Raw genomic sequence first — 57,671 nt, forward strand, 5'->3', positions numbered from 1 at the left:
TATCTTGAGGAGTTCTTATTCCTCTATTAATTAATACATTGATTATTATTGGATCTACTCCGGTTCTATGAGCAAGTTCCTTAATATTATCTTTTGTACACTTTATCATCCATCTTGCCTTCACTATTACCACCTCTTTAAAACATTATATAATAATTTACTGTAATTTCGTAGTAATTATAAATAATTATGAATAAAATTCATACCTAAAATAAAGACTAAAAGTATATGTACTTGATATATACTTGGAGGTGATAAAATGCATGTTCATCTAAATAATCAATATGATAAACTGATATATTACTTAATGGTATATCCATGTAAATATGAAATAATTGATCCTGGTAATCCCTATAAAAGCACTATTGATTACCCCCTAATGTATTCACAATATAATAATTTTGTAAATCTACTTATAGAGAATGATGTTAAAATTCAATTTTTAGATTCCGTCAATAGTCCTTCGCAAGTTTTTACAAGAGACATTGGATTTGCTATAAAAGATATGTTGTTTATATCAAAATTGAAAAGCCCTGAAAGAATAAATGAGCCTGAAGCTTTAAGAAGATTTGCTAAAAAACATACTTTTAAAACCTATGAAATGAAAAATAATATAGAAGGGGGAGATATAGTATTACATGATGAAGTTGTATTTGTTGGACTAAGTAGAAGAAGTACCTTAGAAGCTTGTAAAGAACTTCAAATGGTTTTAGATAACTATAATATAGATGTTAAAGTAGTTCCTATTAATTTTGATAATCACAAGCTCCACTTAGATTGTGTTTTTAATAGTATTGATAGAGATACTTGCATAATAACTGATTATGTATACGATAAACACTTAATAGAAAAATATTTTAAAAAGTTATTAAAATTAGAAGGTGATGCTGCTGATAAACTAGGATCAAATTTTGTATGTCTTGGAGATGAAAAAATACTTACTAGTAATAAACAGGTGAAAGAATTGCTATGTGCTAATGGTTTTAATACTATTTATTCAGATTATAGTGAAATAATAAAAGCCGGTGGCAGTTTTACTTGTAGTACTCTACCTATACTTAGAATATGAAAAGATTGCAAAACAACTTTTCAGAGTACAGAGCAAAGATTGCACAGTACAGATAAGAAAACTTTTCTTTCGTTAACATAACACTACAGAAAAACTTTAATTTAAAATTTTTTATAATGCCCACGAAGAAAAATTCTCCTTATCTATACTCTGTGCTCTGTAATCTAAAAAAATGCATAGCACTTTTTTTAAAGTTTGACTTACAACTATACAACCTTTAAAATATTATCAAATTCATATTTTGAAAGGTTGTGTTACTTTGGATAAATTATTGTTTGGTATATCTGGACTTCCTATAGGTGATGAATCCACTAAATTTGTTTATAAAACTGCAATAAAATATTTAAAAGATATTGGTCTTGATGCTATGGAGCTTCCTTTTGTCCGTTCTGTAAATATTACAGATAAAAATAAAGATGAAGTTTTAACTTCAAAATTAGCTAATAACTTTTATCTTTCTGCTCATGGTTCTTATTATATAAATCTTAATGCTTTAGAAATAGAAAAACAGGAAAAATCTTTAGAAAGAATAATTAAGGGAGCTGAAGGTTTGAGAAAAATAGAAGGTAAAAGCTTAATTTTTCATCCTGGTTTCTATTTAAATCGTTCAAAGAAGGAAACCTTTAATAATATTAAAGAAAATCTTTTAAAACTGCCGGATATAGATATAGATTATAGACTTGAAACTACTGGAAAAGGTACTCAATTTGGTTCCTTAGAAGAAATTATATCTCTCTGCAAAAATGTTAAACTTTGTAAACCTTGTATTGATTTTTCCCACCTTCACGCAAGATATAATGGTAATTTAAAAAATTATAATGATTTTTCAAAAATACTTCAGTATATAAAAGATGAGCTAGGTTATGAAGCACTAGAAGATATGCATATACATTTATCAGGTATAAATTATGGTGAAAAAGGTGAAAAAAATCACCTTCCTTTTGAAGAAAGTGACTTCAATTATAAAGATTGTTTAAAAGCTTTTAAAAGCTTCAACATAAAAGGATGTATAATCTGCGAAAGTCCTTTACTAGAAAAAGATGCCTTATTATTAAAACAATATTATCTATCTTTATAATAGTAGTATTAAATAGGTATTTATTAATATACAATACTTATTTAATACTATTCTTTTTTGCAGTTCTATCCTTTAAAAATACTAATACTGTAATTAATAAAACATATATGGAATTAAATCCTACAAAAATAGGCATAATTTTATCTAAAAATTTTCCTGTTTTTGTAGCATTTTCATACAAAAATGATAGTACAATCATCACTGGCAATATTATTATAGTCATGTTTTTTCTCTGTACTTTTTTTATTATTTGATTTAATCCATAAGTAAAAATATAATAATAGTTACAAGCGGTTTTAAACATTATTAAAGTCCAAAAAGCCATAAATATATATCTAAGTGAATTGATTACTGGTACCATAATGCTTTCTGTTAATGTTACTACAGGCCACAAAAATTTAAAACTAGCATCTATTCCAAAAAAAAGTATAGTAGCTAAAGTAAATAATGTATAAATAGTTGTTGTTATAGTAATGCTTACTAATGTATATCTTTTAATTTTTTTGCTATCTTGTAAAAAAGGATATATTATACATATTGATTCTATTCCAGCATAAGCGAAAAAAGTCTTTTCCACAGCTTTAATTATATTGATAATACCACTTCCTAATATAGGCTTCATATTTAGAAAACTTCCATCTTTTATTGAAATCAGTGGCATAAAAAAAATAATAACTGTACCAAAAAAAATCACTTCATTAATTCTAGCTACAGTTTTTCCTCCTCCATATACTGCATAAGCTATTACTAAATATGAAACTATAAGAACTGTCCATCTATTTAAAAATGGAACCATATATATCTCTAAAACATTAGTAATTCCATTACCTACTTCTGTAGCTAAAAGTAAAAAATATATTAAAAATATAATGTTAACTATATTACCCAGTATGTTGCCTAAAAACTTTTGACTTATTATTAATATATTTTCTTTAGGATATTTTTTACTTATATAGCTTGAAAAAAACATTACATAAAGTGGATAAGCTGCTCCTAATATAACTGATATCCATGCATCTTGTTTTGCAATTTTTATTACATCATTGGGTAAACTTAAAACGCCTATACCTATCATAGAACCTATGAGAATAAGTATAAATTGATTTTTCGTTAATATATTATCATCATTGTTATTCATCCAAGTTTCTCCCACATAAAATTTAAATATATGCTAATAGTCTCCTCTTCCTTGACTATCTACTTTAACATTTACTTTAACCTGTATTTTTGAGTTCATAACTTCTTTATTCCAATCAATACCTTTTCCTCTTCCATATTTAGCTGCCGCTACTTTTCCAAGTTCTAACATATCTATATTAGGACTTGATTGTATTTTTTCTATAAAATCCATACATATTTTCTCAACATGTTTTTCCATATCATGCGTAAATTGTTTTAATACCTTTGAATCATTATTTAAATTTTCATATAACTCATTTGATACAATTGGACCTTTCAAATTTAGTTCTATAATAAACCTATAGTTTTCTCCTTCCTTATAGCATTTGACTTTTCTTTTTGATTTAGCATAATAGTTTATATATTTTTCATAGTTTTCTTGAATAGTCAAATTACCTTTAGCGTTGTTCTCTCTCAAAAGATTTAATATTCTGGTGTCCTCTATATTTAGTTTTTTTACCATTTTATCTTTATCAAATATAGCTAACCCAGTTACTTCTATTCCTTTTTTAGTTAATTCTATGTAAGGTAAAACTATATTTCTACCTTCTGAAGATGATTTTATAATACAATCCATAATAGTATAATCTTCTATAAAAAAATTAAATTCCTGTAATCGTTCTACTAAATCTCCTATATATTCGTCTGCAGCACCATATTTCTGAGCTTCGTATTCTAGAATATCCTTTGCTTTTCCTTTGCATACAACTACTTTTGCATTATCGTTTATTTCAGGATTATAAATCAATATATCCATAGAAGTTCCAATCCCATATATTGCCTGTTCTTCACCTACAACTACTACTTTTTCTAATCCTAATATATATTTTTTACTAGCTTTTAATTGCCTTTGATCTCTGGTTTCTCCAATATTTATAGCTTCTCCTTCTAATACTTTGCTATCATTTTGAAATTTACTTTCTGAAAAATAAGTTCTAACTGATATATTATAAATCCCTTCATCTTTATGCATCCTTTGAAAATCAACACCTACAGCATTAGGAATATCTAACTCTTCTACAACAGTTCCTCTTTTTCCCATCAAATTTAATATTATAATTATAAATGAGCTAATAATTATTACTTTCTTTATCTTTTTATTCATTATTATCACCTTTTCCTAAAGCTATTAATATAGCGGTAATGGAAATAAATATAATATTATATAATACATAGAGCGGAAATATTTTTCCTAAAAAATCTCTTCTCATAGTAGGAATACCATATACACCAGATAGCATAACCATTACAGGATACAACATTATTATCCAATATTTTGTATCTATTTTATTAAATGTCTTATTTAATCCATAAGCAAATATATAATAATCTATAGAAATTACTTTAAACATGGTCATTGTCCACATGGATAGAAATATATATCTAAAGCTATTTATTATTGGAATCCTTAAACTATCTGTCACTGTAACTACAGGCCACAAAAATTTTGTACTTGTATCTATTCCCATATATAATATGGTTGATATAGTAAATAAAGTATATACACTACATGCAAAGATTATACTTTTTATTCCCGACTTTTTTATATTTATATAGCTATCTAAAAAAGGATACACTATAAATAATATTTCTATTCCTGAATACGCTGTAGCTGTTCCCTTTACAGCTTTTATAATATTATTAACTCCAGACCCAAGTACTGGTGTTAAATTTGATATATCTCCCTTACTTATACTAAATAGCGGAATTAGATATACTATAAAAGTTGATAAAAACACAACTTCATTTATTCTTCCTATAACTTTAATTCCTCCATAAGCTGCGTAAGCTGTTATCAAGTATACTACAGTGAGCATATTCCATTTATTAAGAAAGGTTACCATATAAATTTTAAGAGTATTAGTCATTCCTGCTGCAACTTGTGTAGCAATTGATAAAAAAAATATTAAAAATATTATGTTAAATAGACTACCAAAAAATTTTCCATAAATTTTCTTATTCAAAATCAATATATCATCTTTAGGATGCTTTTTACTTATGTAAGTTGCTATAAACACCATATATATTGGATAAATTGCTCCTAAAATAATAGATATCCAACCATCCTACTTTGATATCTTTATTACATCCCCTGGTAAATATAACACGGATACTCCTATCATACTTCCTATAAGCATAAAGGTTAATTGACTATGTGTTAAATTATTCTTCATTCCTGTTTCTCCTAAACAAACTTCTAAAATTATTTTGTCTAGTAGTATCTACCTCAGGTATTACTTTTGGTCTTTCATTCATTTTCCATAAAGGTTTCCTAATAAATATATCTTTCATATCACTTTTGTATAATTTAAAATATGGAACCCCATAATTTTCCAAATTACATAAATAAGTAATTATAAAAAACCAACCAACTGCAATGCCAAACATCCCTAAAAAATTTCCTAAAATTAGCATAGGATAGCTTAAAATTCTTATAGATAAAGACATTTCGTAATTTGGAATTAAAAAAGTAGCTACTGTAGAAATGCCCACTACAAGCAATGTTGTGGAACTTACTATTTTTGCTTGAATTGCTGCATCACCTATAATAATACCTCCAACTACACTTAGAGTTTGCCCTATTTTAGCTGGCAATCTAAGCCCTCCTTCTCTTAAAAATTCTACAATCATATTCATGGATAATATGGACATAAAAGGAGTTAATGCTATACCTTTTCTTGACTGAATAAGAGCTTCTAGAAAATTTATAGGAATTAATTCTGCATTAAACTTTATTAAAGTTACATATATAGCTGGTAAAGTTATAATAATAAACACAGCTATATATCTTAATATTCTTTGAAAGGAAACTATTAAAGTTCTTTGATTATAATCTTCTATAGCTTGAAAAAATTCGTAAAACACTACTGGTAATGTTATTACAAAAGATGTACCATCTATAATAATAGCAATTCTCCCTTCTAATAGATTTCCTACTATTACATCCGGTCTTTCTGTATAATAATTTTGTGGGAAAATGCTATAAGGATAGTCCTCTACAAATTGTTCTAATGCTCCGCTGCCTGAAAAACCATCTACATCTATAACACTTAGCCTTTTTCTCACATCTTTTACTATATTTTTATCTGCTATATTATCCAAATACATTATCACTACATCAGTACAACTTCTTTTTCCAATTATCATTCTTTCCTCAACTAAATTATCATCTTTTAATCTTCTTCTAATTAAGCTAATATTAGTTTCTAACTTCTCTACAAATCCTTCTCTAACTCCTCTTACAGAACTTTCATTTATAGGATCCTGTATTGCTCTATAATCTCCACCACTGGTATCAATTATTATAGCCTTTGAATCACCTGGCAACACTAATGCTGTTTTTCCTCTTTTGATATAAAAAACAACTTTATTAATATCTTCTTCTATAAAAACATTACCAACAGCTATATATTTTTTAATAATAGTTTCTTCTAAATTATCTATAATTGTTAAATCTTCTTCTATTTCAAACATCAATGGTTTAAGTATATCTCTATCTATAGTTTGTGTATTAGTCAGTCCATTCATATATAATATAGTTACATGTAAATTTGACTTTTTCCCTATTAATAGTTCTCTTATTATTAATTGATTTTTATAACCAATTAAGTTCTTTATAGATTTAACTTTAGCTTGAACCGAGCTTAAATTATCCTTTCTCATAAATATCTCCCTTGCTAAGAAAACTATATTACTATAGGTTAATTATTTCCTTGGCAAAAATAATTATTCAGAATAAAAAGTATCTTAGCCTTAAGTTTAAATAGAAACTTAAAACTAAGATACTTTTATAATAGTTTTTTTAATTTTTTAATTACATGCGGATCTTCCATAGCTGATGACATAATAGCTATACCTTTTACCCCTGCTTTCATAACTTCCTGAATATTACTTTCTTTTATTCCTCCAATAGCTATTGTGGGAATACTTACTTTGGCTACTATTTCTTTTAAAAATTCTATTCCTCTACCTTTTAATCCTTCTTTACATTTAGTTTCATATATATGTCCTGCTATAATATAATCTGCTCCATAATTTTCTGCCTCTAGTGCTTCATAAGTACTATGTATAGAAACACCTAATTTTATATTTTTATCTTTATATTTATTCTCTTTAATAGCAGGAATTCCACAATGATATCCCCAACACTGTAAATCCTGTGATACTTGCTGGTTCCCATTGATTATTAAAGGAACTTTATACTTATCCGTAATAATTTTTATTTTTTCTCCTAAAGAATAAAGTTCTTCATAATTTAAATCTTTTTCTCTCAAACTCAAAGCATCTGCCCCATAATACAAACATTTTTCAATTGTATATAAAAAATTATTCTCTTTACATAACTTTCTATTAGTTACTACATATATAATAGAAATCACCTCATTTAAGTAATTTATGTGTTAATTTCACCTTGAATTTTATTTGATGTAAATTTATCTATTATTGATTTATCTTCCATATTTAATTTTTCTTCTTTATTCTTCACCTAAAATTATTCTTAAAGCTAAATTAGCTTGATGATTTGCCGCTATTCCAACTCTTGGCGCCATTAATCCCATACCTATAGCTGCCTCACTTTTCTCATCTCCTACTATATAGAAATTATCATTTATTTTTCTTGTTACAATTGTATTATTTTCAAAGTACCCTGCTACTCCAGAAGCAGCTATAATCTTTTTATTTTTCATTTTTGTAAGTACTGTATTAGTAAGTGCTGCTTTACATTTAGGGTTATCAACTGCCTCAATTATCAAATCTACATCTTTAAATATGTCTACCGTATTAGTTTCATCAATATATTCATCCTTTGTTATAACTTGTACATATGGATTACATTGTGCTATTATTTCTTTTAATGCCTGTGTCTTTTTCATTCCAATATGTTTTATAAAATAATGCTGCCTGTTTAAATTACTTGGTTCAACTACATCATAGTCAACTAAAAGGAGTTTGCCCACTCCAATTCTTCCAAGGGCTATCGCAATATTTGAACCTAGTCCTCCTAATCCAGCTATTCCAATAAAAGAAGTTTTTATTTTTTCATGTACTCCAGGAGTGTGTCTTGCTAAAAGTTGTGCTTCCATGTCCTGTCTTGACGGTATTTCACCTCTTTTTATAAAAACAATTTTATCATTTTCTTTTATTTTTATATCTTCCTTAACTATAAAACTGTTGTATATTATTATATCTGCATCTTTCTTCACCTTATTTTTTAAAGAATACAGAGTTATATTATCTTCCACCTCTATTTTTTTCTCATTTATGAATATGTTCATTTTACCCTCCTCCCAAAAATCTAATTATTTCTGTTCTTGAATTTAAAGAAAATTTTTCACCTATAAATTTTATACCTTTTTCAAAAAATGTATTAATATGTAATGAATTTCTCAAAAAATTTAGAGGACTGTTCTTTATAAAATATAAGTTTAAAGAATCTGTCCTCAATTTTATATCAACTTTTTAACTAAATTTCACTTGATTGAATAAAAATTTGTTTTATATTTTTAGAAGCCTTTTTTATATCTTGTTTAGCTAATATAGCTGAGATAACTGCTATTCCTTGTATTCCTTTATTTTTAAGCTCTGATACATTGTTTTCACTTATCCCTCCTATAGCAACTATTGGAATATTTACTTTGTTTCTTATGTTTTTTAGTTCTTCCAAAGATACATTTTTAGCATCTTTTTTAGTTGTAGTTCCAAATATTGCTCCTACCCCCAAATAATCTGCTCCTTGTCTTTCTGCCTCTATAGCTTCTTCTAATGTTCTTGCTGATACTCCTAATAACTTTTCTTTTCCAATTAGCTTTCTTACTATTTTAGCTTCCATATCACTTTGCCCTACATGTACTCCCTCAGCATCTATTGCAAGAGCTATATCTGCTCTATCATTTATGATTAAAGGTACATTATATTTATCTGTTATTTTCTTTATTTTTACTGCTGTTTCATAAAATTCTCTAGTATCTATATCTTTTTCCCTTAATTGCACTAAAGTAACGCCGCCTAAAATGGCCTCTTCTACTGCTATTTCTAGACTTCTATTATTTAAAAGTTCCCTATCTGTTACAAGATAAAGAGTATAATCTATTTTATTTTTTGAAACTTTTTTATAATTCTCCATAATATATTTTCCCTCTTTCCTTATATGCTTCATAATTTAGTGTATATATATTGTCCATTAAAGCACTTTTAAATGATCCCGTTCCTAATTCTTTAGTTTTTTCCCAAGCTAATTCTCCTGCAATTCCCATAGAAGCTATACCCGCTGTTGCTGCTATTAAGTAATTACTTTCTCCTCCGCAAAAACTTCCTATTAAAGATGAGCACATACATCCTGTGCCTGTTACTTTAGATAAAATTTTATGTCCATTAGCAATATAATAGCTTTTATTTTCAAAACTTACACAATCAACTTCTCCAGTAATAGCAATTACAGAATCTAATTTTTTTGAAAGCTGCTGTGAAATTTCTTTTTTCTCTTCCATTTTCAAACAATTATCTCCAACTTCAGAAGTATCTACTCCCTTGGTTACAACCTTTATACCTGCAATATTTTTGATTTCAGATAGATTTCCTCTAATTACTGAAAAATGAACTTCTTCAATTAATTCTTTTGCCACCTCTGTCCTATAACTTGTAGCTCCTACTCCCACAGGATCTAATATTACAGGTATATTTAGCTTATTTGCTCTCTTGCCTGCTAAAAGCATTGACTTTACTGTTCTACTATTTAATGTTCCTATATTAATTACTAAAGAAGATGCAATGGATACCATTTCTTCTACTTCTCTTTCATCATCTGCCATTACTGGTGATCCCCCAATGGCTAAAACAATATTTGCACAATCGTTTACTGTTACATAATTTGTTATATGATGTATAAGAGGATTTTTTTCTTTAACTTTTAATAAACTGTTATTTATACTTTCATATATTTCCATATTTACTACCTCCAAAACTTTTCTTAAAAGCAGAGATGACAGAATATCAATTATTTATTATTCAACTATTATTCCGGCATTTTTATACAGTGTATAAAAATGATTTGTAGGTCCTACTCCTTTTCCTATATCTAAAGAATTTTCTATAGCTACTGTAATATATTTTTTAGATAATTTAATTGCTTCCTCTATAGAATATCCAAGAGCAAGATTTGATGCTATGGATGAAGATAAAGTACATCCTGTGCCATGAGTATTCTTGGTATTTATTCTTTCACTCTTAAAATAGTACATTTTATTTCCATCAAATAAAATATCTATTGCCTCATTTTTTAAATGACCACCTTTCATAAGCACATACTTAGCTCCAATTTTGCATATAAATTTAGCTACCTTTTCCATATCTTCACTATTTTCTATTTTCTTTATGTATAATCTTTCTTCCTCCGGTAATATTTCGTTATAAGTTTTTACAATCTCTTCTGCCTCTGGAAGATTAGGTGTTACTACTGTAGATAAAGGCAAAAGTTTTGTAACTAAGGCCATTTTTGACTCTGGTTTTAAAAGGTCAAATCCACTTTTAGATATCATAACTGGATCCAACACTAAATTTTTGGGATTATACTGTTTTATCTTTTTACAAATAATATCAATAGTGTCTATTTTAGATACCATGCCTATCTTTACAGCATCTACTTCAATATCTGTAAAAATTGCATCTATTTGAGCAGCAATTATATCTTTATCTATATCTTGAACTGCAAAAACTCCCTGAGTATTCTGAGCAGTAATAGCAGTTATAACACTCATACCAAAAACTCCATGAGCAGACATAGTTTTTAAATCTGCTTGAATCCCTGCTCCTCCTGAACTATCTGAACCTGCAATAGTTAATACTTTTTTCATAATAAAACCCCTTTCTTTTTAATTCTTCACTACTCCAGTTGTTACTATTTTTCTATGTAATGCTTTTAATATAATATAACCAATAATACTTCCTCCAATAGTGCTTATTGAAAAAGGTACTACAAAAAATAAAGCTGCAACTTTCTTACCTAAAATTAACTTTGCTATTGGAAATGCTAATAAAGCACCAATTATTCCTGTTCCTAAAACTTCCCCTATAACTGCATACATGAGTTTCTGACCTTTTTTATAAAAAATTCCTGCAATAAGAGCTCCTATCATACTACCTGGAAAAGCTAATAAGGAGCCCGTACCTAGTATATTTCTCAAAAGTGATATACTAAATGCAATAGCTACCCCATGATAAGGTCCTAATAATACTGCTGATAAAACATTTAGACTATGTTGAACGGGAAAACATTTAGACACTCCTACAGGTATATAAATTAAATTACCTGTAAAAACTCCAATAGCTATTAACAGAGCTGAAAAGGTAATTCTTTTTGTTTTCATTGACATCCTCCTTTTTTCAACTATAATATATAAATTTTTGCTAATATATTAACCTGATGAAAAATGTTAGAATAAACTATTGAAAGGAAAATAAAAAAGCACAAACCACCGCGAAGTTTGTACTTATAGTTTCAAAAAATCATAAAACCATCTTCCTACGCTGGCATTATCCAGATCAGGTTAAAGGGTCTAAGAATTTAGTCCTTACTCTCAGCTAGCAACACTAGCTCCCCTGTGATTATAACTTCTATTCAATTATTTTACAACATCATAATACTACAATATACTGGAAAGGTCAATAGTTATATCTTACATATTATTTTAAATAATTTCGTTTATTTTAAGTGTTAATTAAATTATACTATTATTGATTAATTTTTCAAAATAACATAAACTACATATTATCATTTTTAGATTAGGAGGAGTTATTATGAAAATAGGATATGCTTGTATACCAATGACTATAGATGCTACAACTACTAGGAGATTTATTTTAAAAAATTTTTCTTTTGACAAATTTTATGATTGTGTTAAATTAAATCTACAAGATTTAAATACAATTCTTAAATATAATTTAGATAATAATATATTCATGTTTAGAATATCATCAGATATAATTCCTTTCGGAAGTCATAGTATAAATAATTTAAATTGGACAAAAATTTTCAAAGAAGATCTAGATAATATAGGAAATTTTATAAAAAGTAATAATATAAGAGTTTCCATGCATCCTGGTCAATATACCGTACTTAATTCTCCTACAGAAGATGTAATGAAAAAAAGTATAAAAGACATCGAATATCACTGTTTATTCCTAGATTCATTAGGCGTTGACTATTCAAATAAAATAATTTTACATATTGGAGGAGCTTATAATGATAAGTTGTCATCACTTAAAAGATTTAAAGAAAACTTTAAAAAGCTTTCAAATTCAGCTCAAAAAAGATTAGTATTAGAAAACGACGAGAGAAATTTTAATATATATGATGTACTAGATATCTGTGATATTTTAAATATTCCTGCTGTATTTGATAATCTCCATCACAAATTTAATCCAGGAAAATCTGAAGATATCTACTCTATACTAGAAAGAGTTTGTAAAACTTGGTGTGAATATGATGGTTCTATGAAACTGCATTACTCTGATAGTGATGAAACTAAAAAAGCTGGTGCTCATTCAAAACATATCAATATCGAAAACTTTTTAAATTATTATAAAAAAGTTGAAAGTTTTAATCCAGATATTATGTTAGAAGTAAAAGATAAAGATATATCCGCTATTGAATGTGTAAATTCTTTGGATTTCCCTAAGCCTTCTACTAAATTTGAACAATGGGCAAAATATAAATACACAGTAATGGAAAAAGATTATTCTCTATATAAGGCGTGTAGTACTTTAATAAGTTCAGAGAAAAGTATGGTGGATTTTTATAAACTTATAGATAAAGTTTTATTGCTTCCCTATAATGAAAGAAATTTTAAAAATACTCTTCTTCATACTTGGGGTTATGTAAAGAATAAGGCCACTATAAAAGAAAAAAATCAATTCATGGAATCATTTAATTCATTTGAAAATCCTGAAAAAACTAAAAATATATTAAAAAAATTGGCTCAAAAATATAATGTATCCTATTTGATTAATTCTTACTATTTCTTAATATAGACATTAAATAACTTATAGTTTGTTTAAAAATCACTTAAAAGGAATACTATTTCGAAACATACATATACTAACTTTAGTTTATACAGGAGATATGTTTTATGAAAGAATATCTTACAAACAAACAAATATCTTTTTTTATTTTTGGAGCAGTAGTAGGCTATGGAATAGTTCGTCTTCCAAAAGAAGCAGCTGAATGCGCATCTACAGCTGGTTGGATTTCAATATTATTTATAACTATAATAAATATGTTATTAACTTATATAATTACATTTTTAAACTCTACCTTTGAAAATTATACCTTTGATGAATACAGTGAAAAATTGGTAGGGAAATTTATAACTAATATTTTTATTATTTTATATATTATATATTCTTTCTTATATTCTTCTATAGCTGTTAGAAATACTGCAGAAATAATAAAAAGCTCTATATTACTTAAAACCCCAATATGGTGCACATGTTTACTTTTAATTTTAATATGTTATTATGCAGCTTCAAAAGGTCTTCGGGTTTTAGGGAGGATATGTGAACTATATGGTATATTTATTATTTTTGCTGCTTTTATAATGAGTATTATTGTTTTTAGTGAAGGGAGCTTATTGAACATTCAACCCATATTAGGATTTGATAATATATTCACATATATAAAATCTTCCTCTAAACTAATAATATCTTTTTTAGGCGTAGAATTTTTAATGATAGTTCCTTTTAAAAAAGAAAAAAATAAAAATATATTTAAGTATACTTTGCCTATGATTCTTATTATAGGTATATTCTATATAATAATATTTGAAATTTCTCTATCTATAATAGGAGCAGAAGATTTAGTCCATTATGAAGATGCTCTAATTGCTACAGCCAAAAGATTAGATGTAAAATATTTAGAGTTTTTTAGAAAATTAGATGGTATTGTTATCATTATATGGCTAATGGCCGTATTTACTACTATATTTATTTTTGCATATGCTACTATATTTTTTATAAAAAAACTATTTAATACTAATAAAAATACTCTTATATCATTAATAGTTATATCATACATTTTTTCTATTTTACCTGAGAGCATTTATGATATAAAAAAAATACTTATATATATAAGCTATATAGGTTTCTTTTGTTCCTTTATAATACCTACTGCATTATTTATAATTACAAAGGTGAAAAAATATGATAAAAGCTTTAAATAAAACATTTATAATTTTATTAATATTATCTATTCCTTTTACCTTAACTGGCTGCTGGGATTATTTAGATATAGAACAAAGAAATATAATAATATCAGTAGGTATAGATAAATCATATAATAAATTAGAATTTTCTAGTGAAATAGCCAGTTTCGTGTCCTCTATGTCACAAAGAAGTGATAGAGCTGAATTAGGAACTATACACACTGATATTTCTTATGCTGATACCTTTGAAGAAATTAGATTGAATGGTGATAGAAAAAGACCTTATCCTACTTTTTTAGGTGCTACTAGAACGGTTGTTTTTGGTAGAAATTATGCAGAATACGGAATTAGCTCTTATCTAAATAGAATTAATATGCTACCTGATTATAGAAAAACAATTTTACCAGTTGTTAGCAGAGAATCTCCTAAAGAATTATTTAAAATTAACATTCCAAATGACTTATCAGTAGGGTTTTTAATTGAACACATGATTAGTACCCTTGATGAAGCTGGTGAAGCTCTATACCCCACAGTAGGCCAGATAATTTCATATATTTCTATTGGAGAAGTAGGATATTTTCTTCCCTATATTGGTATAAGCAATGGGGAAATAAAGTTCTTGGGATATGCCGCTATGAATAAAAATTCCCAATTACTTGGGATACTTTCAGATAATAATGCCAAGGGAGTATTATATATTTGGTCAAAAAAGCCCATGTTACCAGAGGTAATTACAAATGATAAAAATTCTTTAGTGTCCTTTAGTACTGTAGATTTTAAACGCAATATAAAAACAAATTATGTAAATGATAAAGTTATTATAAATTTCAATTTTGAGTTGAAGGAAAACATTCAATATCAATATGAATTGTCTTCTATAAAAAAAGAAGACTTAAAAAAATTTGAACTCATTATTAGCAATAGAATAAAATCCTATGTTTCAAATGTAGTAAAAGTAGCACAAGAAGACTATAAATGTGATATCTTTCAACTATCTAGATATTTTAGAGCTCAAAATCCTAAAATATATAATCAAATAAAATGGTCAGAAAAATTTCCTGAAGCTGAAATAAATGTAAATGTAAATACAAATATTATAAATAAAAACCAATATGATCCAAATGTTAATAGTAAATAATATTAGTTAAGGTGATTGCTATGCTAGAAAATAATCCAACCTTAAAAATAATAGAATCTATATCTTCTAATAAAGATTTAGGAGTAATTATAAGGAAACTTTCTCTTTTGGATAGAGATCTGTATATATTATATGTGCAAGAAATAACAGATAGAAATTCTTTATCCAGTAATATTATTAAACCTATATTAGAAAATAAAAATTCTTCAAATTTAGATATAAAAAATATAGCAAATTCAATAATCTATGTAGATAATATATTTATAGATAATGACGAAAATATTATACTAGATTATATACTAAAAGGTAACTCTATAGTTTTATCTACCAATGAAAAACAATATATTGTGGCTAACACCATTAAAATTGAAAAGAGAAATGTGGAAAAACCCGAGTTACAATCTGCTATAAAAGGTCCTAGAGATGCATTTACTGAAAATTTTGAAGGTAATTTATCTTTAATTCGTTATAGAATAAAGGATCCCAATTTAATGGTACATAAAACTACTGTAGGAATCAGAAGTAAAACATCCATTGCTGTAATCTATATAAAAGATGTAGCGGACAATACCATAGTAAATGAAGTAATAAATAGAATAAATTCAATAAGTATAGATGGCGTAATGGAGTCTGGATATATTCAAAAATTACTTACTAAAAATAACTCTACTCTTTTCCCACAAACTGGGATAAGTGAAAGATCCGAATCTGCTTGTCATAATATTTTAAATGGAAAAATATGTATTATAGTTGAAGGTGGAAATTTGCCTATAGTTCTTCCTCAAACCTTTTGGGATTTTATTGATACTGGTGATGACCATTATAAAAACACCTATTTCGCAGCATTTATAAAAATCCTTAGATCTATTTCTTTATTTATGTCTATAACTTTATCTGCTTTATACATTGCTGTGGTTAGTTTTCACCCTGATATTTTACCACCACAATATATATTAACTCTAGCAAAATCAAGAGGTACTGTTCCAGCAAATTCTTTTTTAGAGGCATTTATTATGGAAACAATAGCTGAAATACTAAAAGAAGCCAGTTTAAGACTTCCTTCACAAATTGCTTCTACTATTGGTATTGTAGGAACTATAGTTATAGGTCAGGCATCAATTACCGCTGGGTTAGTAAGTCCTCTTATGCTAATTATTGTATCTTTGTCTACTATGACATCTTTTATTGTACCAGACTATACTATTACAAACTCTTTAAGAGTTTTAAAATTTATGTTAATCTTTATAACTGCTAGCTTTGGTTTATTGGGACTGATTATTGGTATTACTTTTATAATAATTAACTTAGTTTCTACTACAAGCTTTGGAGTTCCCTACACTTCACCTTTTATACCTTTAAACTTTAAAGATATAAAAAATTATTTCTTAAGTGACATTAAATCAATAAATAAGAGGCCTCATTATGCTAGTATGAAAAATAGAAAAAGAAAATAGTACTGTGCCATTAATTTATAAAAATAACACAGTACTATTTCTTATTTTATCACTTCTATACTTGGTAAATTTAATACTTTATTTATAACTTTATGTATTGTTTCTTCATTCACAATATCTATATTCTCTACTTCTGCATAAACTTTTTTGTAATCTTTATACATAAGTTCATAACAGGTTAAATCTTTGGCTAATTGTATTGACTTCTCAAGACGTAGTTCTTTTTTCAATTTAATACTTTTATCAGCTTTATATATTCTTTCTTCATTAAAATAATTTTTTATATTTTTTATATTATCTATACATTTATTTATTATATTAATAGCTTTTTCCCAATTTTCCTTAGATGTACCTAATGAAATAACAAATAATTTTATGCCTCTTTCTTCTTTTATATAACTAGATATATCATAAGCTAAGGCATTTTTTGTTCTTATAGTTTCATACAAAATGCTGCTAGTTCCTTCTCCAAAATAAAAGTTAAATATTCTTAAAGCCTTCATCTCTTCTTCATTTAAATCATGGATAGTAAAGCAATACTGAATTTTTGCACCTTGATTTCCTTGTCCATCTTTAACAAATATTCCTGCATTATTATTTTCATATAACTGTAAACTATCATCATTTTTTAAGTATTCTAAAAAATTTTCTTCTCTATTATTTGAAAAATAACTTTCTACTATATCCTTAACTGTTGAAAGCTCTAAGGAAGTAACTACGGATATAACCATATTATCTAATCTATAGTACTTTTTGTAAAATCTTTTTAAATCTTCTAATGTTATGGTCTTTATACTTTTTTCTGTTCCTATTATTAAATTTTTTATTCTTCTTTTATTAAAAGCATTATAAAAAAGCTCATCTTCACAATATTGCTGTAAATCATCTTTCCATTCTTTTAATTCTTCAAGAATTATATTCATTTCCTCTTGAAAACCCTGTTTAGGAAAAACAGGATTTAAAACTATATCTGAAAATAGTCCTAATCCTTTATTAAAATCTTCTGAAAGAGTAGTTCCATAATATATTGCATAAGGATAATTAGTCATTGCATTTTGAAATCCAAAAAGCTCATCACAAAGTTTATTTATTTCTTTTTCGCTTCTATTTTTTGTCTCTTTAAAAACCATATGTTCTACAGCATGAGCAGTTCCTAAAGGAAAGCTTTCTTCCTCCAAAGCCCCTGCATTAACCCCTATACAAAATGAAGTTATATTTCCTTCTATTTTTTTATATATAAGTTTTGTCCCATTTTTTAATTGTATACTATTCATGTACTCACCTACATTGTTTACATTATTTAAAAAGCATTGCTCTCTTTAATTGCTGTATTTCTTTTGTTGTAATAAAATTCTCTAAAATTTTAAATACAAATTCAAAAACTGTAGCAGGACCTCTACTAGTTATAATATTATCTTCTTGAACTACTGGATCTTCTAAATAATTACTATTTTTAAATTCCTCTTCAAATGATGGATAAGAAGTAACATGCTTTCCAGTAATTATACTAGCTTCTTGTAAAACTATAGGTGCTGCACAAATTGCTGCTATTATCTTTCCTTCTTCATTAAATTTTCTAAGTATCTCTATGACCCTATAATCTTCTTTTAAATTTTCAGCTCCTGGCATTCCTCCTGGTAATATTATTCCATCATAACTATCAACTTTTATACAATCTATATTTACATCAGATTTTACCTGAATATTATGAGCTCCTTTTATTAATTCTTCTTCCCCTGTTCCACAGATATGACATACTAGTCCAGTTCTTCTTAATACATCCACTACAGTTAAAGCTTCTATTTCTTCAAATCCTTCTGCTAAAAACAAAATTAATCTTTTCATATAAAACCCTCCATCCGTCATTTTCACTATCGTAATTTATATATTTAAACTAATTATGAAACATCCAAATAAAATTGTCAATTGCAAAGCACAGAATATTTGTAATTTTATGATTATATGGAATATCATACTATATTTCATATTCACTTTAATTTCCTTTTTAATTTTATATCTTTATGGTATAATATCTAAGTAAAATACTCTCATTGCTAAGGGGTGATTTCAAATGAATCAAATAGGATACGTTAAAGAAGTAAAAGGAACTAAAGCCTATGTAATGTTTAAAAGAATGTCTGAATGTGGTGACAAATGCGCAAGTTGTTCTGGCCATTGTGAAGCTCCACCTTTAATACTTGATATGGATAATACATTATTGGCAGAAACTGGTGATACTGTAGAAGTTATTATGGAAGATAATACTTTCTTTAAATTCACATTCTTTGCCTATGTAGTACCATTAATATTAATGCTTCTTGGTATTTCCATAGGTTATATATTAACTTACAATGAGTTAACATCTGCTTTTACTGGACTAGCTTTCTTAGGTGTGTCTTATGGAATATTAAGAATAGTAAATAATAATCATAAAAAAAATAAAAAAGAAACTGTTTCTATGGTAAGAATAGTACCTAATGAAGAACTTGCAAGATTAGGACTTTAATTCACATACTAAAGTACAGATTACAAATGAATTAAACTCTTTACTAAATAAAAAATTTGAAGGCTGATGACAAAAGCATTGTCATCAGCCTTATTTTATTATCTATACTCTATTATTTATCTTCTGAACTATTAACCCATCCCATTGATCTCTTAATAGCTTCATGCCAGCCATCTACTAGCTTTTCTCTATTTTCTTCTGCCATTGAAGCTTCAAAAGTCTTAGATATTGCCCAGTTTTGAACTACATCATTTCTATCCTTCCAATATCCAACTGCAATACCTGCAAGATATGCAGCTCCAAGAGCTGTAGTTTCTATAACTTCTGGTCTTTGTACTGGAACACTTAAAATATCTGATTGGAATTGCATTAAGAAATTATTAGCACATGCTCCACCATCAACCTTTAATTCTTTAAGCTCAATGCCAGAATCTTCTTCCATAGCTTTAAGTACATCATAAGTCTGATATGCCAATGATTCTAATGCAGCTCTAACAAAATGTTCTTTCTTAGCGCCTCTTGTAAGTCCAACTATAGTTCCTCTTGCATATGGATCCCAGTATGGAGCTCCAAGTCCTACAAATGCAGGAACTAAATATACACCATTAGTATCTTCCACTTCTATAGCATATTTCTCGGATTCTGGGGCATTTTTAATCATTCTTAATTCGTCTCTTAGCCATTGTATAACTGCTCCTCCAATAAATATACTTCCTTCAAGGGCATATTCAACTTTTCCATCGATACCAACTGCTATAGTAGTTAGTAGTCCATTTTTCGATTCAACAGCTTTTGTACCAGTATTCATAAGTAGGAAACAACCTGTTCCATAAGTATTTTTTGCTGTACCTTCCTTAAAACAAGTCTGTCCAAACAATGCAGCCTGTTGATCTCCAGCATCTCCTGCTATTGGAATTGGTGATCCAAATAAAGCAGGTGAAGTCTCTCCATATACAAAACTTGAAGGTTTAACTTCTGGAAGCATTGATTTTGGAATATCTAACATATTCAATAATTCATCATCCCATTTTAGTTCATGTATATTAAATATCATTGTTCTTGAAGCATTTGTATAGTCTGTTACATGTACTTTTCCCTTAGTAAGATTCCAGATTAACCATGTATCTACATTACCAAATAAAAGATTTCCCTTTTCAGCTTCTTCCCTAGCTCCTGGAACATTGTCTAATATCCATTTAATCTTTGTTCCTGAGAAATAAGCATCAACTACAAGACCTGTTTTGCTTTTAATAGTTTCTGTATAACCTTTTTCTTTTAATTCATCACAGAATGAAGCAGTTCTTCTACACTGCCATACTATAGCATTGTATACTGGAATTCCTGTTCTCTTATCCCAAACTATGGTAGTTTCTCTCTGATTAGTAATACCTATACCTGCAATATCCTTAGCTTCTATATTTGCCTTTGCCATAGCTTCAGCAGCTACACTAAATTGAGTAGCCCATATCTCCATTGGATCATGTTCAACCCAGCCACCTTTTGGATATATCTGTTTAAATTCTTTCTGTGCTACACTAACTATAAGTCCTCTTTCATTAAAAAGTATACATCTTGAACTAGTTGTTCCTTGATCTAAAGCCATAACATACTTTGCCATAATAATTCCCCCCAATTTTTATTTTTTATTAAACCCGTAAAAATTTGTCCTTACCAATTATATGTAGTACAAAAACATAAAAGAACAAATAACTTTAAAGGTTTACAAATTTATATATATAAAAAGAACCATACTTAAGAAAGCTCATTTTCTGTGAGCATTTCTAAAATATGGCTCTCTTATTCTCCGCCTTATATTTAATTATATTCTAATTACAATTATATTACAACTTCAATTTTTTATCAATATTTTCTATAAATTCCATAAATCTATAGAAGTAGTTGATATAGCTATAGCTCCTGCTGCCAATGAATCCATTACATCTTTCTTTGTTTTTATAAGTCCACCAGCAATTATAGGAACATTAATTTGTTTTTCCATATTGTGTATTATCTTGCTGGCAACCCCTGGCATAACTTCCACTGCATTTGGTCCTGTTTCATGTATATTTTTTATACCAGTTTTTAAGAATAATGAGTCTATTATAAAAACCCTCTGTATAGTATAAAATCCTAATTGTTTAGCATATTTTATATTACTACTCTTAGTTGTAATTATCCCTGCCGGATTAGCATGTTCCTTAATATACTCAATACCAGCCGGATCACCTTTAAGGCCTTCTATCATATCTAAATGAACAAAAGCAATTTTATTTGCTTGTTTAAGTTTATGACATATTTTAGATATACTCATTATGTTTCCATAAAGAACAAATACTATTAAAGCTTTACTGTTTATTACATTTTCTAAATCCCTATTATTTCTTAATGCTGCTATGACAGGATTTTCAATAAGTATCTCTTTTATATTCATATTGTAACTCCTTTATCCCTTTTTTCCTAATTTCATTTCTTCTACAATTGCTTTAACCTCAGCTAAAGTTTTTTCCATACTTATTTCTACAGCTCCAGTTATAGCTCCTTCTACTAATGCGGTATCCACAATTTCTACTTTTTTTCTGTCCTCTGGTAAAAAATCCAATGCCATTTCTGCATTCATTAAGGCACTTCCTAAGTCAAACAATATTATGACACCATCTTCTGAATAAACTTTGTCAATAGCTGATAAAATAATATCTATATCTGTACCAATTCTTCTATCTTTTGTTCCACCAGCAATAGCTATTGGAACTTCTGATGCCATCTGGAGTGCTAGTTCTTTTACTCCTTCTGCTATTTTATAGCTATGGGACACGATCACCATACCTACCATAGTAATCCTCCTTCCTTTGTTATTAACATTAATATATTAATTATTTTTATTGTTACAAACATAATTATATACTTCATTTAATATTAAATAACTGGAGGTAGCTCCTGGATCTTGATGACCTATACTTCTTTCTCCTAAATAACTTGCTCTTCCCTTTTTAGCTATAATCTCCTTAGTGTACTCTACTCCTTTAAACGCTTCATTTCTCATATTCTCTAATATGATTTTCTTATTTAAGCCTTTACTTTTCCCTTGTTTTAAAGCGTCCAATGCTGGCTCTAAAGCATCTAACATAGTTTTGTCTCCTCTTTGTGCCTTTCCTCTCATTTTTATTCCTTCTACAGCATCTTGAAGCATATTTATAAAATCGTTTAAATTTACTTCTTGTTTATTTCCAGCTATAGCTGCTTTCATAAAAGCTGTACCATAAAGAGGTCCTGAAGCCCCTCCTACATTTGAAACTAAAATCATTCCTGTATTCTTTAACACGTCTGAAACTGTATTTAATTTAGCTGTAATTAATTTCTCTTTAACTGCTTTAAAACCTTTATTCATATTTATACCATGGTCCCCGTCTCCAATTGCAGAATCTAATTCTGTCAAAAATACTTTATTCCCTTCCACAACATTGGCTATATTATTAATTAATTCCACTACTTGTGAAACATTAAGTGCCATAAAAAGCCTCCTTATATATCAAATTAAAAGATGAGAATTGAGAGCGGAGAGAGCTATAAACTACTCTCCATTCTTCATCATTTTTATAAGATATATAAAACTCTCAAATCTCAGCTTCTAAAACTTTTCATCATTATTGATTATTAGCTACACTACTTTAAATGCTAAGGTATTAGCTTGTGAATCCAATAAAACTTTTAATTCTTCATCCAATTTTAGTATAGTAATTGAGCAACCTGCCATCTCAAGAGATGTCATAAATTCTCCAACAAAAGTTTTGTACACCTTTACACCATTATCTTTAAGAATTCTATTAACTTTTTTATTTACTATATATAATTCCATCAATGGTGTTGCCCCAAGTCCATTTACCATTACTGCAATTTCATCATTTTTATTGATTTCTACATCTTGTAATATTTTCTTTAATAAAATTTCTACTACTTCATCTGATGTTTTTAATTCTTCTCTATGAGTTCCTGGTTCTCCATGGATACCCATTCCTATTTCCATTTCTTTTTCACCTAAAGTGAAAGTAGGTTTCCCAGCTGCTGGTACTATACAAGGAGTAAGCGCCATTCCCATACTTCTTGTGTTTGCAATAACTTTTTCAGCTACTGCTTTAACTTCTTCTAATGAAGCACCTTTTTCAGCTTTAGCTCCTGCTATTTTGTGAACAAAAATAGTTCCTGCTATACCACGTCTTCCTGTAGTATAAGTACTATTTTCAACAGCCACATCATCGTTTACAATTACACTTTCAACCTTAATTCCGTCAACCTCTGCCATATCCTTTGCCATTTCAAAATTCATTACGTCTCCACTGTAATTCTTTATTATTAATAATACGCCTTTTCCTCCATCCACAGCTTTTATTGCTTCATATACTTGATCTGGAGTTGGAGATGTAAATACTTCTCCTGCCACTGCCGCAGTAAGCATTCCTTGACCTACATATCCTCCATGTGATGGCTCATGCCCACTTCCACCACCACTTACTAATGCTACTTTATCTTTTATAGGAGCATCTTTTCTAACAATTATATTTCCCTGTTCTAATTTTTTAATATACTGAGGATGCGCAGCCACCATACCTTGTATCATATCTTCAACTACACGCTCTGGATTATTTATAAGTTTTTTCATACTTTTCCCCCTTTGGCTTAAAACCTTGTAACCCTACCAAAAATAACTTTAGTTTAATATATATTATATAACATTAAAACAGAGCTTGAAATAGAAATGCTGCAATTAGACCACCTACTATTGGTCCTAATACTGGTATCCATGAATATCCCCAGTCTGAATCTCTCTTGCCCTCTATTGGTAAAAATGTATGGGCAATTCTTGGTGCTAAGTCTCTTGCTGGATTAATAGCATACCCTGTAGGTCCACCTAATGAAAGACCTATAACAAATATTAGTAGTCCAACATACATAGTTCCAACTCCATCAGCAGTCTTTTGAGCTCCTAATCCAAGTATACCAAATACAAGCATAAATGTTCCAATAACCTCTGAAATAAAGTTTGCTCCTGTATTTCTTATAGCTGGTGCTGTACAAAATACTCCAAGCTTAGCATTTGCATCTTCTGTTTCTTTCCAATGAGGTAAATACATTAAATATACTAAAACCGCACCTAATATTCCGCCTATCATCTGAGCAATTATATAACTTAATACCTGATTTGCTGGGAATTTACCGATAGCTGCTAAAGCTATAGTAAGCGCTGGATTAAAATGTGATCCACTTATACTACCAAACATAAATGCAGGTACTGCAACTGCAATAGCCCAAGCCGTAGTAATAACAATCCAACCACTATTCTGTGCTTTACTTTTGTTTAAGCTAACTCCGGCAACGACACCATCACCTAATAAAATCAGTAACATAGTTCCTATTAGTTCACCCATAAAACTTGACATAAATACTACCCCCCGTAATTTTCTTTAGGATATAATAACCGGTTATAAATCCTATAGCTATAAATAGCAATTACTATGCCAATTATTCACATTTGTGAATAATTTTTGTAATCATTGTTGTATAAATAGATTATAAAAATTTTCTCTTGATTTTTACCCTTTGTATTTTTTCCCCACTTGGTGATAATTACCTAATATGATTGCATTTTTGATACTTTTTACCAATTTGTTCTTTTATATCAATATTGCTATAGAATTATAATCTATTTTTTCCCCAAGATATATTCTTTTCAATACCATATTGCCTAGCTTTAGATGCAACTGTTTTATGACTTAATCCTAAAGCTTTTCCTGCAGCATTATAACTTCCATACTTTTCAAGAGCTGTTTTTATTATTTTCTTTTCATAAACTTTTAATGGAAATATTGTATCTTTGCTATTTAATTTTAATATTTCCAATAGAGTATCATCCTCTAGACTTTTTTCAGGTACTGCCGTAGAATATCCCTCTGTTTGAAGCATATAATGTGGTATATCTGAAACACTTATGTAATTTCCTTCTACGAGAGTTGATATTCTCTCCATAATATTTTCAAGTTCTCTTACATTACCGGGCCACTTATAACTCATAAATACTTTCATAACATCTTCATTTATTTTTGTTATGTTTTTATGCATTTTTAAATTCATCTTTTTTAAAAAATAATTAACTAAAAGTGGTATATCTTCTTTTCTATCTCTTAAAGGAGGCAAGTTTATTGGAATAACGTTTAATCTATAATATAAATCTTCTCTAAATTCACCTTTTGCCACCATCTCTTCAAGATTTCTATTAGTAGCCACAATAATTCTAGCATCTGTTTTTAATGTTTCCTCTCCTCCAATTCTTTGGAATTCTCTTTCTTGCAATACCCTAAGTAGCTTTACCTGCATGCTCTTTTCTAAATCTCCTATTTCATCAAGAAATATACTTCCTCCTTGAGCTAACTCAAATTTTCCAAGTTTTCTTCTTACAGCTCCCGTAAAAGCCCCTCGTTCATGACCAAATAATTCACTTTCCAATAAAGTAGAAGGAATAGCTGCACAATTAACTTTTATAAATTCTCCCCCAGCTCTTTCACTTCCTCTATGTATTCCTTCTGCTATTAATTCTTTTCCAGTACCACTTTCTCCATATATTAATACTGTAGAAAGCCCTCTAGCAGCTTTTAATCCTATATTCAAAGCATTTTTTACTAATTTACTCTCCCCTATAAATTTAATAAAAGGATTTTTATTAACCTTACTTATATTAAAATATTGATATTTTATATTCTCATCTGTGTTATTCACTTCTGCATTTTTTACTAGTGCTTTACTTGTACAATTTAAAAAAATCTCTTTAATATTTTCTCCTAATAATCTTTCTGCATTAGCCTCTAATAAATTAGCATATAGATTATTTACATAAATAATTTTTCCACAATTATCTACTATGCAAATACCCTTTTCCTCTACTTCTTTTGATGCCTTAGTTTGTATTACTTGACTGCTTTCCTTCACAATTTCACCCCCTTTATACCATTTATTACTTTTATTATATCATAATTCTAAAATCCACAAATCAAGCCTTATAATGTTATATTTTTAAGTGCATACTAATTCTGAATATTTTTAATTCTCTGCATTTGTAAAAAAGACTTATATATTTTTTAAATATGTTATATAATTCTTTAACGTAATATAAAAGTTTCAAATATGATAATATGATAATAATATTCTTCAAATTACAATGAAGTTAAGGGGGTAATGTGATGGACATTAATTTAATTGGTGTTCCAATTTTCTATGGTTCAGACATAGAAGGTGTACAATTTGGTCCTAAAAAACTTAGAGAAAAAAATATTTATGGTATTTTAAGCAAATATCATAAAGTTTATGATTTAGGTGATTTATACGTTCCTATGGAAAACGATACAAATAAATTTTCCTATCATCCTAAAATGAAATATTTAAAGCCTATAATTGAAGTTAATACTAACCTGGCACAACAGGTATACGCCTCCTTAAGTTCTGGAAGCTTTCCTCTAATATTAGGTGGTGACCATTCCCTAGGTTTAGGAAGTATTTCTGGAATGAGCAAGTATTATAAAAATTTTGCAGTTATCTGGGTTGATGCCCATGGAGATATAAATTCTTACCTTACTACTCCTACTGGCAATGTTCATGGTATGCCACTTGCAGCTGCTATGGGGATAGGTTATGAGGATTTAACTAACCTTTACTTCCATGGAACAAAAGTAAAGACTGAAAATGTGTTCATTATAGGTGCTAGAGATTTAGATGAAGGCGAGTGTAAGCTTATAGAAGAAAAGAATCTTAATGTTTATTCTACAGAAAGAGTACAGGAACATGGCATAACTTCTGTAATTAAGGATGTGCTTAAAAAAATTAAAGAGTTAAATATTAAAGCTATTCATTTAAGTTTTGATATAGATTGCATAGATTCAAGTTTCGTCCCTGGAACAGGTACCCCAGTTAAAAATGGTATGACTGTTGGCGAAGCTAAAACTCTTCTAAAAACTTTAGGAGAAAGCAAATTAATAAAATCCATGGATTTTGTGGAGTTAAATCCTAAACTGGATAAAAATGATACAACAGCGGACTTATGTATGGATATATTAGATTGGACATTTAGATATATAAAGTAAAAAGTTAGGCTATACAGAATAAATATTTATTTTGTATAGCCTAACGCTTTTTAACTTTCAATATGTACAGTATTTACTTCGTCTTCCATAACTACTAATATTATATTATTTCCTCTACCTGCTCTATTTTGGACTTTTATGTTTTCTAAAGAAATATTTTCTTCATTTTCTTTTTTAGATTTAACAACTATGCTTTTATATTCTTGTCTATTTATAAAAGCACAAACCACTTCATCATCTTCCTTAAGACTTATTCCTGTAACCCCAGACGCTATTTTCCCCATAGGATTAACTGAGCTTTTATCAAACCTTATACACATACCTCTACTTGTAATTATTACTATATCATCTTCCCTATCTTGTTTAGAGAAATCTACAGCTATTAATTCATCTTTATCGTTTTTAAACTTATAGCCTAAAGTAGTAAAGTAGTTCCCTTTAAATTCACTTAGCATAGTTCTTTTTACTAAACCTTTTTTAGTAAAGAAATATACATCTAATTCCTCATCTTCATTAAAAGATAACACATTTAAAATTTTATTTTTAATAGAAGTACTTTCTATTAGTTCTATTATATTTATGCTTTTATCTCCTATATTTTGTAACATATAGGCAGGAATCAAAATTACATTACCATCACTTAAAAATATTAGTAATTTGTGATAAGTACTTGTTTTTACTATGTAATCGTAACTCTTAACCCTATCACTTATTCGCTTAACTTTTCCATTCTTCATTATTCCTAAATTAAAGTATCTAATTTCTTCTTCTCCAACAAACTCTGCATTTTGGACAAAGTCTTTATTGCTTAAATTAAACAATGAATTCGGTAAAATGTTTCTATCTGCTGATTCAACAGAAGGTTCTTTTATAGTAAATTCTAATCCTTTATTAGTTTTTATCTTTATAAATTCTTTTTCTCTGTTATTAGGTAATAACTCTATTTTGATTAATCTTTCATCATCTTTCAGTTTCAAAGCCATAATCTTTGTATAACTTGTATTATACTTATCTAAAGAAGTTTTCTTTATTCCTCCCGATGAAGTTAAAAAAATAAATTCCTTTGTATTTACAAAATCGTCTATAGAATAAACTTCTATAATTTTTTCTTCTTCTAAGTTAAATCCTTTAATAAATTCATCTACTCGTTCCCCTTTTTCTTTCCATCTCATTTCTGGAACCGCTATAACTTTTGTTTGATACATATTTCCTTTATCAGTAAAAAACACTAATGTGTCCTTTGTGTTTGAATTAATTAAAAATCTATTAAAATCTCCCTCTCTATATTCAATATCTTCTATATTAGTATTTGAGCGATTATAAGATTTTAATGGTACTCTTTTCATAAACCCTTCATTAGATAAAGTTATTACTACATCTTCCTGAACAATAAGCTCTTCTATATCAATTTTTGCTTTTTCATCATCCTCTATTATACTGGTCTTTCTGCTATCATCATATTTACTCTTTATTTCTAGCAGTTCTTCTTTTATTACTTTTAACAATTCCTTTTCACTAGAAAGAATTTTGTTGAGTCTTTTTATCTGTTTCTCCAATTCTTTATATTCTTTTTCAAAAGCTTTTATTTCAAGGCCTGTTAGTTTATAAAGCATCAACTCTAATATTGCGTCTGATTGTATATCTGTAAATCCAAATTTTGTAACTATATTTTCTTTGGCTTCCTTCTTAGACTTAGACCCTCTTATAGTATGTATAATTTCATCCATAATGCCTATAGCTTTAATAAAACCTTCCACTATATGAAATCTTCTCTCTGCAATTTCCAATTCCTTTTTTGTTCTCCTAGTGACTACATCTTTTTGATGATTTACATAATTATATATTATATTCTTAAGCCCTAAGGTTTCTGGTTTTCCATTAGCTATAGCTACCATATTAAAAGATAAATTACATTGAAGATCTGTTTTTTTATATAAATATTTAAGTAATTTATCTGCAGTTTCTTTATCCGCAGATTTCTTCAGTTCTATAACAGATCTAACCCCTGTTCTATCAGATTCATCTCTTATATCACTTATAGCTTCTAATGCTTTAGAATGTTTCTTATCTCCAGTCATATCAGATATATTCTGCAAAAGTTTTGCCTTATTTCTCCTATAAGGGAACTCATAAATCACTATACCTAATCTTCCATTTTCTAAATTCTCTATTTTAGTCTTTGCCCTTAAAGTAACCTTTCCAACTCCAGTTTCATAAGCTGCCAATAAAGATTTTTTTCCTATCAACAATCCTCCTGTAGGAAGATCTGGACCTTTTATATATTCCATAAGTCCTCGGGTATCTATATCTTTGTTTTCAATATATGCTAAAGTAGCATCTATAACTTCGCCTAAATTATGTGGAGGTATATTTGTCGCCAGCCCTACCGCTATACCAAAAGCTCCATTCACTAATATGTTAGGATATCTTGCTGGTAAAACTTCTGGTTCTTTATCTGAAGAAGAGTAATTATCTACCATGTTAACTACACCTTTGTCAATATCCTTTATCATTTCCAGGGCAATAGGAGTAAGTCTTGCTTCCGTATAACGCATTGCTGCTGCACTATCTCCATCTTGACTTCCCCAGTTTCCATGACCATCTATAAGCGGCTTTCTAGTAGTAAAACTTTGTGCTAGTATTACCATAGCATCATATACTGACGTATCTCCATGAGGATGATATTTACCTAAAATATCTCCTACAATTCTAGCTGATTTATAATAAGGTTTATCTGGAAAAGCTGAAAGCTTATATGCACCATAAATAATTCTTCTATGTACGGGTTTCAATCCATCTCTAACATCTGGTAATGCCCTATCCTTAGCTACCTCCACTGCATAAGGAAGATAATTTTCAGGCATAGCTTCTTCTATTGGTATTTCTAATATATTTTTATCCTTTGGAACATCTAATTTTTTAGCCATCAATTTTACCTCCAAGCAAAAAGTAATAGGCTGAAAATACATTCAGCTTAAAACTCAGCGTATTTATACATGTAATTCTTTCTTGGCTCAACCACATCTCCCATAAGTAGTGATACCATCTTTTCAGCCTTTGCTGCATCGTCTATAGTTATTCTTTGAAGTGTTCTAGTTTCTGGATTTAATGTAGTTTCCCAAAGCTGATCTGGATTCATCTCTCCTAATCCTTTGTATCTTTGAATTAAACAGCCTTTTCCTATTTCCTTCTTTACTTTTTCTAATTCTTCATCACTATAAGCGTATTTTACTGACTCTTTACCCTTTACTTGTTTATAAACTTTATAAAGTGGTGGAAGAGCTATATATAAATGGCCATTAGTAATTAATGGTTTCATATATCTATATATATATGTCATCCATAGTGTTCTAATATGATATCCATCTACATCTGCATCGGACATAATTATTATCTTATTATACTTTAAATCTTCCTCTTTATAATTATCAAGAACACCAGTCCCTATAGCTGTATTAAATATTTTAAGTTCTTCACTGCTTAATACATTTTCAAGTTTTTGTTTTTCTGTATTCATTATTTTACCCTTTGAAGGCATTATGGTTTGAAATCTTCTATCCCTTGCTTGTTTTGCGGAACCTCCTGCTGAATCCCCTTCAACTACTATAAACTCAGCTATTGAACAATCTTTTAATGAACAAACTGCTATCTTTCCTGCTAAAGGTGCAGTTCCTTTCCCTATTTTTTTCTTTTCTGCTTCATTTATCTTTTTTATTTTTTCTCTTCTTGCTGCTGCATCTAATGCATTATTGATTATTAAGGAAGCAGTTTCTTTATTATCTTCAATCCATTCGAAAAGCTTAGTATATGCTAAATCATTCATCATAGTATATGCTTCACTATTTCCTAACTTTGTTTTAGTCTGTCCTTCAAAAATAGGATTAGTTAATTTTATTCTTATTATAGCTGTCATTCCTTCTCTTAAATCATCACCTTCAAATTCTTTATCTTTTTCTTTTATAAGGTTAAGCTTTTTAGCCCATTCCTTAAAGGCTCTAGTCATGCCTGTCTTAAATCCAGTTTCATGAGTTCCTGATTCAGTAGTTGGAATATTATTTACATAACTTGCTATATACTCTGTAGAAGAGTCTGTAAATTGAATACAAATCTCTCCATACATGTTAATTCCATTAACTTCTCTTTCTCCTTCAAATAATATTGCGGGATTGTGAAGAATTGTTTTGCTTTCATTTAAATAATCTATAAAATCCAGAAGTCCTCTTTCTGAATGATATATCTTTTCTAAAGTTTCCTCTCCTCTATTATCTACAATTTTTAAAATTATACCTTTATTTTGAAATGCTAACTCTTGAAGTCTTTCATCTATAATATCAAATTTAAAATCTACTGTTGAAAAAACCTCTTTATCAGGCATAAAAGTAACTTTAGATCCTGTTTCTTTTGTATTCCCTATAACCTTCAAATCACTTACAGGTGTTCCAGGCATTTTTTTCTTTAAAGCTTTATCATAAGCATATTCAAATCTTTGTTTAAATATCTTACCGTCCTGTTTCACCTCCACTTCTAACCACTCTGAAAGAGCATTAACTACCGAAGCCCCTACTCCATGAAGTCCACCAGAAGTTTTATAAATAGAATTGTTAAACTTCCCTCCAGTATGTAGTTCTGTAAAAACCATCTCTACTCCTGATTTCTTTTTTATAGGATGTATACCTGTTGGTATACCCCTTCCATTATCCTCTATAGTAATACTTTTATCTTTATTTAAAATTATGGTAGCACTGTTTCCATAACCATTTGAGATTTCATCTATAGCATTGTCTAATATTTCCCATATGCAATGATGAAGTCCCTTTCCTCCAGTTGAGCCTATATACATACCTGGTCTTATACGCACAGGTTCTAATTTTTCTAAAGAGGTAAGGGCCGTTACATCATATAAAGAGCTATTATCTTTTTCATTTCCCATATAAATCCTCCTAAAATTAATATTACAAATTAAAATTATATCAAATATTTTTTATAAAAACAAACGTTCTCATATTTAAAGTTTTCATAATGGTTTCATTTTTCCCTAAGTCAGCATATAAATTTATTAGGACTATAAATATATTATAAGAGGAGGGATTTTTCATGACCAGCATAGTAGTTCAATATGTGCTTATCGTATTTCTAGTAGTAGGCATAGGTTATCTCCTCTATCTTCTTAAAGATAAGGGTATCCAAATAAAAGATGATTATTTTGGAATAACTCTTTCATTATTAAACACCTTAAGTGAAGATGAAGCTACTCCAGAAAACACAAAAAAAATATTAAGATGTATTTCTAAAGCCGTTAACTATATAGAAGTAAATTATAAAAATGCACCTAATGATATAAAAGAAGCAAAAGCATTTGAAATGGCTAAAGAATTAATAATATCTTTAAATCTTAATAGTTCTATCTCAGACGAATCTATAAGGTATTTGATTAGACTTTCAGCTGCTTTTTTACCACCAAAGAATGAAGAATAAATTATAAAAGGATTTTTGCATAGCAAAAATCCTTTTATAAACTACTTATACTCTTGTGAATTTGCTTTTTTAAATACATAAGTAGATGCAGCTGTTGCAAATATAATTATAATTAGTGGAATAATAAATTTTACTGAACAAGGATTTAATATATTTTGTCCCATAACAGAATAACATAAGGTTTCAGGTATTACTCCTAAGAGTGAAGCTAATATAAAATCTCTATATGTCATCTTAGTTAACCCACAAGTGTAACTTAATGGGTCATATGGTAGTACTGGTGGAAGTCTCAATAGAAACAATATTTTAAATCCATTTTTCTCCAAATTTGAATTCAATTTTAAAGCTCTCCCCTTAAGAATTTTATCTATAGCAGATTTACCTAGAAATCTAGAAAGATAAAAAGCCAATGTTCCGGACAAGAAAAATCCTATCATATTTAAAGTAAATCCTTTAAAAGGACCAAATAATATACCTCCAACTATAGAAAACATAGCTGCTGGCATAAATAACATGATAGGTTTTAGTCCACAAATAATTAAAAAACTTATACCTGCAAATTTACCATAATTTCTTATATAGTGAACCAATGTATTTATATTTAACTTTCTTATATTTATATTAAACTTCATTAAAATACCAATTACTAAAAAAGCCAATAGAATTACGGTAAATAATTTAAAAATGCTTTTTTTATTCATAAATAGCTCCTTTCAAATAGAGAATTTCTAAACTTTAACATTAAAGTTTTTGATTCTCATAAAGCTTCAGTAATTAAGCCATAACTTTAATTTTCCGTAATACTAAGAACTTTATATTCTTAAATATTACGAATTTTAACAAGAAATAACTATCCACTCATATAGATTTTATCATATTATTGATTAATAACAACAATATTTCTTAAGAATTAAGAAAAAATTTAGTTTCCATAATTAACCACAAGATAAAATAAAATCCACAGCTTTGCACTGTGGTTTTTATGTTGTTAAATTCCATATATAATATTAGCTTCTATTATGCTTAAAAACATATATCTATTGAAAAACATCTTTTATAGACTTAAGCTCTTCATCATCTTTCATATATTCTATAAAATCAGGATTTAATTTTACAGCTGTTCTTATGTCTTCAATTGCTTCTTTTATTAAATTCTGATGTACATAAAAACACCCTCTATTATAATATAAATATGACTCATAAGGATTATTTGATATACCTTCACTTATAGTAGAAATAGCTTTATCATATTGACCTAGTTCTTTATAAAGTACAGCTAAATTTAGAAAACTATATCCATGCTTTTTATTCTCTCTTATAGACATACTATAATACTTTATAGCTTTATTATATTCACAAAGTTTTTTTAGTATTACTCCCATATTGAAAAGAGCCATATAATGATTGGGCATAATCTCCAAAGCTTTTTCCATTTCCTTTAAAGCTAACTTATTTTTGTCTAATTCTTCGTATATACATCCTAAATTAATATGGGTCCAAAAATCCATAGGCTGTATTTCTGCCGCTTCTTTATAATATTTAATAGCTTTTTCTTTTTCTCCAATTTCATCATACACATTAGCAATAAAAAAATATGCTTTATGATAAAAAGGATTTATATTTATAGCTTTTTCATAGTACTCTATAGCTTTTTTATAATCTCCTAAATCATCATATAAAATAGCTAATCCATAATAAGCCCTTTCCTCCTCATCTATATTTAACACTTCTAAATATTTTTCACGTGCCATATAAAAATTTCCCATTTCATCATAAATAAGTGCTAAATCTAAAAGTAATTCTATATTCTTTTTTCCTTCTTTTAATTTATATGCTTTATTATAAAATTGTAAAGCTTTTATTAATTGAGCTTTCTTTTTAAAGTTTCTTGCAATATTTATATAGTTTTCTATCATGTAATTATTACTCATATCACCTATTCTCCAATTAACAAATTTCCATATTCATTATTATACAATATAGTTTAATATTATATAGACTACATTTGCAAATTTTAATATATATATTTCATAAAATCAATATTTCCACTAGTTCTTCCATACTAAGTGTATTATATAAAAATCAATACGCAGAAATAATTGATTATTCAAATGATGGTTTATGGTTTAAAATAAAAATAAACGGAGTAGAGGGCTGGTCTTCTGGTAAATACTTAAACTATATATATTAATAACTAATTCAAAAAGCTTTAAGGAAAATATAAATTTTATTATATTTTCCTTAGTCTGTTTTTAAAAAATAAGAGTACCTTGTAAAGAAATTATTATTTCTACAAGGTACTCTTATAGTTAGTAAACTCTATCATAAAATAGCAATTTCAGCTGCTATTTACTGGATACTATTTTTAAGAAATTCTCTTATTTCATGAGAAGTTCCTAATTCCATAACTTTTGGTACTAGTGTTTTGCAATCTTCATATTTCAAACTTCTTATTTTACTTCTAGCTTTAAGTACAGAAGATGCACTCATACTAAACTCATCAAGTCCCATTCCCAAAAGCAATGGAATTAAATTAATGTTTCCAGCCATTTCTCCGCACATACCAACATATTTTCCTTCTTTATGGCCATTATCTATTACAGTTTTTATAAGTCTTAACACTGCTGGATTGAAAAAGTCATATAAATAAGATACCTTTTCGTTCATTCTATCCACTGCGATAGTATACTGAATAAGGTCATTAGTTCCTATACTGAAAAAATCTACTTCTTTAGCTAAAGCATCTGAAATAACTGCTGCTGAAGGAATTTCTATCATTATACCTACTTCTACTTCTTCATTAAAAGCTATACCTTCATTTTTTAATTCAGTTTTACATTGTTCTAATACAGCTTTCCCTTCCCTTAACTCTTGAAGGCTTGATATCATAGGAAACATTATCTTTAACTTTCCATAATGTGAAGCTCTAAGTAAAGCTCTTAACTGAGTCTTAAATATATCTTTTCTATCTAAACATAGTCTTATGGCTCTATATCCTAAGAAAGGATTTAATTCTTCTTGAATAGGAAGATAAGAAAGTTTTTTATCTCCCCCTATATCTAAAGTTCTTATTATAACAGGATTGCCTTTTAGTTTCTGTAAAACTTCTTTATAAGCTATAAATTGTTCTTCCTCACTTGGCAATTCTTGTTTTGACATATACAAAAATTCTGTTCTAAAAAGACCAACTCCTTCAGCTCCATTATTTATAGCATTCTCTGCATCTTCTACTGAACCAATGTTTGCAGCAATTTCTACTTTTCTATTGTCAATAGTAACTGACTCTAACTCTTTATATTGAAGAAGATTTTTTCTAATTTCTTCCTCATCTTCCATTTTACTTTTATAATCATTTAAAGTTTCTTCATTAGGATTTACAATTAGGACTCCTTTAGCTCCATCTAATATTAATAAATCATTTTCTTTTACTGTGCTTATTTCTTTTCCTATACCTAATACTGCCGGAATACCAATAGAGCGTGCAATTATAGCTGAATGTGAAGTAACCCCTCCTATTTCTGTAGCAAATCCTAATACTTTTTCTTTATCTATCTGTGCTGTATCTGAAGGAGTTAAATCCTTAGCAATAATAATACATTCTTCCTCTATATCCCCTATAGATACATTTTCTGCTCCCATTAATATATTTATTAATCTATTGCTTACATCCTTTATATCAGCTGCTCTTTCCCTCATATAATCATCATCTAGCTGTTCAAAAATCAAAGCTAATTCTTCTGATGTAGTTTTTACTGCATACTCTGAATTCACTTTCTCATTAAGAATTTTTGAAGATATAGTTCCTACAAATTCTGGATCATCTAACATAAGTAAATGAGCTTCAAATATTTTTGATTTTTCTTCTCCTAGCTTCTCTTTAGTCTTAACTATAGTTTTTTCTAACTGTTGTTTTCCTTTTTCTACTGCTAATTTAAATCTTTCATTTTCATCCTGTACATTGTCTACTTTTTTTGATAATATTTCAGAATTATTCTCTTTTAATATCAATGCCTTTCCTATAGCTATGCCTGATGAAGCACTTATTCCCTCTAACAAATTTATATCCCCCTTTATTAATTAATTTTATTTTCTATTAAATCTATTAAAGATTCTACTGCTTCTTTCTCATCTTCTCCGGATGCTTTTATAACAATTTCATCTCCTTTCACACATCCCATAGACATAATTCCTACAATACTTTTAGCATTATAGTTATTATTATTTTTAATTATAAATACTTCTGATTTAAACTTTGAAGCTTCCTTTACTATTTCCATAGCTGGTCTTGCATGTATTCCTGTTTCATTTTTTATTACTATATTCTTCTCTATCATATGAAAATCCTCCCTTTATTCTTTTATATTTATTTTGCATACTATGCTATTTTCATCTACTTCTCCATAATTAAAATCTATATTATCTATTATTTCTTTATTAGTTATAACCATAGGACTTAATGTGGACTTAGCTTTTTCATTTATTAAATTTAAATCAAATGAAATTAATTTATCTCCTGGCTTAACTTTATCTCCACTCTTTACAAAAGATTCAAAGCCTTCTCCTTTCATCCCTACAGTGTCAATGCCTATATGAAGCAATATTTCAAGTCCTTCCTTTGATTTCATAACAATTGCATGTTTTGTAGGAAACACTTGAAGTATCTCCCCTTCTACTGGTGAATATAATATTCCATCCTTAGATTCAAATCCTATTCCTTCTCCCATCATATTTGAGGCAAATACCTCATCTGGAATATCATCTACCTTAAAACATTTCCCTACGAAAGGTGATCTTATCTCCACTGCATTTTTATCCTCTTTATTCTTCTTAAAAAAATTAAACATATTCTTGCTCCTTTCAAACTTTCTTATCTACATTAATTTTTTAATTTCATCTTTAAGCATTTCAGCTTCAGTTCCAAACACTACTTGTATATTTCCTCCACCTGCATCCATAGTTCCTGCTGCTCCTAAAGATTTTAATCTACTTTTGTCTACTTTAGATGTATCATTTACAGTTAGTCTTAGTCTTGTAATACAAGCGTCTATAGCATCTATATTTTCACTGCCTCCTAATGCTTCTAGAACTTTAGCTGCCTTGGAAGTCTTATCTAAATTTTCAATTTTATCTTTATTTTCAGATTCTATTTCTTCTTCTCTACCTGGAGTTTTATAATTAAATATCTTAATTCCATAGTAAAATACTATAAAATATAATAGTGCAATTATAGGTCCTACTATTAAAAATAGTTTCCATCCATTCTGTGAATTAGTTATACCTAAAACATAATCTATTAAACTGGCTGAAAAACTATAACCTAATCTAATTTCTAAAGCCTTAGTAAGTAACCCTGATATAAAAGCTCCTAGCACATGAAAGATATATAAAAGTGGCGCTACAAATATAAATGAAAATTCTATTGGTTCTGTGATCCCTGTAAGTATTGATGTTACTGCTGCTGTAAGCATCATACCTGCTATAGCTTTTCTTTTCTCTTTTTTAGATCTCAAATACATAGCTAATGTAGCCGCTGGAAGTCCAAATAACATTATAGGAAATTCACTTGCCATAAAATATCCCGCAGTAGGGTCTCCTGCAAAATATCTTGCTGCCTCACCTTTTAATACTGTTCCTGTAGCTGGGTCTAAAAATCTACCAAATTCATATAAAAATGGTGGATAAAAAACATGATGAAGTCCTACTGGAATTAAAGCTCTTTTTCCTGCTGCATATATTCCTGGTCCTAAAGCTGAACCTGTAGCAAAAGTTGCAAAAGTATTTATACCTGATTGAATTGGTGGCCATATAAATGCGAAAACTATTCCTATTAATATTGAAGCTGCTGCTGTAACAATAGGTACAAGTCTTTTCCCTGCAAAGAATCCTAAATATGGTGGAAGTTTTGTTTCATGAAATTTTTCATACATCTGTGCTGAAAGAACTCCTATTATAATACCTCCAAAAACCCCCATATCAATATTTTCTATTCCTTTTGCTTGTATATTTTGAATGTTACCCATAACCTTTAATACACTAGTCAATACTCCATATCCTACTGCAGAAGCCAGACCAGCTACACCTACATTGCCCGTGAAGCCTATTGCCACTCCTATAGCAAATATTAAAGATAAATTTACGAAAACCGCTAATCCTCCATTATAGATAATTTGACCTACTATATCTATAAATCCTTCACCTTGCATAAACCATCTTCCTAAAGCAACTAAAATTCCTGCTGCTGGAAGAACTGATACCGGCGTCATAACAGCTTTTCCTACTCTTTGCAAAGTTTTAAAAGTCTTATTTGCCATTTAATACTCCTCCTTCTTTATTTTGATTTAAACAACTTTGTTTTAAATTAATTCTTTTATATTAGTTTTATATTAGTTTTATATTAAATCTTAAAATTTATCCCTAGTCGCCTTGCTCCCCCTCCTTTTTTAATCTTAAATTAATGATATTGTATATATAAATAAAAAAGCATGAGCCTATAAAATGCCCTTAAAGCATTTTATAAGGCTCATGCCTGATTTTCTCAGTAACACGCCAAATATTTATTCAACTTTTTTCTAATAATCTATGTATGTGAACTGCAATATATCCTACTTCATCTTCTGGAACCTTTTTATTTAATTTTTTAGATATAAAATCACATACTTCTCTTGAAAATTCAAATTCCTTTTTTAGCTGCTTTTTAACGGAAGGTAAAAACATATTTTCTAGATTTTTACCTTGCTCAATTCTATATATAGCATATCTTAAATGAGATATAAGTCTAGAGTATTCTAAAGATTTTTCATTTAAAGTTATATTAAGTCTTTTGCTTATATAATCTACTACTTCCTTTACAATTCTAGTCCATTTTAAGCTATCAGATACATCTGTATTTACTCTAGCAGAATATATATGAAGAGTAATAAAACCTACTTCACTTTCTGGAAGCTCTATACCTAGCTTATCTTTTACTAGCTTTATAGTTTGCTCTGCAATAGAGTACTCTATTGGATATAATGTTCTTATTTCATAAAGAAATGGATTTACTATATCTATTCCTTCTTTTATTCTTTTTATAGCAAAATTTATATGATCTGCTAAAGCTACATGTATATGAGAGTTAAGTTCTTCTCCCAACTTTTCTGATGCTAAGGCAATTATTTCTTCTGTTAAAGCTAAAACCTCTTCATCTATATTCTTTAAGACGTTTTCATAATTGTGCTTTTCTTTGTCATTAATTTGTATAAATTTATGTTCTATGTTTTGACCTTCAGATATTATATCTCCTTTTTTCTTTCCAAAACCTATACCTTTTCCTAAAAGCACAAAATAATTATCATCTTTTTGTGTAACTACTACATTGTTACTTAACATTTTAATTACTACATATTCTTTAGTCATTTTTCTCACCTAAATTATAAAATATTTACTTCTTACTTTCAACACTAATATTATTCCATTATTCAATATTATATAGTCTTTTTACATATTTTCTTCTTTTTTTAAACTTTCAGATAATTTTCATCATATTTATTAATTTATTACTTATAATTATAACTTATCTACAAATATTTTCAATAATTTATATAAATTTAATTATTTTTCCTCATATAATTTTTCTAGATATTAATGATTATTTAAATCTAACATTAGTTTATCTTATAAAAATATTCTTCTTTAAATTAGTTTATTATTTATAATATACTATTTATACTTCTCAGCTTTATCTTTATCATATATAATTTTATTATAAAACAATATATATGTATTTTCTTCAATTTTATTAAAATCTATTAACCTTTTTTTATAATTATATTCTTTCTTTTAAAACAAATTTATATTTTTTATGATAAAATAATGTAGTGCTTACTTTATTATCACTTAGGGGATGGAATTATGCCAAAGATAGATATGTTAAGTATAAAAACTGCTATTTCTGTATTTTTATGTGTTGTATTGTTTAAGTTTTTACATAGGCCTTATCCTTTTTATGCTTGTATCGCTGCAATTAGCTGTATGAGGGATACCTCTTGTAATTCCTATTCTGCAGGAAAAAGCAGGGTAATTGGCACTTGTATCGGCGCTGCCATAGGATTGATGTTTTTTATTTTTCTTAAACCTACTGCAATATATTGTGGTATTGGTATTGTAATAGTTATATATTTATGTAATCTTTTTAAAAAAAATAGTTCTATTGTAATTAGTTGTATTGTTTTTATAGCTATAATGACAAATCTTAAAGGTATGCCTTCTGATACCTATGCAATTAATAGAATAATAGATACTACAATAGGCGTTATAATCGCTGTATTAGTAAATAAATTTTTTGAGATTAAATATATTAAAAATCTAAAAAACTATGGTAATTCACTATGGTCCTAGTAAATTACCATAGTTTTTTATCTAATTTAATATGGAATAATATTACTATAATAAACCCTGTATAAATGTTCAAACTAATAGTAGTATATAAAAAGTCAACCCCACTTTATCTGTACTCTGAATTTAATATAAAGGAATGATACTATGAAAAAATCCAGGGTTTGGTTCATAACTATTTTTATTCTATTAATTGCTATTATATCGTATCCAGTTACACAATATTATTATACAAAAAGTTGGGAAAATAAAATATATCCCTTAACATTTATTAATGGTATTGATGTATCTGGCAAAGAAAAAAATGAAGCTATACAAATATTGAAAAGCAATTTAAAAGAAACAAAAGATGGTTCTATTTTAATCAAAACTGAAAAAAGAAATTATACTTTACAGCTATCTAAAACTAATCCTCAATATGACATAGAAGGTTCAGTAAACAAAGCCTTATTATACGGTAAAGATTTAAGTTTCTTTAAAAAAGCCAGTGAAATAAAAAATCCGAAGAAAAAAGATTTATATATTAATATTAAATATGATAAAAACTACATTGAAAAATTCATAGCTAATATAGAAAAAGACATTAATAAAGTTCCTATAAATGCCTCAATTAAAACTACATCTCCGGGTAAATTACATATTACAAGAGATGTAGAAGGAATTAGACTAGATAAGAAAAACCTGATGGATAATATTATTGCTAAAATTAACCCTACTTCTAATAATAATGAAATAATAGCTAAAACCGAAAGTTATAGTGGTAATATTACTGAAAAAAAATTAAAAGAAATTAATTCTATAATATCTTCTTTCTCTACAGACTTTAGTGCTTCTCCTGAAGGGAGGATAACCAATATTGAAATTGCTACTAATGCTTTAAATGGGATACTTCTTTTACCTGGAGATATCTTTAGTTTTAACAAAATTATAGGAAATACAACTGCAGAAAAAGGCTATAGAGAAGCTCCTATAGTTATTAATAATAAATTAGAACAAGGACTAGGTGGTGGACTATGTCAAGTATCTACTACTTTATATAACGCAGTAACAATGGCTAATATTAAACCTTTAGAGAGAACAAATCACTCTATACCTCCTGCTTATATAGAACCTGGTTTCGATGCTACTGTATCTTATAAAGAAATAGATTATAAATTTAAAAATACTTTAACTTATCCCATATATATAGAAGGTTATACTGCTAATGGAAAACTTATATTTAATATTCATTCCAACTCCTCTCTTAATAAAATTGAATATAAGTTAATCAATGATATATATGAAAAAATAGAACCTAAAACTATATATGAAGAAGATGCTACTCTACCCTTAGGATCCAATAAAAAAACCCAATCCTCTAAACCTGGTTATAAAGTAAAAGTTTATTTAATTGGGTATGAGAATAAAAAAGAAATATCAAGGCATCTTATTTCTAACGATATTTATAAGCCAGTAGATGAAATAATAAAAAAAGGCACTAAAAAATAGATTCAAAAACTGTTAATATTAATATATGGATTTATTACTATTAAATTGATGGGGGTAAATATTTATGAATAAAAATATAAAAATAGGTCTAATAGGATATAGCTCTGGAGGTAGAATATACAATGCTCCTATAATTCAGAGTGTTTCTGGATTGGAAATAATCAAAATATTTGAAAGAAAAGATGAAAATATAAAACTTGCAAATAAAAATTTTCCTAATGCACTGGTAGTTTCAGATTTAGAACAAATCTTTAAGGATGATAATATAGATTTGGTGGTCATTGCTGTACCCACACATCTACATTATAAATTAGCTTACGAAGCATTAAATAATAATAAAAACGTAGTGGTTGAAAAACCTTTTACTGTCACTTCTAAAGAAGCTGACTCTTTAATTAAATTTGCTAAAGAAAAAAACAAATTATTGACTGTTCACCATAATAGAAGATGGGATAGTGATTTCAGAACTATAAAAAGGGTTATAGAAAACAATATTATAGGAAATTTAGTGCAATATGAAGCTCATTTTGACAGATTTAAAAATGAAATTAAAGAAGACCATTGGAAAGAACAAGATATTCCTGGGTCTGGAATGGTATATGATTTAGGATCGCATTTAATTGATGGGGCTCAGTATCTTTTTGGGCTTCCTAAAGAGATAAGTGCTGATATTAGAATAGAAAGGCAAGGTGGCAAAGCACCAGATTCCTTTCAAATAATACTTTATTATACTAACTTTAAAGTCATATTAAAATCTAGCATGTTAGTAAGAGGTGAAGTTCCTCATTATATGATATTTGGTGATAAAGGTTCTTTTATAAAATATGGTATGGATCCTCAAGAAAATTTATTAAGAGTTGGCAAATCCCCTTTACAATGTTCAAGTTGGGGAAAAGAAAATGAAGAATTGTGGGGTACTATAGATTCTCAAATTAACGGAATACATATAGTAGGTAAAATAGAAAGTGAACTTGGAGATTATAGAAGCTTTTATCACAATGTGTATAAGGTTCTTATAGGAGAAGAAGATTTGGAAGTTACTCCTATGCAAGCTAGAAACACTATAAGGATTATAGAGTTGGCTATGGAAAGTAGTAGAAGAAAATGTACTATATCTTTTAATTTATAGGGATTATAAATATCCCTATAAATTATGCTACAACTTCTTTAACCAAAACTTTCTGAGCCATTCCCTTACCTAAAACTAAACGGCTCTCACCTATTTTTAATATCATAGGTCCAACATCGTTTTTCATTACTTGAAGTAAAGCTCCTTTTCTTATACCCATTTCCATAAGTTTTTTACAAATTAATTCTTCACTAGCTATATTTTCTACCGTTCCACATTTTCCTTCATTTAAGAAATTTAAAGGCATATTACTAGTTCCCATATATATACTCCTTTCATAAACTGTATACAAGTAAACGATAATGATTTTCAGTATCATTTTACTATAGTTTTCTTATTCTGTAAAGAAAAAAGTAATTATTAATTGAAATTTTTTCAATTAATAATTACTTTTTATAATATATATGTTCAGATTAATTTATACTTTTAACTTTTTTCGTTACTATAACATTTACTCCTGTGTCAGCAAAATTTTCTATAACTACTTCTCCTATATTAACTGGTGCTTTAACTTTTAATCTTCTTATAGCTTGTACACATTCAAATATCTTATCTTTAGGTATATCCTTTTCTGTCTTTACAGATACCATATCTACTTCACCGTTTTCTACCTTAATAGAGGATGTTACTATTCTTGTAGGATTGGTACATTCCTTTTCTGCATAAATCTTTCCTCTAGCACATACATTACCCTGAACTTTTTTAACTTCCATACCATTTAATTCTACTTGAAGATTACATCCCATAGGACAGCCAATACATACTAATTCTCTAACATTCATAAAACTCTCTCCTTCCATAGTAAATTCAAAACCCTAAATTTATATTACTATTGCTCTATCTTTATAGTTATATTTTCACAGTTACTATTGTTTTTAAACATATCCTGTGTAAGCTTTAACGTTTCCATTTCTCCAGGGGCTAAAACTCTTTTTTTCTTATGAACTACTCTTTCATTATCAAAGTACACAGAAATATAACTGTCTTTATATACATTTCTAACTCTAAATCTCACCAGAATTCCTTCTTCTGTATTATCTAAATGAACTACTTTAGGAACAGTATATCCTACTCCCTCTCTAGCAGATAAGTTTATTACTTTTCCTTGAACAGTTTTACCCTTTATATAATCTGCTGCGTTTTTGCCAGCATTATAGCTTTCTTCTGTAACAAAATCTACTAAGTCATGTACATGAAGTACGTTTCCACAAGCAAATATTCCTTCTATATTTGTTCCCATTGTTTCATCAACTTCTGGCCCACCAGTTACACCAAGCTTTACTCCTGCTTGTCTAGAAAGTTCATTTTCTGGCAATAAACCTACAGATAATAAAAGTGTATCACAAGCTATATATTCTTCTGTACCTTTTATAGGTTTTAAATTATTGTCAACTTTTGATACAGTAACTCCTGTAACTCTATCTCTTCCTTCAATCTTTGTAATAGTATGAGAAAGCTTTAAAGGAATATCAAAGTCATCTAAACATTGAACTATATTTCTTTTAAGTCCCCCTGAATATGGCATAAGCTCAACCACTGCTTTAACTTTTGCTCCTTCAAAAGTCATTCTTCTTGCCATTATAAGTCCTATATCTCCTGACCCCAATATTACAACTTCTTTTCCTGGCATTTCACCTTCTATATTTACAAATTTCTGAGCTGTTCCAGCAGTGTATATTCCTGCGCATCTACTTCCTGGTATATTTATAGCACCTCTTGGTCTTTCCCTACATCCCATAGAAAGTACTATAGCTTTAGCTCGTATTTCTAATATTCCATCTTCATCATTTACTGCAGTTATTATTTTTTCCTCACTTAAATTTATTACCATAGTATTTAGTTTATATGGTATTTTCATCTCTTGTACTTTATCTATGAATCTTTGAGCATATTCAGGCCCTGTAAGCTCTTCTTTAAATGTATGAAGTCCAAAACCATTGTGTATACATTGGTTAAGTATTCCTCCAAGACTCTTATCTCTTTCAAGTATCAATATGCTATCTATTCCTTCCTCTTTAGCCTTTATTGCTGCTGCAAGTCCTGCTGGACCTCCTCCTATTATAACAATATCATACTCTTGCATAATCGCGCCCTCCAATATTTTTATTATTCATTATCTATAAGAAAATTGGATTTATTTCCGAACTTAGTAACTTGTTTTCGTTTTATATTTAATTCGTCTGATAATATATCCACAGCCTTATTCATACAAAAACCACTTTGACATCTTCCCATTCCTGCCCTAGTTCTTCTCTTTATTCCGTCTAAAGTTTTTGCTCCTAAAGGCCTTCTAATAGCCTCTCTTATTTCTCCTTCTGTAACAGTTTCACATCTGCAAACTATTCTTCCATAGGCTGGATTTTTCTTTATAAGCTCTCTCCTTTGTTCATTATCTAACTCTCTAAACTTAGGTATAGATTTTCTTATTGGATTAAAATTATCTTTCTTTTCAGCTTTCATTTTCTTAACCACTATATCTGCTATATACTCTCCTATAGCTGGTGCACTTGTAAGTCCTGGTGACTCAATTCCTATAGCGTTTATAAAATTTTTAGCATCCTCTACTTCTCCAACTATAAAATCTCCATTAACTTCATGTGCTCTAAGTCCTGCAAAAGAAGTTATCACTTGTCTTGTTGGTATTTCTTTAATTGTAAGCTTAGCCTTATCAAATATTGTAGCTAATCCTTCCATTGTAGTTTCTACATTAGCTTTATCATCTATGTCTATAGATGTTGGTCCCATAAGTAAATTGCCATCTACAGTAGGGGTTACAAGTACACCTTTTCCCATTTTAGTTGGTAGTTGAAATAATGTTCTTTTAATCATATTTCCAACAGCTTTATCAAAAAGTAAATACTCTCCTTTTCTTGCTATTATTTCGTATTTCTTATCACTCACCATATTATTTATTTTATCTCCAAACAAACCTGCTGCATTTATTAATATTTTAGTTTCTATATTGCCTTGATTAGTATTTATAACATAACAATCTTCTTTTTTCTCTATTTCTCGTACTTCCGTTTCAAATTTAAACTCTACACCATTCATATTTGCATTTTCTGCAAGAGCAATGGTAAGTTCATATGGACATACAATTCCTCCCGTTGGCAGAGTCAAAGCTGCAACAACTTTATCTGATAAATTTTCTTCTAACTTTAAAGCTTCTTGTCTATTTAATATTTGCATAGTATCTGGAACACCATTTTTTATTCCTCTTTGTCTTAATTCTTCTAATTCGCCTAAATCCTTTTCATCAAAACACAATACTAATGATTCATTCCTTTTAAAAGGAAAATCTAATTCTTTCTGTAACTGATCAAAAAGCTCATTTCCTCTAACATTCATTTTAGCTTTCAATGTTCCTGGAATAGGGTCTTCTCCTGCATGAACTATTCCACTATTAGCTTTGCTTGTACCACAAGCCACATCAATTTCTTTTTCTATTACACATACATCTAGCTTATATTTGGATAATTCTCTAGCCACTGCACATCCAGTAACACCAGCACCAATTATTGTAACATCAAACATATTATTCCTCCTTTACTATAACAAAAAATGAGAGCTAAATTTAAAAGAAATTCCTATTTCTTTTAAATTGGGGCTCTCATATTCTCCGCCACAAATATTTAATTAATTATCTTTATAATTATGATATCATAGTATGCTTTACTTTTCAACAATATTATAATTTATCTATACCCATTAGGATTATTTTTGTGCCATTTCCAAGCACTAGCTATTATTTTCTCTAAAGAATTATATTTAGGCTGCCATCCTAATTCTTTCATAGCTTTTTCTGATGAAGCTATAAGAATTGCTGGATCTCCTGCTCTTCTTTCTCCTATTTCAGCATGTATTGGTTTTTCTGTAACTTTTCTTGCCACCTCTATTACTTCTTTTACTGAAAATCCCTCTCCATTGCCCAAATTATATATTCCACTGCAGTTCTCATATCTAAGCTTCTTTAATGCTAATATATGAGCTTCTGCTAGATCCATAACATGTATATAATCTCTTATACAACTTCCATCCTTGGTATTATAATCTTCACCATATATCATTATTTTTTCTCTTTTACCTAAAGCAACTTGAAGCACTATAGGAATTAAATGAGTTTCTGGAGAATGATCTTCACCAATTTTGCCACTTTCATGAGCTCCAGCCACATTAAAATATCTTAACACAATATACTTTATACCATAAGCTACTTCTGCCCACTTTAACATTTTTTCCACTGCTAACTTAGTTTCTCCATAAGCATTAGTAGGTTTTGTTTTATTTTCTTCTTTAATTGGAATACTATTTGGTTCTCCATAAGTAGCAGCTGTAGAAGAAAATACTATTTTCTTTACATTATGTCTATTCATTGCCTCCAATAAATTCAATGTACCATAAACATTATTGTTATAGTATTTAAAAGGATTTTCCATACTTTCTCCTACCAAAGAAAACGCTGCAAAATGTATAACTGCCTCAATATTATTTTCCAAAAATACCTTATCTAAAAATTTACTATCTCTTAAATCTCCTTCATAGAAAGTTCCGCCAATTATTGATTGTTTATGTCCAGTAGATAAATTATCCAAAATAATTACTTCTTCTTTATCTTTAAGCAGTGCAGCTACATTATGACTTCCAATGTATCCTGCTCCTCCACATACTAAAATAGCCATTTTCATTACTCCTTTTTAACTTATTTAATTTCTCTAGCACTATATCCAATTTCCATTACATATATACTAGGTTCATATTTTACTCTCTTTTTATAATTCTTACTAACTTCTAATATAAACTTTTCTACAGACTTCTTTTTGACTAGACTTACAGTACATCCTCCAAATCCTGCTCCAGTCATTCTAGATCCTAACACTCCATCTACTTTTAAAGCTTCTTCCACTAAAACATCTAACTCATACCCAGTAACTTCATAATCGTTTTTTAAAGATATATGTGAACTTATCATAAGTTGTCCAAATCTAATTAAATCTTTTTTTTCTAATGCTTTAACTGCCTCTAATACCCTATTATTTTCACTTATTACATGTCTCGCTCTTTTAATTAAAACTTTTTCTGGAATTATACTGCTATACTCATTAAATTCTTCTATAGTTATATCTCCAAGGCTTTTTTTACATAATTCTTTTTGTAAATATTTAAGTGCTCTTTCACATTCCTGTCTTCTTTCATTATATTTAGAATCAGCTAAATCTCTTCTTTTATTACTATTAGATATTATAATTTTATAGTCTTCTAAATTTAGATTCACATATCTATATTCTAAAGTATCACATTTTAATAATATAGCTTTTCCTCTTTTTCCCATACCTACAGCAAATTGGTCCATTATGCCACAATTAACTCTAACGAATTCATTTTCCGCTCTTTGTGAAATCTTAACTAAATCTATCATACTTATATTTAAATTATACAATTCATTTATAGCAATTGCCATAGCTATTTCAATGGAAGCAGAAGATGAAAGTCCTGCTCCATTAGGTATATTGCCTTTAAACATTACTTCAAATCCTGAAAAACTATATCCTAATTTGCATAATATATTAAGTATTCCTTTAGGGTAATTAGCCCAGCCATGATTACAGTCATAAGTAATATTATGATTATTTATTTCTATCTTTAACGGAAAATTCATAGATGTAAAAAATATCTTATTATCTTTTCTTTTTCTTATAGCTGCATAGGTTCCCATATCTAAAGAACAAGGAAAAACATATCCTCCATTATAATCAGTATGTTCTCCTATTAAATTTACTCTGCCTGGAGCATAAAACAGTCTAATTTCTTCCCCATCTTCTCCGTAAATGCTTTTAAAATAACTTATCAATTCTTCCACGATAATCCCCCTCTCTATTGAGCTGTTTTAAAACCTAAACTATTTATAAACCTAAGAAAAGCTAATTTCCCATTTTCATCATCCTTAAAAACCGCTGCATCTTTTAATACTTGTAAAAATTTATTTCCAATCTCATATTTTAAATATTTTTCACTTTCTTCCTTTGAGCACTTAACTCCATATTTATTTATTAATTCTTCAATCCATGCTTTATGTTTATATAATTCAGTTTCATTTGTAAATAATACATTATTATAAACTATTTTCTCTTGTAAAATGTACCCTATAGTCTCCAATTCCTTTTTTAATCTTCCTGGTAATATAGCAAGTCCCATAACTTCTATAAGTCCAATATTTTCTTTTTTTATGTTGTGTAATTCTCTATGGGGATGGAAAATCCCTTCCGGATATTTTTTTGTAGTCCTATTATTTCTTAAAACCAAATTAAACTGAAATTCTTCTTTCTCAGTTTTTCTAAGAATAGGAGTTATAGTATTATGTGCTATTTTTTCGTCACTCTTGTTGCTATATGATAAGATATCTACTGTTTCATCATTATAATTTCTCCAAAAGTTAAATATATTAATAACTAAATCTATTAATATATTCTTATCACTGCTAGTTAATTGTATTACAGACATTGGCCACTTAAGAATTCCAGCCTTAATATTAGGATATTTATCATTTACAAGTTTTATATCTATCTTAGCCCTATCAATAGGGAATAAATGATTTCCTCCTTGAAAATGCTCATGATTTAAAATGGATCCTCCTACTATAGGTAATTCTGCATTAGATCCTATGAAATAATGAGGAATTTGTTCAACAAATTCTATTAATCTTTTAAAAGTTTTTTTGGTAATACTCATAGGCTCATGTTCTTCTTTAAATAATATGCAATGCTCATTATAATAAACATAGGGTGAATATTGGAGATACCAATTTTCTTTTCCTAATTTTATAGGTATTACTCTATGATTTTGTCTAGCAGGACGCTTTAGATCCCCACAAAACCCCACATTTTCTAAACATAACAAACATTTAGGATAATTTAAAGAAGGTATAGATTTAACTAAAGCTATTTCTTTTGGGTCTTTTTCAGGTTTAGATAAGTTTATTGTAATTTCTAATTCTCCATACTCAGTAGAATTCCTCCAATAAATATTTCTTCTAATCCTATCCATTCTAATATAATTTGAATTTTGGGACAAATTATAAAAATATTTTGTAGCTTCCCTTGGTCCACTACTGTTATATATACTATTAAATTTTTTAACCACTTCTGATTCCCTTGGCATTAAAATTCCCATTATTTTAGCATCTAATAAATCTCTATAAGTTATACTATTATTAGGAATAATTTTATATTCAAGGGCATAATCTAATATATTATTTAAAATTTCGCTTAAATTCTTAGGCTGTCCCTTATCTATATCTCCTTTATAAGGTTCTTTTATATTAAACAAATTCATTAATTCATTACGACAAGGAACTATATCTAATTCTTCTATCAATTCATTTTTCTTTGCAAAGTAAAGAAGACGCTCTAATTCTCTTTCTATACATACATTTATCACAAATATCCCCCCTTAGAAAACCTTTTCTATATAAATATAATTTTATTCTTAATAAAAATTATCTCTATTAACCTTTCATCTTAAACTTCCTCTTTTCTTGCTCTTTTACAACTGTCTCGCATAATAAGTTTAGTATTTAATATGATTCTATCCACTTTTTTTGACTGTGTATTTATAATATTAAGCAACATTTCTGCAGCATATTTACCCAATTGATACATATTCTGATCTACTGTAGTAATCTTAGGCTGCGATAACCTGGATATTATAATATTATCAAAACCTACTATTGAAACATACTCTGGTACATCTAACCCCTTTTTCTTACAAGCATTTAGTGTACCTAAAGCCATTATGTCATTACAGGCAAAAAAGGCTGTTGGACAAGTTTTTAAATTTAACAAATCTTCTATATATTTCATAGTAGTATCTACTGTATCATAACTATTTCCATATCCTATATTTATAATTTCTTGGTGCTGATCATACCCATATTTTTTTAATATATCTTTATAAACTTTTTCTTTTAAATCATATGAATAGCTTTTCTCTCCTCTAATAAAAGCTATTTTTTTATGACCTAAAGAAATAAGATATTCCATAGCTTCAATGGCACCTGTCTCTTCATTATTTAAGACAAAATTACAATTTATATTTTTATTATATCCATTTATACAAACTAAAGGTACCTGCCTTGAGATTTCTTCAAAAAAACCATTTTTCATATTGAAGGTTTGGGGATCTATTATAATTATTCCATCCACAACTCTTCCTAATAGAGATTTAACATACCTTACTTCTTCTTTTTCGCTATTATCTGTATCACATAAATAAATGTTATAGCCTTGTTTTTTTAATACATTATCAATTCCTTTAACTACCGTTGGGAAAAATAAATTTGTAGTACTTGGAACTATAATTCCTACTGTATCAGTTTTCTGATTTATAAGTCCCCTTGCCAATACATTTGGATTAAACTTCAATTTTTCAATTGCCTCTTCTACTTTTTTACGAGTTTCTTTTTTTACTGGATAATTATTATTTATAACTCTTGAAACAGTGGTTATTGAAACTCCAGCTTCTTTTGCTACATCTTCAATAGTAATCTTCATATAATCCTCCATAGAAAACCTTTTCTCAATTTTATTATATAGCTACTCATATATGATTTCAATGTTATCCCCATTAATAAATATATTTATTAATATATATTTTAATTATACTAAGAAATTTTACTTAAATAACATATAAGGAAAGATTTTAATTAAAATTCCTTCCTTATGTTATAAAAGTAAAATTATTTTTAAATTTATTAAATATTATATTTAGATGCCTCATCCTTAAGTTTTAAAGATAATTTAGATAAATTATCTGCTAATTCATTTATTGAATTAAACATATGAAGCTGTTCTTCCATAGAATTAAATATATCTTTTGAGTTTGTTACATTATTGTCTGCTGCAGAAGCAATAATATTTATAGTTTCTCTTGTTTCTTTACAGTTTTCTGTTAACACATTTGTAGAATTCCATATATTATTTATGTTACATGTTACTACCTCAGACACTTTAGATATTTCATCAAATAATTCTACAACTTCTAATATAGCTTTGTTCTGTTCAATTATTACTTCTTTAACTTCATCTATATCATAAACTGTATTTGCTATGGAAGATTGAATATATATAATTAAATCCTTTATTTCCTTAGTAGATAGAGCTGATTGTTCAGCTAACTTTCTAACTTCTTCTGCTACTACAGCAAATCCTTTTCCATATTCTCCTGCTCTTGCAGCTTCAATAGATGCATTTAATGCTAACAAATTAGTTTGCTCAGAAATACTTTCTATAACTTCAACTATTCCTTCAATTTCTCTAGACTTTGATTGCAGTATTGTTATTGATTCTACGGCTTTATTAGTAATATTTTCTGTTTGTTCTATTTTATTCTCCTCATTTGCTAATAAACATTTTCCAGAATTAACTTTATCAATAGCTTCACTTGTAAGGGTTTTACTATATTCTGTATCTTTTAAGATTTTTTCTAAGCTTGTATATAACTCTTCCACTAAATCATTGCCTTTTTCTGTCCATTTTTTTTGTTCTTCAGAAGCAACTGAAAACTCTTTAGATGTTAAGGTTATTTTTTCTCCAACAGATACTATTTCATTTATCAAACTATTATTTTCTTCTGAGAGTTTCTTTGCTGTAAAACTTAAATCTTTTATATTTATAATTAACTTTTTTAAACTATCCATAGTCATATTTAAATTATTTAACATCTTATTATTCTTTAACTTCTCTTCATCTGTTAATTTATAGCTAAAATCTCCTTTTTGTATACTATCTGTAAAGTTATTTACTATCATTAAAGGTCTTATAAATTTTTTTATATTCTTAGTAACAGATGCAGCTCCAATTATTAACCCTGAAGCTAAATAAAAAACTATGTTAAGCATAAATTTAAAATCTTTCAGTCCCAATGCATAAGATGTGATCACTCCCATAATAAATGTAGATGGGATAATAATAGACATAGTTGTTATTACATATTTTTTTACTTTTTCATTTTCTAAACTTGTTTTTTCCCTTGTATTTTCCATTTACATCTCCTCTTCATATTAAATTTTCAACTATAGAATCATTAGACGTATATTAAGTACATTTAAACATTTCTCAATTTAATTATTCGGTTATAATTTAAATTTATTTAGTAATTTTTAGTAATATCTAATATAAAAATAGACTGCTAATATATAAAATTGTTAGCAGTCTATTTTTATATTAATTTTTTAGAATAATTTAATAACAATTTTTTAAAGCTCTTGAGTAATCAATCCTTCTTCTCCTCTTAAAGCTTTATTAATATAGTATATACCAGTAACTGCAGATATTAAATCAGATATTGGATAGGATAAGCTAGCTCCCATTATACCTTTAGCTAAAGGCATCATTATTAAAAGAACTGGTATAAAAATTATTATTTGTCTATATATGGATAGCACAAAAGAACTTTTTGCCTCTCCCATAGCCTGATAATAATATATTGCTACAAAATATACTCCTACACAAGGAAATACTGAAATTACTATTCTAAAATATCTTACAGTATCCCATAAAAGTTCTTTATCTCTCATAAAAATTCCCAATATATTAGGAGCAAATATAAAGTTAACTAGCCACATTATAACTGAAGAAATAGTTACCCACTTAATTGTTTTTGTCACAACCTCTTTTACCTTATCATAATTTTCTTGTCCATAATTATATGCAGCGATAGGTTGCATTGCAGAACTAATTCCTATAACTGTTATAAATAAGAACATAGATATCTTTGTTATAATCCCAAAAATAATAACTGCTTCTTCTCCTGTATATATAAGCAATACATTGTTTAATATAAATATCACTATAGCATCAGATACTTCTATAATAAAAGTTGAAAATCCAACAGCAACTATAGACCCTGCTATATTGAAATTAAATTTTAATTTCATTTTTATATTAAATCTTAAAATAATGTCTTTAAATTTATAGTAGGCATAAATGAAAGAAATTATTTGAGATGCAAGGGTGGCCACTGCCGCTCCCTTAATGCCAAAGGAAAGTATTATAACCAAAATATAGTCTATAATTATATTAAGTATTGCTCCTAAAGATGTGGCCTTTAATGTTATTTTTGTATCTCCCAAGGCAGTCATTATATAACAAAACACTACAGTCAGACATTGAAATAATCCGCCAAATATTATTATTGAAATATAATCTCTGGCATATGGAAAAATGTTCCGACTAGCTCCTAAATTTTTAATTATACTATTCTTAAATATAAATATCACAAATGGCAATATAGTCATTAATAATATTATTATAACCACTGAATTTATGATTGTAGATTTAATGCTATCATAATCCTTTTCTCCTAAACTTCTTGCAACAGAAGTATATGCTCCTACAGCTATCATTAAACCTACAGCTATCATTAACCTTTGTATTGGGAATGCAACGGTTAGTGCTCCTATACCGGTTCCACCAATAACTCTTCCTACAAATATAGTATCTACCATATTATAGAGTTCTGATACCAATAAGGAGATTATAGCAGGTACTGCAAACTTAAAAAGAAGTTTACTAGTACTTTTTTCAGAGTAAATCTTAGTATTGTCGCTCATATCTACACTCTCCACTTCACTTTTTAAAGTTATTTATAAATTTAAATTATCTATTTTTAGTATACATAATTTTAAAAAAGTATTCATTCACTAATGAAACGAGTATTAAGTATAATATTAAGTATTTAATGTTATTGATAAATTTACCAAAAAATAAAAAACACCCTAATTAAAGGTGTTTTTGTACTTTTTGCATTTCTATAAATACTGCACCATAGCCTTCTAATTTTAAAAATAAATTATAAATAGGAGTTCTTTTTGCATAAAACAAATTTAACTTTGGAAAAGAAACTCTCCTTAATATTTCAATTTCTTCTTCCTTAACAGATATAGGTTTACCCATTGACTTCCAATAATCATAGCAGGATCCTACTTTTTCATTGATTTCATATTTAATAATTCTGTAATCCTGTGACAACCCTCCTAAATTTATAGAAAACTTTTTATCTAAAATGCTTTTTATTCCTTTTCCTTTATATAAATTCTCTAAAGAAATTAATTCATTTAATCCATCATTATATGAATAAATAAGAATTTGTATATCTTCTTCTTTTCCAGTTATGATATACCCTTCTCCTTTTGTTATAATCTTATCTCCAAGTTTAGACAATAAATAATATGCATAATAATGAGGCTTTTTAATCCCTTGTTTATTTATAAGACCTCTTCCTCCATAAAAAAGTTCATTATCTATATTGTGATTTATAGGAAATTCATCAAATAATACTGGAATACCAATATCTATTTCTTCATTTAAAAATCCATTAATTATGTAAGGGATCATATAAGATGAATCATATATAGAATTTATATTAACACTTGTCAAATTCTCCTGTAAAACTTCTATATCAAAATTATTATTAATAGTTTCTATTAATAAATTATTAAAATCAGTATCTTCTTTATTAATCATAAACTTCCACTTTTTAACTTCAGTTTCTCCAAAAATATTAATAAAAAATGATATAAAACTTTCTATAATTTTTTTTATAAACTCTATATTATTAAAATCATCTTCTATGTAAATTATAGGTTTTATATTTAATCTTATAATACTCTTTATAACTTGTTCTACTTGATTCCATGAAAAAAAATTAGTCTCTCGTATAGTATAAATTTCCATATCATAAGAAAATACTTCTCTTAAAACTCCATAATTAAATTCTATTTCATTTTGAGTTTCCTCGATTAGTTTTATCTGATTTTTTCTTAAGATATTCTTAGCTATACCTAAATTAATTATATTATGCCAAGTTTTTTCCAGTTCTTCTTCCCCTTCATAAGAATCTAAAATTATCTTAGAAATCTTACCCTCATAATTATATCTAGAATAGTCCTCAATATAATAAAAAACTTCTTCTAAAGCTTCTTTTATAGGATAATTAATGAACTTTTTCATTTGCAAATACTTTTCTTCATCAATTTTATATTTTTTCCTATACTGCATAGGGGTGCATTTATAATGCTTCTTGAAATGTTTATTAAAATATCTAGTATGTGAAAACCCTAATTCCTCAGAAATCTCCGAAATGGTCTTATCTGTATCTAACAAGAGTTTTATAGCTTCCTCTACTCTAGTTAAGTTTACAAAATCATTAAAACTATATCCTACTGTATTTTTCATTCCATAAGACAAATAGTGAGAACTTAAATATTCTCTTCTTGCTATATCTTGGAGACTTATTTTATTATTGTAATTTGAATATATATATTTTATTATTCTATCATATCTTTCGAATTGCTCTTCATTTTCTTTTAAACTTTCTTCATCATATATTAGATAATGAAAATTATTTATAAGATGATATAAAATTTCCACCAATGTATCCTCTATAGCATCTTCATAATCTTCACTCTTT

At 28.0% G+C, this 57,671-nt stretch carries 51 protein-coding genes, 2 pseudogenes and 1 riboswitch (2 of these 54 cut by a window edge); of the genes and pseudogenes, 13 read left to right on the forward strand and 40 right to left on the reverse strand.

The window, feature by feature from the left end:
- Positions 1–124, reverse strand: partial view of a single-stranded-DNA-specific exonuclease RecJ gene (recJ, locus tag J2Z24_RS14405; RefSeq protein ID WP_035144785.1) — the beginning only. The gene continues 1,652 nt to the left of window position 1, outside the view; 124 of the gene's 1,776 nt are visible here — the first part of the coding sequence; its start codon is at positions 122–124; its stop codon lies beyond the left edge, outside the window.
- A gap of 135 nt (positions 125–259) precedes the next feature.
- On the opposite strand from recJ, the gene J2Z24_RS14410 reads away from it, so the two are divergent.
- Together J2Z24_RS14410 and J2Z24_RS14415 are read left to right on the forward strand one after the other, a co-directional pair.
- A complete protein-coding gene (locus tag J2Z24_RS14410; protein WP_035144783.1) occupies positions 260–1,069 on the forward strand; it encodes a dimethylarginine dimethylaminohydrolase family protein in 810 nt (269 codons plus the stop codon).
- Positions 1,070–1,328: 259 nt separating this feature from the next.
- Complete coding sequence (locus J2Z24_RS14415) at positions 1,329–2,147, forward strand: TIM barrel protein (RefSeq protein ID WP_035144780.1); 819 nt, start codon at positions 1,329–1,331, stop codon at positions 2,145–2,147.
- A gap of 37 nt (positions 2,148–2,184) precedes the next feature.
- Here the strand turns inward: J2Z24_RS14415 and J2Z24_RS14420 are convergent, their stop codons facing one another.
- The 10 genes and pseudogenes from J2Z24_RS14420 to thiW all read right to left on the reverse strand — a co-directional run bounded on the left by J2Z24_RS14420 (position 2,185) and on the right by thiW (position 11,689).
- Positions 2,185–3,285 carry a GerAB/ArcD/ProY family transporter gene (locus J2Z24_RS14420; RefSeq protein WP_035144777.1) on the reverse strand — a complete coding sequence of 367 codons (1,101 nt, stop codon included), beginning with the start codon at positions 3,283–3,285 and terminating at the stop codon, positions 2,185–2,187.
- A 33-nt stretch (positions 3,286–3,318) separates the two neighbouring features.
- A complete protein-coding gene (locus tag J2Z24_RS14425) occupies positions 3,319–4,431 on the reverse strand; it encodes a Ger(x)C family spore germination C-terminal domain-containing protein (protein WP_035144776.1) in 1,113 nt (370 codons plus the stop codon).
- Positions 4,424–5,500 (reverse strand): annotated as a pseudogene (locus tag J2Z24_RS14430) (GerAB/ArcD/ProY family transporter). Before J2Z24_RS14430 ends, J2Z24_RS14425 begins: the two are co-directional and overlap by 8 nt.
- Positions 5,490–6,989, reverse strand: a complete 1,500-nt coding sequence (locus tag J2Z24_RS14435; protein WP_035144775.1) for a spore germination protein — start codon at positions 6,987–6,989, stop codon at positions 5,490–5,492. Before J2Z24_RS14435 ends, J2Z24_RS14430 begins: the two are co-directional and overlap by 11 nt.
- A gap of 125 nt (positions 6,990–7,114) precedes the next feature.
- Positions 7,115–7,705 (reverse strand): thiamine phosphate synthase, encoded by a 591-nt coding sequence (locus tag J2Z24_RS14440; protein ID WP_307861370.1) that lies wholly within the window; start codon positions 7,703–7,705, stop codon positions 7,115–7,117.
- A gap of 96 nt (positions 7,706–7,801) precedes the next feature.
- Positions 7,802–8,602: a sulfur carrier protein ThiS adenylyltransferase ThiF gene (thiF, locus tag J2Z24_RS14445; RefSeq protein WP_035144773.1), complete on the reverse strand. Its 801-nt coding sequence runs from the start codon at positions 8,600–8,602 to the stop codon at positions 7,802–7,804.
- Between the two features lie 188 nt (positions 8,603–8,790).
- Positions 8,791–9,450 (reverse strand): thiamine phosphate synthase, encoded by a 660-nt coding sequence (gene thiE / locus J2Z24_RS14450; RefSeq protein ID WP_035144771.1) that lies wholly within the window; start codon positions 9,448–9,450, stop codon positions 8,791–8,793.
- Positions 9,437–10,270, reverse strand: a complete 834-nt coding sequence (gene thiM, locus J2Z24_RS14455; RefSeq protein ID WP_035144769.1) for a hydroxyethylthiazole kinase — start codon at positions 10,268–10,270, stop codon at positions 9,437–9,439. The genes thiE and thiM overlap by 14 nt, the downstream gene beginning before the upstream one ends.
- A 57-nt stretch (positions 10,271–10,327) precedes the next feature.
- Positions 10,328–11,176, reverse strand: a complete 849-nt coding sequence (gene thiD / locus J2Z24_RS14460; protein ID WP_035144768.1) for a bifunctional hydroxymethylpyrimidine kinase/phosphomethylpyrimidine kinase — start codon at positions 11,174–11,176, stop codon at positions 10,328–10,330.
- Positions 11,177–11,194: 18 nt separating this feature from the next.
- Positions 11,195–11,689 (reverse strand): energy coupling factor transporter S component ThiW, encoded by a 495-nt coding sequence (thiW, locus tag J2Z24_RS14465; RefSeq protein ID WP_035144766.1) that lies wholly within the window; start codon positions 11,687–11,689, stop codon positions 11,195–11,197.
- Positions 11,690–11,823: 134 nt separating this feature from the next.
- Positions 11,824–11,933, reverse strand: a riboswitch (TPP riboswitch).
- Positions 11,934–12,119: 186 nt separating this feature from the next.
- On the opposite strand from thiW, the gene uvsE reads away from it, so the two are divergent.
- The 4 genes from uvsE to J2Z24_RS14485 all read left to right on the forward strand — a co-directional run bounded on the left by uvsE (position 12,120) and on the right by J2Z24_RS14485 (position 17,113).
- Positions 12,120–13,352, forward strand: coding sequence for a UV DNA damage repair endonuclease UvsE (uvsE, locus tag J2Z24_RS14470; RefSeq protein WP_035144765.1), 1,233 nt, complete (start codon positions 12,120–12,122; stop codon positions 13,350–13,352).
- A 98-nt stretch (positions 13,353–13,450) separates the two neighbouring features.
- Positions 13,451–14,539 (forward strand): GerAB/ArcD/ProY family transporter, encoded by a 1,089-nt coding sequence (locus J2Z24_RS14475; protein WP_035144762.1) that lies wholly within the window; start codon positions 13,451–13,453, stop codon positions 14,537–14,539.
- On the forward strand, positions 14,520–15,659 hold the full coding sequence (locus J2Z24_RS14480; protein WP_035144761.1) for a Ger(x)C family spore germination protein: 1,140 nt from the start codon (positions 14,520–14,522) through the stop codon (positions 15,657–15,659). The genes J2Z24_RS14475 and J2Z24_RS14480 overlap by 20 nt, the downstream gene beginning before the upstream one ends.
- Positions 15,660–15,679: 20 nt before the next feature.
- Positions 15,680–17,113 carry a spore germination protein gene (locus tag J2Z24_RS14485; RefSeq protein ID WP_035144758.1) on the forward strand — a complete coding sequence of 478 codons (1,434 nt, stop codon included), beginning with the start codon at positions 15,680–15,682 and terminating at the stop codon, positions 17,111–17,113.
- A 41-nt stretch (positions 17,114–17,154) separates the two neighbouring features.
- Here J2Z24_RS14485 and J2Z24_RS14490 read toward each other — a convergent pair whose 3' ends face one another.
- Both J2Z24_RS14490 and J2Z24_RS14495 read right to left on the reverse strand, forming a co-directional pair.
- Positions 17,155–18,387 carry a M16 family metallopeptidase gene (locus tag J2Z24_RS14490; RefSeq protein ID WP_035144756.1) on the reverse strand — a complete coding sequence of 411 codons (1,233 nt, stop codon included), beginning with the start codon at positions 18,385–18,387 and terminating at the stop codon, positions 17,155–17,157.
- A 22-nt stretch (positions 18,388–18,409) separates the two neighbouring features.
- Entirely contained in the window at positions 18,410–18,958 is a 549-nt protein-coding gene (locus tag J2Z24_RS14495; protein WP_035144754.1) for a DJ-1 family glyoxalase III, read from the reverse strand.
- A 226-nt stretch (positions 18,959–19,184) separates the two neighbouring features.
- Here J2Z24_RS14495 and J2Z24_RS14500 point away from each other — a divergent pair, with 226 nt between their 5' ends.
- Positions 19,185–19,619, forward strand: coding sequence for a SoxR reducing system RseC family protein (locus J2Z24_RS14500; RefSeq protein WP_035144751.1), 435 nt, complete (start codon positions 19,185–19,187; stop codon positions 19,617–19,619).
- 112 nt (positions 19,620–19,731) lie between these two features.
- On the opposite strand, the gene glpK is transcribed toward J2Z24_RS14500, so the two are convergent.
- From glpK to J2Z24_RS21800, 7 genes and pseudogenes are all read right to left on the reverse strand, one after another.
- Positions 19,732–21,237: a glycerol kinase GlpK gene (gene glpK / locus J2Z24_RS14505; RefSeq protein ID WP_035144748.1), complete on the reverse strand. Its 1,506-nt coding sequence runs from the start codon at positions 21,235–21,237 to the stop codon at positions 19,732–19,734.
- 252 nt (positions 21,238–21,489) lie between these two features.
- Positions 21,490–22,050 carry a glycerol-3-phosphate responsive antiterminator gene (locus tag J2Z24_RS14510; protein WP_035144745.1) on the reverse strand — a complete coding sequence of 187 codons (561 nt, stop codon included), beginning with the start codon at positions 22,048–22,050 and terminating at the stop codon, positions 21,490–21,492.
- A 12-nt stretch (positions 22,051–22,062) separates the two neighbouring features.
- The gene (gene dhaM / locus J2Z24_RS14515; protein WP_035144741.1) at positions 22,063–22,449 is read right to left on the reverse strand and encodes a dihydroxyacetone kinase phosphoryl donor subunit DhaM; all 387 of its coding nucleotides are present in this window, start codon (positions 22,447–22,449) and stop codon (positions 22,063–22,065) included.
- Positions 22,450–22,485: 36 nt separating this feature from the next.
- Complete coding sequence (dhaL, locus tag J2Z24_RS14520; RefSeq protein ID WP_035144738.1) at positions 22,486–23,127, reverse strand: dihydroxyacetone kinase subunit DhaL; 642 nt, start codon at positions 23,125–23,127, stop codon at positions 22,486–22,488.
- Positions 23,128–23,274: 147 nt separating this feature from the next.
- Entirely contained in the window at positions 23,275–24,273 is a 999-nt protein-coding gene (gene dhaK, locus J2Z24_RS14525) for a dihydroxyacetone kinase subunit DhaK (RefSeq protein ID WP_035144735.1), read from the reverse strand.
- A 73-nt stretch (positions 24,274–24,346) separates the two neighbouring features.
- Positions 24,347–25,054: pseudogene (locus J2Z24_RS14530) on the reverse strand (MIP/aquaporin family protein); the annotation flags it as partial.
- A gap of 253 nt (positions 25,055–25,307) precedes the next feature.
- Positions 25,308–26,594 carry a sigma-54 interaction domain-containing protein gene (locus J2Z24_RS21800; RefSeq protein WP_051593109.1) on the reverse strand — a complete coding sequence of 429 codons (1,287 nt, stop codon included), beginning with the start codon at positions 26,592–26,594 and terminating at the stop codon, positions 25,308–25,310.
- Positions 26,595–26,845: 251 nt separating this feature from the next.
- Here J2Z24_RS21800 and rocF point away from each other — a divergent pair, with 251 nt between their 5' ends.
- Positions 26,846–27,742: an arginase gene (gene rocF, locus J2Z24_RS14540; protein ID WP_035144731.1), complete on the forward strand. Its 897-nt coding sequence runs from the start codon at positions 26,846–26,848 to the stop codon at positions 27,740–27,742.
- A gap of 50 nt (positions 27,743–27,792) precedes the next feature.
- Here the strand turns inward: rocF and J2Z24_RS14545 are convergent, their stop codons facing one another.
- Positions 27,793–30,669, reverse strand: a complete 2,877-nt coding sequence (locus tag J2Z24_RS14545; RefSeq protein ID WP_035144730.1) for a DNA topoisomerase IV subunit A — start codon at positions 30,667–30,669, stop codon at positions 27,793–27,795.
- A 47-nt stretch (positions 30,670–30,716) separates the two neighbouring features.
- Complete coding sequence (locus J2Z24_RS14550) at positions 30,717–32,672, reverse strand: DNA gyrase/topoisomerase IV subunit B (protein WP_035144729.1); 1,956 nt, start codon at positions 32,670–32,672, stop codon at positions 30,717–30,719.
- Positions 32,673–32,836: 164 nt separating this feature from the next.
- On the opposite strand from J2Z24_RS14550, the gene J2Z24_RS14555 reads away from it, so the two are divergent.
- Positions 32,837–33,217, forward strand: a complete 381-nt coding sequence (locus J2Z24_RS14555; RefSeq protein WP_035144728.1) for a hypothetical protein — start codon at positions 32,837–32,839, stop codon at positions 33,215–33,217.
- Between the two features lie 41 nt (positions 33,218–33,258).
- Here J2Z24_RS14555 and J2Z24_RS14560 read toward each other — a convergent pair whose 3' ends face one another.
- Together J2Z24_RS14560 and J2Z24_RS14565 are read right to left on the reverse strand one after the other, a co-directional pair.
- Entirely contained in the window at positions 33,259–33,918 is a 660-nt protein-coding gene (locus J2Z24_RS14560; protein ID WP_035144726.1) for a TVP38/TMEM64 family protein, read from the reverse strand.
- A 336-nt stretch (positions 33,919–34,254) separates the two neighbouring features.
- Positions 34,255–35,148 carry a tetratricopeptide repeat protein gene (locus tag J2Z24_RS14565; protein ID WP_035144724.1) on the reverse strand — a complete coding sequence of 298 codons (894 nt, stop codon included), beginning with the start codon at positions 35,146–35,148 and terminating at the stop codon, positions 34,255–34,257.
- Between the two features lie 74 nt (positions 35,149–35,222).
- Between J2Z24_RS14565 and J2Z24_RS14570 the strand changes: the two genes are divergently transcribed.
- Complete coding sequence (locus tag J2Z24_RS14570; protein WP_207714611.1) at positions 35,223–35,408, forward strand: SH3 domain-containing protein; 186 nt, start codon at positions 35,223–35,225, stop codon at positions 35,406–35,408.
- A 158-nt stretch (positions 35,409–35,566) separates the two neighbouring features.
- Here J2Z24_RS14570 and ptsP read toward each other — a convergent pair whose 3' ends face one another.
- The 5 genes from ptsP to J2Z24_RS14590 all read right to left on the reverse strand — a co-directional run bounded on the left by ptsP (position 35,567) and on the right by J2Z24_RS14590 (position 40,612).
- Complete coding sequence (gene ptsP / locus J2Z24_RS14575; RefSeq protein WP_035144723.1) at positions 35,567–37,273, reverse strand: phosphoenolpyruvate--protein phosphotransferase; 1,707 nt, start codon at positions 37,271–37,273, stop codon at positions 35,567–35,569.
- 17 nt (positions 37,274–37,290) lie between these two features.
- On the reverse strand, positions 37,291–37,551 hold the full coding sequence (locus tag J2Z24_RS14580) for an HPr family phosphocarrier protein (protein ID WP_035144721.1): 261 nt from the start codon (positions 37,549–37,551) through the stop codon (positions 37,291–37,293).
- Positions 37,552–37,566: 15 nt separating this feature from the next.
- Positions 37,567–38,061, reverse strand: coding sequence for a PTS sugar transporter subunit IIA (locus tag J2Z24_RS21805; protein WP_035144720.1), 495 nt, complete (start codon positions 38,059–38,061; stop codon positions 37,567–37,569).
- Positions 38,062–38,088: 27 nt separating this feature from the next.
- On the reverse strand, positions 38,089–39,528 hold the full coding sequence (locus tag J2Z24_RS14585; protein ID WP_035144718.1) for a PTS transporter subunit EIIC: 1,440 nt from the start codon (positions 39,526–39,528) through the stop codon (positions 38,089–38,091).
- Positions 39,529–39,775: 247 nt separating this feature from the next.
- Positions 39,776–40,612 (reverse strand): BglG family transcription antiterminator, encoded by an 837-nt coding sequence (locus tag J2Z24_RS14590; protein ID WP_035144716.1) that lies wholly within the window; start codon positions 40,610–40,612, stop codon positions 39,776–39,778.
- A 495-nt stretch (positions 40,613–41,107) separates the two neighbouring features.
- Between J2Z24_RS14590 and J2Z24_RS14595 the strand changes: the two genes are divergently transcribed.
- The 3 genes from J2Z24_RS14595 (at position 41,108) to J2Z24_RS14605 (ending at position 44,207) form a co-directional block, all read left to right on the forward strand.
- A complete protein-coding gene (locus tag J2Z24_RS14595; protein WP_051593108.1) occupies positions 41,108–41,593 on the forward strand; it encodes an FUSC family protein in 486 nt (161 codons plus the stop codon).
- Positions 41,594–41,737: 144 nt separating this feature from the next.
- Positions 41,738–43,078: a VanW family protein gene (locus J2Z24_RS14600; protein WP_035144713.1), complete on the forward strand. Its 1,341-nt coding sequence runs from the start codon at positions 41,738–41,740 to the stop codon at positions 43,076–43,078.
- Positions 43,079–43,142: 64 nt separating this feature from the next.
- Positions 43,143–44,207 (forward strand): Gfo/Idh/MocA family oxidoreductase, encoded by a 1,065-nt coding sequence (locus J2Z24_RS14605; protein WP_035144712.1) that lies wholly within the window; start codon positions 43,143–43,145, stop codon positions 44,205–44,207.
- 22 nt (positions 44,208–44,229) lie between these two features.
- Here the strand turns inward: J2Z24_RS14605 and J2Z24_RS14610 are convergent, their stop codons facing one another.
- The 11 genes from J2Z24_RS14610 to J2Z24_RS14660 form a co-directional block, all read right to left on the reverse strand.
- Positions 44,230–44,469, reverse strand: a complete 240-nt coding sequence (locus J2Z24_RS14610) for a FeoA family protein (RefSeq protein WP_035144711.1) — start codon at positions 44,467–44,469, stop codon at positions 44,230–44,232.
- 151 nt (positions 44,470–44,620) lie between these two features.
- A complete protein-coding gene (locus tag J2Z24_RS14615) occupies positions 44,621–44,989 on the reverse strand; it encodes a DUF1667 domain-containing protein (protein ID WP_035144710.1) in 369 nt (122 codons plus the stop codon).
- A gap of 47 nt (positions 44,990–45,036) precedes the next feature.
- A complete protein-coding gene (locus J2Z24_RS14620; protein WP_035144709.1) occupies positions 45,037–46,290 on the reverse strand; it encodes an NAD(P)/FAD-dependent oxidoreductase in 1,254 nt (417 codons plus the stop codon).
- 23 nt (positions 46,291–46,313) lie between these two features.
- A complete protein-coding gene (locus J2Z24_RS14625; RefSeq protein WP_035144708.1) occupies positions 46,314–47,741 on the reverse strand; it encodes an NAD(P)/FAD-dependent oxidoreductase in 1,428 nt (475 codons plus the stop codon).
- A 161-nt stretch (positions 47,742–47,902) separates the two neighbouring features.
- Positions 47,903–48,886 carry a UDP-glucose 4-epimerase GalE gene (gene galE, locus J2Z24_RS14630; protein ID WP_035144707.1) on the reverse strand — a complete coding sequence of 328 codons (984 nt, stop codon included), beginning with the start codon at positions 48,884–48,886 and terminating at the stop codon, positions 47,903–47,905.
- Between the two features lie 20 nt (positions 48,887–48,906).
- Positions 48,907–50,067: a galactokinase gene (locus J2Z24_RS14635; RefSeq protein ID WP_051593107.1), complete on the reverse strand. Its 1,161-nt coding sequence runs from the start codon at positions 50,065–50,067 to the stop codon at positions 48,907–48,909.
- An 11-nt stretch (positions 50,068–50,078) separates the two neighbouring features.
- A complete protein-coding gene (locus J2Z24_RS14640) occupies positions 50,079–51,641 on the reverse strand; it encodes a UDP-glucose--hexose-1-phosphate uridylyltransferase (protein ID WP_035144705.1) in 1,563 nt (520 codons plus the stop codon).
- Between the two features lie 80 nt (positions 51,642–51,721).
- On the reverse strand, positions 51,722–52,753 hold the full coding sequence (locus J2Z24_RS14645; RefSeq protein WP_035144703.1) for a LacI family DNA-binding transcriptional regulator: 1,032 nt from the start codon (positions 52,751–52,753) through the stop codon (positions 51,722–51,724).
- 200 nt (positions 52,754–52,953) lie between these two features.
- Positions 52,954–54,243 carry a methyl-accepting chemotaxis protein gene (locus J2Z24_RS14650; protein ID WP_051593478.1) on the reverse strand — a complete coding sequence of 430 codons (1,290 nt, stop codon included), beginning with the start codon at positions 54,241–54,243 and terminating at the stop codon, positions 52,954–52,956.
- Positions 54,244–54,456: 213 nt separating this feature from the next.
- Complete coding sequence (locus J2Z24_RS14655; protein WP_035152509.1) at positions 54,457–55,812, reverse strand: MATE family efflux transporter; 1,356 nt, start codon at positions 55,810–55,812, stop codon at positions 54,457–54,459.
- A 169-nt stretch (positions 55,813–55,981) separates the two neighbouring features.
- Positions 55,982–57,671, reverse strand: the 3' portion of a protein-coding gene (locus J2Z24_RS14660; protein WP_035152508.1) for a helix-turn-helix domain-containing protein. It continues 389 nt past the right edge of the window; 1,690 of the gene's 2,079 nt are visible here — the last part of the coding sequence; its start codon lies off the right edge, out of view; it ends in the stop codon at positions 55,982–55,984.

This window comes from Clostridium tetanomorphum, assembly GCF_017873215.1.
In the GTDB taxonomy this organism is placed as follows: domain Bacteria; phylum Bacillota; class Clostridia; order Clostridiales; family Clostridiaceae; genus Clostridium_AO; species Clostridium_AO tetanomorphum.

Excerpts from the sequence above, each read along its gene's own strand:
- J2Z24_RS14410 (WP_035144783.1), top strand. The coding sequence starts at position 260 with ATGCATGTTCATCTAAATAATCAATATGATAAACTGATATATTACTTA.
- J2Z24_RS14420 (WP_035144777.1), bottom strand. The coding sequence starts at position 3,285 with ATGAATAACAATGATGATAATATATTAACGAAAAATCAATTTATACTT.
- J2Z24_RS14425 (WP_035144776.1), bottom strand. The coding sequence starts at position 4,431 with ATGAATAAAAAGATAAAGAAAGTAATAATTATTAGCTCATTTATAATT.
- J2Z24_RS14435 (WP_035144775.1), bottom strand. The coding sequence starts at position 6,989 with ATGAGAAAGGATAATTTAAGCTCGGTTCAAGCTAAAGTTAAATCTATA.
- thiF (WP_035144773.1), bottom strand. The coding sequence starts at position 8,602 with ATGAACATATTCATAAATGAGAAAAAAATAGAGGTGGAAGATAATATA.
- thiE (WP_035144771.1), bottom strand. The coding sequence starts at position 9,450 with ATGGAGAATTATAAAAAAGTTTCAAAAAATAAAATAGATTATACTCTT.
- thiM (WP_035144769.1), bottom strand. The coding sequence starts at position 10,270 with ATGGAAATATATGAAAGTATAAATAACAGTTTATTAAAAGTTAAAGAA.
- thiD (WP_035144768.1), bottom strand. The coding sequence starts at position 11,176 with ATGAAAAAAGTATTAACTATTGCAGGTTCAGATAGTTCAGGAGGAGCA.
- thiW (WP_035144766.1), bottom strand. The coding sequence starts at position 11,689 with ATGAAAACAAAAAGAATTACCTTTTCAGCTCTGTTAATAGCTATTGGA.
- uvsE (WP_035144765.1), top strand. The coding sequence starts at position 12,120 with ATGAAAATAGGATATGCTTGTATACCAATGACTATAGATGCTACAACT.
- J2Z24_RS14475 (WP_035144762.1), top strand. The coding sequence starts at position 13,451 with ATGAAAGAATATCTTACAAACAAACAAATATCTTTTTTTATTTTTGGA.
- J2Z24_RS14480 (WP_035144761.1), top strand. The coding sequence starts at position 14,520 with ATGATAAAAGCTTTAAATAAAACATTTATAATTTTATTAATATTATCT.
- J2Z24_RS14485 (WP_035144758.1), top strand. The coding sequence starts at position 15,680 with ATGCTAGAAAATAATCCAACCTTAAAAATAATAGAATCTATATCTTCT.
- J2Z24_RS14490 (WP_035144756.1), bottom strand. The coding sequence starts at position 18,387 with ATGAATAGTATACAATTAAAAAATGGGACAAAACTTATATATAAAAAA.
- J2Z24_RS14495 (WP_035144754.1), bottom strand. The coding sequence starts at position 18,958 with ATGAAAAGATTAATTTTGTTTTTAGCAGAAGGATTTGAAGAAATAGAA.
- J2Z24_RS14500 (WP_035144751.1), top strand. The coding sequence starts at position 19,185 with ATGAATCAAATAGGATACGTTAAAGAAGTAAAAGGAACTAAAGCCTAT.
- glpK (WP_035144748.1), bottom strand. The coding sequence starts at position 21,237 with ATGGCAAAGTATGTTATGGCTTTAGATCAAGGAACAACTAGTTCAAGA.
- J2Z24_RS14510 (WP_035144745.1), bottom strand. The coding sequence starts at position 22,050 with ATGAATATAAAAGAGATACTTATTGAAAATCCTGTCATAGCAGCATTA.
- dhaM (WP_035144741.1), bottom strand. The coding sequence starts at position 22,449 with ATGGTAGGTATGGTGATCGTGTCCCATAGCTATAAAATAGCAGAAGGA.
- dhaL (WP_035144738.1), bottom strand. The coding sequence starts at position 23,127 with ATGGCACTTAATGTTTCACAAGTAGTGGAATTAATTAATAATATAGCC.
- dhaK (WP_035144735.1), bottom strand. The coding sequence starts at position 24,273 with ATGAAAAAACTTATAAATAATCCAGAGCGTGTAGTTGAAGATATGATA.
- rocF (WP_035144731.1), top strand. The coding sequence starts at position 26,846 with ATGGACATTAATTTAATTGGTGTTCCAATTTTCTATGGTTCAGACATA.
- J2Z24_RS14545 (WP_035144730.1), bottom strand. The coding sequence starts at position 30,669 with ATGGCTAAAAAATTAGATGTTCCAAAGGATAAAAATATATTAGAAATA.
- J2Z24_RS14550 (WP_035144729.1), bottom strand. The coding sequence starts at position 32,672 with ATGGGAAATGAAAAAGATAATAGCTCTTTATATGATGTAACGGCCCTT.
- J2Z24_RS14555 (WP_035144728.1), top strand. The coding sequence starts at position 32,837 with ATGACCAGCATAGTAGTTCAATATGTGCTTATCGTATTTCTAGTAGTA.
- J2Z24_RS14560 (WP_035144726.1), bottom strand. The coding sequence starts at position 33,918 with ATGAATAAAAAAAGCATTTTTAAATTATTTACCGTAATTCTATTGGCT.
- J2Z24_RS14565 (WP_035144724.1), bottom strand. The coding sequence starts at position 35,148 with ATGAGTAATAATTACATGATAGAAAACTATATAAATATTGCAAGAAAC.
- J2Z24_RS14580 (WP_035144721.1), bottom strand. The coding sequence starts at position 37,551 with ATGATAGAGAAGAATATAGTAATAAAAAATGAAACAGGAATACATGCA.
- J2Z24_RS21805 (WP_035144720.1), bottom strand. The coding sequence starts at position 38,061 with ATGTTTAATTTTTTTAAGAAGAATAAAGAGGATAAAAATGCAGTGGAG.
- J2Z24_RS14585 (WP_035144718.1), bottom strand. The coding sequence starts at position 39,528 with ATGGCAAATAAGACTTTTAAAACTTTGCAAAGAGTAGGAAAAGCTGTT.
- J2Z24_RS14590 (WP_035144716.1), bottom strand. The coding sequence starts at position 40,612 with ATGACTAAAGAATATGTAGTAATTAAAATGTTAAGTAACAATGTAGTA.
- J2Z24_RS14595 (WP_051593108.1), top strand. The coding sequence starts at position 41,108 with ATGCCAAAGATAGATATGTTAAGTATAAAAACTGCTATTTCTGTATTT.
- J2Z24_RS14600 (WP_035144713.1), top strand. The coding sequence starts at position 41,738 with ATGAAAAAATCCAGGGTTTGGTTCATAACTATTTTTATTCTATTAATT.
- J2Z24_RS14605 (WP_035144712.1), top strand. The coding sequence starts at position 43,143 with ATGAATAAAAATATAAAAATAGGTCTAATAGGATATAGCTCTGGAGGT.
- J2Z24_RS14610 (WP_035144711.1), bottom strand. The coding sequence starts at position 44,469 with ATGGGAACTAGTAATATGCCTTTAAATTTCTTAAATGAAGGAAAATGT.
- J2Z24_RS14615 (WP_035144710.1), bottom strand. The coding sequence starts at position 44,989 with ATGAATGTTAGAGAATTAGTATGTATTGGCTGTCCTATGGGATGTAAT.
- J2Z24_RS14620 (WP_035144709.1), bottom strand. The coding sequence starts at position 46,290 with ATGCAAGAGTATGATATTGTTATAATAGGAGGAGGTCCAGCAGGACTT.
- J2Z24_RS14625 (WP_035144708.1), bottom strand. The coding sequence starts at position 47,741 with ATGTTTGATGTTACAATAATTGGTGCTGGTGTTACTGGATGTGCAGTG.
- galE (WP_035144707.1), bottom strand. The coding sequence starts at position 48,886 with ATGGCTATTTTAGTATGTGGAGGAGCAGGATACATTGGAAGTCATAAT.
- J2Z24_RS14645 (WP_035144703.1), bottom strand. The coding sequence starts at position 52,753 with ATGAAGATTACTATTGAAGATGTAGCAAAAGAAGCTGGAGTTTCAATA.
- J2Z24_RS14650 (WP_051593478.1), bottom strand. The coding sequence starts at position 54,243 with ATGGAAAATACAAGGGAAAAAACAAGTTTAGAAAATGAAAAAGTAAAA.
- J2Z24_RS14655 (WP_035152509.1), bottom strand. The coding sequence starts at position 55,812 with ATGAGCGACAATACTAAGATTTACTCTGAAAAAAGTACTAGTAAACTT.